General features: G+C 68.8%; 42 protein-coding genes. 14 read left to right on the top strand and 28 right to left on the bottom strand.

What is annotated here, in order from left to right:
• On the top strand, positions 1-129 hold a 129-nt coding region (locus MFF30_RS00980; protein ID WP_283205846.1), incomplete at its 5' end, for a Sua5 family C-terminal domain-containing protein.
• 157 nt (positions 130-286) lie between these two features.
• Here MFF30_RS00980 and greA read toward each other — a convergent pair.
• The 8 genes from greA to MFF30_RS00940 all read right to left on the bottom strand — a co-directional run bounded on the left by greA (position 287) and on the right by MFF30_RS00940 (position 7,989).
• A complete protein-coding gene (gene greA, locus MFF30_RS00975; protein ID WP_238275415.1) occupies positions 287-748 on the bottom strand; it encodes a transcription elongation factor GreA in 462 nt (153 codons plus the stop codon).
• A gap of 37 nt (positions 749-785) precedes the next feature.
• Entirely contained in the window at positions 786-1,772 is a 987-nt protein-coding gene (acuI, locus tag MFF30_RS00970) for an acrylyl-CoA reductase (NADPH) (protein ID WP_238275413.1), read from the bottom strand.
• A gap of 86 nt (positions 1,773-1,858) precedes the next feature.
• The gene (locus MFF30_RS00965; RefSeq protein ID WP_238275411.1) at positions 1,859-2,446 is read right to left on the bottom strand and encodes a hypothetical protein; all 588 of its coding nucleotides are present in this window, start codon (positions 2,444-2,446) and stop codon (positions 1,859-1,861) included.
• A gap of 195 nt (positions 2,447-2,641) precedes the next feature.
• A complete protein-coding gene (locus tag MFF30_RS00960) occupies positions 2,642-3,697 on the bottom strand; it encodes a cell wall hydrolase (RefSeq protein ID WP_373320813.1) in 1,056 nt (351 codons plus the stop codon).
• A 116-nt stretch (positions 3,698-3,813) separates the two neighbouring features.
• Positions 3,814-4,077 (bottom strand): hypothetical protein, encoded by a 264-nt coding sequence (locus MFF30_RS00955; RefSeq protein WP_238275409.1) that lies wholly within the window; start codon positions 4,075-4,077, stop codon positions 3,814-3,816.
• Between the two features lie 206 nt (positions 4,078-4,283).
• The gene (ppdK, locus tag MFF30_RS00950) at positions 4,284-6,968 is read right to left on the bottom strand and encodes a pyruvate, phosphate dikinase (protein ID WP_238275406.1); all 2,685 of its coding nucleotides are present in this window, start codon (positions 6,966-6,968) and stop codon (positions 4,284-4,286) included.
• 147 nt (positions 6,969-7,115) lie between these two features.
• Entirely contained in the window at positions 7,116-7,268 is a 153-nt protein-coding gene (locus tag MFF30_RS00945; protein ID WP_238275404.1) for a DUF3096 domain-containing protein, read from the bottom strand.
• A 79-nt stretch (positions 7,269-7,347) separates the two neighbouring features.
• A complete protein-coding gene (locus tag MFF30_RS00940) occupies positions 7,348-7,989 on the bottom strand; it encodes a L,D-transpeptidase (protein WP_238275402.1) in 642 nt (213 codons plus the stop codon).
• A 213-nt stretch (positions 7,990-8,202) separates the two neighbouring features.
• Between MFF30_RS00940 and MFF30_RS00935 the strand changes: the two genes are divergently transcribed.
• Positions 8,203-8,646 carry a VOC family protein gene (locus tag MFF30_RS00935; RefSeq protein ID WP_238275400.1) on the top strand — a complete coding sequence of 148 codons (444 nt, stop codon included), beginning with the start codon at positions 8,203-8,205 and terminating at the stop codon, positions 8,644-8,646.
• Between the two features lie 6 nt (positions 8,647-8,652).
• On the opposite strand, the gene MFF30_RS00930 is transcribed toward MFF30_RS00935, so the two are convergent.
• Positions 8,653-9,096 carry a cyclic nucleotide-binding domain-containing protein gene (locus tag MFF30_RS00930; RefSeq protein WP_238275397.1) on the bottom strand — a complete coding sequence of 148 codons (444 nt, stop codon included), beginning with the start codon at positions 9,094-9,096 and terminating at the stop codon, positions 8,653-8,655.
• Positions 9,097-9,395: 299 nt separating this feature from the next.
• Between MFF30_RS00930 and MFF30_RS00925 the strand changes: the two genes are divergently transcribed.
• The gene (locus MFF30_RS00925) at positions 9,396-9,590 is read left to right on the top strand and encodes a con-10 family general stress protein (RefSeq protein ID WP_055953126.1); all 195 of its coding nucleotides are present in this window, start codon (positions 9,396-9,398) and stop codon (positions 9,588-9,590) included.
• A gap of 908 nt (positions 9,591-10,498) precedes the next feature.
• Here MFF30_RS00925 and MFF30_RS00920 read toward each other — a convergent pair.
• Positions 10,499-11,302 (bottom strand): response regulator, encoded by an 804-nt coding sequence (locus tag MFF30_RS00920; protein WP_238275395.1) that lies wholly within the window; start codon positions 11,300-11,302, stop codon positions 10,499-10,501.
• A 147-nt stretch (positions 11,303-11,449) separates the two neighbouring features.
• On the opposite strand from MFF30_RS00920, the gene MFF30_RS00915 reads away from it, so the two are divergent.
• Positions 11,450-11,707 carry a NepR family anti-sigma factor gene (locus MFF30_RS00915; protein ID WP_238275393.1) on the top strand — a complete coding sequence of 86 codons (258 nt, stop codon included), beginning with the start codon at positions 11,450-11,452 and terminating at the stop codon, positions 11,705-11,707.
• Positions 11,708-11,834: 127 nt separating this feature from the next.
• Here MFF30_RS00915 and MFF30_RS00910 read toward each other — a convergent pair whose 3' ends face one another.
• The 10 genes from MFF30_RS00910 to MFF30_RS00865 form a co-directional block, all read right to left on the bottom strand.
• The gene (locus MFF30_RS00910; protein ID WP_003599466.1) at positions 11,835-12,011 is read right to left on the bottom strand and encodes a DUF1328 domain-containing protein; all 177 of its coding nucleotides are present in this window, start codon (positions 12,009-12,011) and stop codon (positions 11,835-11,837) included.
• A 148-nt stretch (positions 12,012-12,159) separates the two neighbouring features.
• Positions 12,160-12,357 (bottom strand): hypothetical protein, encoded by a 198-nt coding sequence (locus tag MFF30_RS00905; RefSeq protein ID WP_238275391.1) that lies wholly within the window; start codon positions 12,355-12,357, stop codon positions 12,160-12,162.
• Positions 12,358-12,413: 56 nt separating this feature from the next.
• Positions 12,414-13,025, bottom strand: a complete 612-nt coding sequence (locus MFF30_RS00900) for a glutathione S-transferase (protein WP_238275389.1) — start codon at positions 13,023-13,025, stop codon at positions 12,414-12,416.
• A gap of 41 nt (positions 13,026-13,066) precedes the next feature.
• Complete coding sequence (locus MFF30_RS00895) at positions 13,067-14,260, bottom strand: alpha/beta hydrolase family protein (protein ID WP_238275387.1); 1,194 nt, start codon at positions 14,258-14,260, stop codon at positions 13,067-13,069.
• A gap of 142 nt (positions 14,261-14,402) precedes the next feature.
• Positions 14,403-14,624 (bottom strand): hypothetical protein, encoded by a 222-nt coding sequence (locus MFF30_RS00890; protein ID WP_238275384.1) that lies wholly within the window; start codon positions 14,622-14,624, stop codon positions 14,403-14,405.
• A 75-nt stretch (positions 14,625-14,699) separates the two neighbouring features.
• Positions 14,700-15,140: a response regulator gene (locus tag MFF30_RS00885; RefSeq protein WP_238275381.1), complete on the bottom strand. Its 441-nt coding sequence runs from the start codon at positions 15,138-15,140 to the stop codon at positions 14,700-14,702.
• A 154-nt stretch (positions 15,141-15,294) separates the two neighbouring features.
• Positions 15,295-16,191, bottom strand: coding sequence for a dienelactone hydrolase family protein (locus MFF30_RS00880; RefSeq protein ID WP_238275379.1), 897 nt, complete (start codon positions 16,189-16,191; stop codon positions 15,295-15,297).
• A 76-nt stretch (positions 16,192-16,267) separates the two neighbouring features.
• Complete coding sequence (locus tag MFF30_RS00875; RefSeq protein WP_238275375.1) at positions 16,268-16,747, bottom strand: hypothetical protein; 480 nt, start codon at positions 16,745-16,747, stop codon at positions 16,268-16,270.
• 137 nt (positions 16,748-16,884) lie between these two features.
• A complete protein-coding gene (locus MFF30_RS00870) occupies positions 16,885-17,367 on the bottom strand; it encodes a DUF192 domain-containing protein (RefSeq protein WP_373320812.1) in 483 nt (160 codons plus the stop codon).
• Between the two features lie 26 nt (positions 17,368-17,393).
• Positions 17,394-18,011: a cold-shock protein gene (locus MFF30_RS00865; protein WP_238275373.1), complete on the bottom strand. Its 618-nt coding sequence runs from the start codon at positions 18,009-18,011 to the stop codon at positions 17,394-17,396.
• 282 nt (positions 18,012-18,293) lie between these two features.
• On the opposite strand from MFF30_RS00865, the gene MFF30_RS00860 reads away from it, so the two are divergent.
• Positions 18,294-19,271 carry an acetyltransferase domain-containing protein gene (locus MFF30_RS00860; RefSeq protein WP_238275371.1) on the top strand — a complete coding sequence of 326 codons (978 nt, stop codon included), beginning with the start codon at positions 18,294-18,296 and terminating at the stop codon, positions 19,269-19,271.
• 27 nt (positions 19,272-19,298) lie between these two features.
• On the opposite strand, the gene efp is transcribed toward MFF30_RS00860, so the two are convergent.
• Positions 19,299-19,865, bottom strand: a complete 567-nt coding sequence (gene efp / locus MFF30_RS00855; RefSeq protein ID WP_056474694.1) for an elongation factor P — start codon at positions 19,863-19,865, stop codon at positions 19,299-19,301.
• 185 nt (positions 19,866-20,050) lie between these two features.
• Here efp and epmA point away from each other — a divergent pair, with 185 nt between their 5' ends.
• From epmA to MFF30_RS00840, 3 genes are all read left to right on the top strand, one after another.
• Positions 20,051-21,103 (top strand): EF-P lysine aminoacylase EpmA, encoded by a 1,053-nt coding sequence (epmA, locus tag MFF30_RS00850; protein ID WP_238275369.1) that lies wholly within the window; start codon positions 20,051-20,053, stop codon positions 21,101-21,103.
• A gap of 8 nt (positions 21,104-21,111) precedes the next feature.
• Positions 21,112-22,182 (top strand): lysine-2,3-aminomutase-like protein, encoded by a 1,071-nt coding sequence (locus MFF30_RS00845; protein WP_238275418.1) that lies wholly within the window; start codon positions 21,112-21,114, stop codon positions 22,180-22,182.
• Between the two features lie 71 nt (positions 22,183-22,253).
• A complete protein-coding gene (locus MFF30_RS00840) occupies positions 22,254-22,703 on the top strand; it encodes a Tellurite resistance protein TerB (RefSeq protein WP_238275367.1) in 450 nt (149 codons plus the stop codon).
• A gap of 3 nt (positions 22,704-22,706) precedes the next feature.
• On the opposite strand, the gene MFF30_RS00835 is transcribed toward MFF30_RS00840, so the two are convergent.
• Positions 22,707-23,099: a phage holin family protein gene (locus tag MFF30_RS00835; RefSeq protein ID WP_238275366.1), complete on the bottom strand. Its 393-nt coding sequence runs from the start codon at positions 23,097-23,099 to the stop codon at positions 22,707-22,709.
• Positions 23,100-23,200: 101 nt separating this feature from the next.
• On the bottom strand, positions 23,201-24,631 hold the full coding sequence (locus tag MFF30_RS00830; RefSeq protein ID WP_238275363.1) for a DEAD/DEAH box helicase family protein: 1,431 nt from the start codon (positions 24,629-24,631) through the stop codon (positions 23,201-23,203).
• A 191-nt stretch (positions 24,632-24,822) separates the two neighbouring features.
• Between MFF30_RS00830 and MFF30_RS00825 the strand changes: the two genes are divergently transcribed.
• Positions 24,823-25,467: a hypothetical protein gene (locus MFF30_RS00825; RefSeq protein WP_238275355.1), complete on the top strand. Its 645-nt coding sequence runs from the start codon at positions 24,823-24,825 to the stop codon at positions 25,465-25,467.
• A gap of 41 nt (positions 25,468-25,508) precedes the next feature.
• Here MFF30_RS00825 and MFF30_RS00820 read toward each other — a convergent pair whose 3' ends face one another.
• The gene (locus MFF30_RS00820) at positions 25,509-27,554 is read right to left on the bottom strand and encodes a methyl-accepting chemotaxis protein (protein WP_238275353.1); all 2,046 of its coding nucleotides are present in this window, start codon (positions 27,552-27,554) and stop codon (positions 25,509-25,511) included.
• A 459-nt stretch (positions 27,555-28,013) separates the two neighbouring features.
• Between MFF30_RS00820 and uvrA the strand changes: the two genes are divergently transcribed.
• The 3 genes from uvrA to MFF30_RS00805 all read left to right on the top strand — a co-directional run bounded on the left by uvrA (position 28,014) and on the right by MFF30_RS00805 (position 33,262).
• Entirely contained in the window at positions 28,014-30,995 is a 2,982-nt protein-coding gene (uvrA, locus tag MFF30_RS00815) for an excinuclease ABC subunit UvrA (RefSeq protein ID WP_238275351.1), read from the top strand.
• Between the two features lie 509 nt (positions 30,996-31,504).
• Positions 31,505-32,485 carry a transporter family protein gene (locus tag MFF30_RS00810; protein WP_238275343.1) on the top strand — a complete coding sequence of 327 codons (981 nt, stop codon included), beginning with the start codon at positions 31,505-31,507 and terminating at the stop codon, positions 32,483-32,485.
• Positions 32,486-32,701: 216 nt separating this feature from the next.
• Positions 32,702-33,262, top strand: a complete 561-nt coding sequence (locus MFF30_RS00805; RefSeq protein WP_238275416.1) for a fasciclin domain-containing protein — start codon at positions 32,702-32,704, stop codon at positions 33,260-33,262.
• 95 nt (positions 33,263-33,357) lie between these two features.
• On the opposite strand, the gene hflX is transcribed toward MFF30_RS00805, so the two are convergent.
• The 4 genes from hflX to MFF30_RS00785 all read right to left on the bottom strand — a co-directional run bounded on the left by hflX (position 33,358) and on the right by MFF30_RS00785 (position 39,069).
• Positions 33,358-34,773, bottom strand: a complete 1,416-nt coding sequence (hflX, locus tag MFF30_RS00800) for a GTPase HflX (RefSeq protein ID WP_238275341.1) — start codon at positions 34,771-34,773, stop codon at positions 33,358-33,360.
• Positions 34,774-34,887: 114 nt separating this feature from the next.
• Positions 34,888-35,142 (bottom strand): RNA chaperone Hfq, encoded by a 255-nt coding sequence (hfq, locus tag MFF30_RS00795; protein WP_238275333.1) that lies wholly within the window; start codon positions 35,140-35,142, stop codon positions 34,888-34,890.
• Between the two features lie 157 nt (positions 35,143-35,299).
• Positions 35,300-36,670, bottom strand: coding sequence for a nitrogen assimilation response regulator NtrX (gene ntrX / locus MFF30_RS00790; RefSeq protein WP_238275322.1), 1,371 nt, complete (start codon positions 36,668-36,670; stop codon positions 35,300-35,302).
• The gene (locus MFF30_RS00785) at positions 36,667-39,069 is read right to left on the bottom strand and encodes a sensor histidine kinase NtrY-like (protein WP_238275320.1); all 2,403 of its coding nucleotides are present in this window, start codon (positions 39,067-39,069) and stop codon (positions 36,667-36,669) included. The genes ntrX and MFF30_RS00785 overlap by 4 nt, the downstream gene beginning before the upstream one ends.
• Positions 39,070-39,358: 289 nt before the next feature.
• Between MFF30_RS00785 and MFF30_RS00780 the strand changes: the two genes are divergently transcribed.
• Positions 39,359-40,957, top strand: coding sequence for a gamma-glutamyltransferase family protein (locus MFF30_RS00780; RefSeq protein WP_238275318.1), 1,599 nt, complete (start codon positions 39,359-39,361; stop codon positions 40,955-40,957).
• Positions 40,958-41,051: 94 nt separating this feature from the next.
• Positions 41,052-42,326: an oxalate/formate MFS antiporter gene (oxlT, locus tag MFF30_RS00775; RefSeq protein ID WP_238275316.1), complete on the top strand. Its 1,275-nt coding sequence runs from the start codon at positions 41,052-41,054 to the stop codon at positions 42,324-42,326.
• The last annotated feature ends 137 nt before the right edge of the window (positions 42,327-42,463 follow it).

Below are 42,463 nucleotides of genomic sequence, written 5' to 3'. Positions count from 1 at the left end.
CGCCTGTTCTCGGCGCTGCGCCAGCTCGACGGCATCGGCGCGCCAGTGATCGCGGTCGCGCCGATCCCCGAACGCGGTCTCGGCGAGGCGATCAATGATCGGCTGCGGAGGGCCTCCGCGCCGCGCTGAAACTTTTTTCGAATTTTCTTGGAACCAGACCCGGGGGACTGCGTTTTACCATCACGAAGGCCAGTACTGCCCCCAATGGCCTTTTCCCTTTCAGGGCTCGGAGCAATCCGAGCCTTTTTTCTTGGGCTGGGCTGGGCCGTCACCGGGTGTACGCGGTTCAGCCGATTTCCATGATCTCGCTCTCGTGTTCATTCACTTCGACGACGTCGCCGACGACCTTACCGGTCAGCGCGCGGGCCATCGGGGAAACGTACGAGATGGTGCCCTGTGCCGGATCGGCCTCGTCCTCACCGACGATGCGGTAGGTCCGGCGGCTGTCGTCCTCGGCCAGGATCGTCACCGTCGAGCCGAACCGGACCACGTCGCCGGGCTCAGCCTCGACAAGCTGAGCGGAACTGCGGCGGGCTGTCCAGTAGGCGAGGTCGCGGTTGATGCGGGCGACGTCGGCCTGCGCCTCCGGGGTCAGAGCCGAGAACGCGGCCTGAAGGCGCGCGACCTCGGCCTCGATCTGGGCCATCCCCTCGGGGGTGACGAAATTGGGATGGGACGAGATCGGGCGCTCGGGGAGATCCTCGAACACCGCGTCTCCATCCCGCTCACGGACAAATGCTTGGCTCATGAAAACGAAAACGCCCGGCGTGTGCCCGGCGTTCCGCTCAAGCCACCTCGACCACCGTGCGCCCGCGGACCCGGCCCTCCAGGATCGCCTGCGCCACCGTGTCGACGCCGGCCAGCGGCACCGTCTGGGTCATCGCCGCGAGCTTGTCGTGATCGAGTTCCCGCGCGAGGCGTCCCCAGGCCGCCCGGCGCTTGGCCTGGGGCGTGGTCACGCTGTTGATGCCCAGCAGCGAGACGCCGCGCAGGATGAAGGGGGCCACGGAGGTGGGCAGGTCCATGCCCTGCGCCAGACCGCAGGCCGCCACCGCGCCGTCCGCCTTCGTGCCGGCGAGGACGTTGGCGAGGGTGACGGAGCCGACCGCGTCCACCGCTGCCGCCCAGCGCTCCTTGGCGAGCGGCTTGCCGGGCTTGCCGAGTTCCGCGCGGTCGAGAATCTCGGCGGCTCCGAGGTTTCGCAGGTAATCGGCCTCCGAATCGCGACCCGTCGAGGCGATGACGTGCCAGCCGGCCCGGGCCAGGAGCGCGACGGCCACCGACCCGACGCCGCCGGATGCGCCCGTGACCAGAACCGGACCCTGCGCCGGGTTCACGCCGTGGTGGTCGAGGGCCATCAGACAGAGCATCGCGGTGTAGCCGGCGGTACCGATCGCCATGGCCTGGGCGGGGCTAAGGCCCTCCGGCAGTGGCACCAGCCAGTCGCCCTTGACGCGGGCGCGCTCGGCGTAGGCTCCCAGATGGGTCTCGCCGACGCCCCAGCCGGTGAGCACCACCGCGTCGCCAGGCTTGTAGTCAGGGTGGTCCGAAGTCTCGACGGTGCCGGCGAAATCGATGCCCGGGATCATGGGGAAGCGGCGCACAACCGGCGACTTGCCGGTCATCGCCAGTCCGTCCTTGTAGTTCACCGTGGAGTGGGACACCCGGACGGTGACATCGCCCTCCATCAGGTCGGCATCGTCGAAATCCTTGAAGGCGAGGGATTGCCCCGTCTCGGTCTTCTCGACGACCCAAGCCTTGAACCAACCCATGGCACACCTCCGCTTTTCCAAGGCAAGGTGTGTCGGCAGCCGGTTGAATCAAGCGGCCCCGGGCGACCCGGGGCCGGTCCGCATGCTCAGTAGCCGTCGTAGATGCTGCCCCGGGAGAAGCCGAGGCCCACGCCGACATCGGCCGAACTGGCGCCCGTGATGCCGAAGGCATCGGGGATCGAACCGATGGCGAGGCTCGGTCCGTAGGCGCCCGGATAGCCGCCCTGCCCGTAATTGGCCGGGACCCAGCCGGAGCGCGCCGGCTGCACCAGGACGCGGCGGCGGACGCTGGCGTATTCCGCCGGGATCGTCTCCGGAATGGTCTGGGCGGGCTGCACCAGCACGCGGCGGTGGCGCACCGTGTATTGCGGGGGCACGTCGACCCAGCAGCCAACGAGTTCGCCGTAGGCGTCGCGGCTGGTCTGCCAGACGCGCCCGCCCGGCGCCACGAGCACGCGCTCGGACACGGTGTCGTAGACGGGCGGGACGGTGCGGTAGACGGTCTCGGCCGGGCGTACGAGGACGCGCTCCGATACGGCGCCATAGACCGGGGGCGTGTTGACGTGGCGGTAGCACTCGGCGCCGCCGCAACCCCCCGCCTGGGCGGATGAGACGCTGAGGAGGGCGCCGGCGATGGCGGCGAGAAGCAGGCTTGGGGTGACCGGCGCGGTCATGACGTGTTCCTCGGGGCTTGAGACTCTGAACGAAGCGGGATGTCGCGCGAAGACCGCGCGCATCTCGACGTATCAGAGGCTGCCAAGTTGCCCCGTGGGCAAGCTCAATCCCAAGTCAGGGTAAAATTAACCCAAGCTTAGGACTACCTAGATGTTTCATTGCTTAGGTAAAAAGCGCGGGAACGATTCGGGCGTTCAGGTCTGTCCGCGCTTGAGCTGGTAGAAGATGTGCCGGCCGATGACGTCCATCTTCTTCAGGCGCCGCGACCAGCCGGGTTTCACGTAATCCGCATGGTAATGCGTCGCGCCACCGACCTCGCTAAGGTAGGTTCGGCCCTCGATCACGGCGCTCGCGATGCGGGTGGCCGTTTGCCAGGACGGGCCGTCCGTCACGCGCAGGGACTTGCCCTCGCAGGCGAAGGAGAACTGGCAGCCCATGTAGCGGTGGCGGTTCTGGTAGACGACGCCGCAGACGTTGCTCGGGTAGAGGCCGCTCTTGACCCGGTTCAGCACCACCTGGGCGACGGCGGCCTGTCCCTCCTCGGGTTCACTGCGGGCCTCGAAGTATACGGCCTCGGCGAGGCAGCGCTGCTCACGGTCCATGGCGTCGGGGCCGATCAGGTCGGCGTAGCGGTGGCGTGCGGCCTCGGGCGTCGCGTCCGGGACCGGCGCGGTAGCGCCGTCCGTCGTGCCCGCGCGCGGCGACAGGCCCGGGAAGGCGAGGTTCGCCGCGGCCACCTCGATCGGGGTCGCATCCGCCGGGGCCGGGGTCGTGGAAGACAGGGCCTCGGCGCGCGGGATCGCGGGCGTCGCGCCGTCCTCGATGACGATCGGACCACCTTCGGCATCCGGGGACTGGTCCAGGCCCAGTTCGGGGGCAGGTACGAAGCTGGCGTCGAGATCCGGATTCCAGGCGGTGGAGCCGGGTGCGATCAGGCCGTCGCCCGGTTCGGCGAGGCTGGCGCGGATGACCATGCCGGTGGCGGGCGCATCGGTGCCGCCGCCCGGGAGCCGCGTGGCCGAGCGCCGTGCCGGATGAGTGCGCGTTTGGGTTCCGGAGAGGCGCGCGCCGGGCGAGGCCGTGGCGGCGACGCGCGATGCGCGGTCGGCGAGGCCCGCTGCGCCCGGGGCCATGTCCGTACCCGCGGTCGCCGTGAAGGAGACGAGGAGGCCGAGCCCGGCCGTCCAGGGCACCATGGCGGCACTGAGCCAGCGCAGATGCGAAGCGCGTCGTAACCGTTTCGTGCCCACGCAACCGACCCGCACAAGGATGCCAAACGCGCGGATCGCCGGCCCTCAGGGAGAGGCGGCGGCCCGTGAGATCGACTATCGTGTGGTATGGTTGCGGAGCGGTTAAGGGCGTCCGGTCAGAGCGCGCCCGGCCGTCCATGCGTGGCGCCGAGATGCCCGATCAGGGTCGTCAAGCCCGTGCGCTCGCCGCTCTGGCTGCTCGCGATCCGCTCCGCGTCGGCGCCGCTCTGGGTCGCGACGGCGAAGACGAACAGCGCGATCGTGGCGAGGCCGCCGAGGCCGGTGACGACCCACAGGTAGGCCTGCTGCATCGCGCGGGGCAGCGGCACCGCGACGGGATTTTCATTGATGAAGAGAGGGGGTGGGCTGGTGTCGTTCATGCCGGCGATCCCACGCGATGGCTGCCGCCCCAATGAGCAGGATGACCCGCGCGCTACGGTTCGGCACTAGCACTGAACGTGCCTGCGCGAAATCGGTTCGCCGTGTTTTCGACAATTTGTTGAACGGTCGGATTCGCAACGAAAACGGGGCGGCCATCGGCCGCCCCGCATCCGCCTCCGAACCCGTCCCGCGGGGGGACGCGGTCTTACTTGCTCGCCTTGCCGGCAGCCTTGACGGCGAGGGCGGCCTGGGCCGCCGCGAGGCGGGCGATCGGCACCCGGTAGGGCGAGCACGACACGTAATCGAGGCCGACCTCCTGGCAGAAGCCGATCGAGGCCGGATCACCGCCGTGCTCGCCGCAGATGCCGAGCTTGATGTCGGGGCGAACCGCGCGACCGCGCTCTACGCCGATGCGCACGAGCTCGCCGACGCCTTCCTGGTCGATGGAGATGAACGGATCGGCCGATAGGATGCCCTTCTGGGTGTAGGCGCCCAGGAAGGTCGCGGCATCGTCGCGGGAGATGCCGAGCGCGGTCTGGGTCAGGTCGTTCGTGCCGAAGGAGAAGAACTCCGCCGTCTCGGCGATGTCGCCCGCCCGCAGGGCCGCGCGAGGCAGCTCGATCATCGTGCCCACCTGGTAATCAAGCGTGCCGCCGGTTTCGGCAGAGACTGCCTTGGCCATGGCATCGATGCGCGCCTTGACGATGTCGAACTCCATCTTGGTGAAGACGAGCGGCACCATGACCTCGGAGGTCACCGGTGCACCGGTCTCCTTGGCGGCCTGGACGGCGGCCTCGAAGATGGCGCGGGCCTGCATCTCGGCGATCTCCGGGAAGGCGATCGCGAGGCGGCAGCCCCGGAAGCCGAGCATGGGGTTGAACTCGTGCAGTTCCGTCATGCGGCGGCGCAGCTTTTCTTCCGACACGCCCATGCTCTGAGCGACGTCCCGCACCTCCTCGTCGGTGTGCGGCAGGAACTCGTGCAGCGGCGGATCGAGCAGGCGGATCGTGACGGGCAGGCCCGACATGATCGTGAACAGCTCGACGAAGTCCTGGCGCTGGTAGGGCAGGATCTTGGCGAGCGCCGAGCGGCGGCCCTCGACGTCGTCTGCGAGGATCATTTCGCGCACCGCGATGATGCGGTCGCCCTCGAAGAACATGTGCTCGGTGCGGCAGAGGCCGATGCCCTCGGCGCCGAAGTTGCGGGCGGCGCGCGCGTCGGTCGGCGTGTCGGCGTTGGTGCGGACCTTCATGGTGCGCACCTTGTCGGCCCAGCCCATCAGGGTGGCGAACTCGCCCGACAGCGACGGCTCCAGCATCGCCACCTCGCCCAGGAGCACCTGCCCCGTCGAGCCGTCGATGGTGATCTTGTCGCCGGCCTTCAGGGTGGTGCTCGCCACGGTCAGCGTGCCGGCCTTGTAGTCGACGCGGATCGAGCCGACGCCGGAGACGCAGGGCTTGCCCATGCCGCGGGCCACCACGGCCGCGTGGCTGGTCATGCCGCCGCGGGTGGTGAGGATGCCCTCGGAGGCGTGCATGCCGTGGATGTCCTCGGGCGAGGTCTCCACCCGCACGAGGATACACTTGCGCTCGGCCTTGCGGGCAGCCTCGGCATCCTCGGAGTTGAAGACGATCTCGCCGGTAGCCGCGCCCGGCGAGGCCGGCAGGCCGGAGGCGATGACCTTGCGCTCGGCCTTGGGGTCGATGGTGGGGTGCAGGAGCTGGTCGAGGGCGGCGGGCTCGACCCGGCCGATGGCCTCCTCCTCGGTGATCAGGCCTTCCGCCGCGAGGTCGACGGCGATGCGCAGGGCCGCCTTGGCGGTGCGCTTGCCGTTGCGGGTCTGGAGCATCCAGAGCTTGCCCGACTCGATGGTGAACTCCATGTCCTGCATGTCGCGGTAATGGGTCTCGAGGAGACCGTAGATCCGCACCAGCTCCGCGTAGGAATCCGGCATGGCCAGCTCCATCGACGGACGATCGGATTTCGCCTCGATGCGGGCCTTCTCGGTGATGTCCTGCGGGGTGCGGATGCCCGCCACCACGTCCTCGCCCTGGGCGTTGATCAGGAACTCGCCGTAGAGGGCGCGCTCACCCGTAGAGGGGTTGCGGGTGAAGGCGACGCCAGTGGCCGAGGTGTCGCCCATGTTGCCGAACACCATGGCCTGGACGTTGACGGCCGTGCCCCAGCTCTCCGGGATGTTGTTGAGTTCGCGGTACTTCTTGGCGCGCGGGATCATCCAGGAGTCGAACACCGCGCCGATGGCGCCCCAAAGCTGGTCCTCGGGCGCCTGCGGGAAGTCCGAGCCATGCTCGGCCTTCACGATGGCCTTGTACTTGGTCACGAGCTGCTTCCAGTCCTCGGCGCCGAGCTCGGTGTCGAGGCTGACGCCCTTGCCCTCCTTGTAGTGTTCCAGGGCTTCCTCGAAGGCGTGGTGCTCCACGCCGAGGACCACGTTGGAGTACATGGTGATGAAGCGGCGGTAGGAATCATAGGCGAAGCGCGGGTCGCCGGCGCCTTGGGCCAGGGCCTCGACGGTGGCGTCGTTCAGGCCGAGGTTCAGCACGGTGTCCATCATGCCGGGCATCGAGGCGCGGGCGCCCGAGCGGACCGAGACGAGGAGCGGGTTCTTCGGGTCGCCGAAGCCACGGCCCGTGAGCGCGCCGACCGCATCGAGGGCGGCCTGGACCTCGGCCTTCAGCTCGGCCGGGTACTGCTGCCCGTGATCGTAGTAGTAGGTGCAGACTTCGGTCGTGATGGTGAATCCGGGGGGAACCGGCAAGCCGAGATTCGACATCTCCGCGAGGTTCGCACCCTTGCCGCCCAGCAGGTTGCGCATGGACGACTGGCCCTCGGCCTTGCCGTCACCGAAGGAATAGACCCACTTGCCCATTTGTATCCGTCCGCTTGCGGGAGTGAAACACGCCCCATTCCTAACACGGCGGGTTGGACCATCTCCTGCTGCAACGCAAGATGAACGGCGCGGCCACGCCGGAACCGTGTAACGCTTTAGGCGGTGTGTAACCGTGTTGCGCGGTGTCTAGGACAGGGCCCGAAAGACGCCGAGGCCGATCAGTCCCACAAGGATAAGGTAGATGGCCACGATGAAGTTCAACAATCGTGGCATGATCAGGATCAGCACGCCGGCCGCGAGTGCGATGATCGGCTGCAAGCTCGAAATGGTGATCGTCATCGAATGCCTCCCGGGATCTTGGACCGACGACCTTCCGGTGCCAGATCTATCAATCAACGCAATTCAAAAAGGATCTACCTCAAACGCGGTACTTGCCGTTTCGCTTGACCAGAACCGTCGCGCCGACCGGAACACGCTCGTAGAGATCGACAATGTCTTCGTTCAGCATGCGCACGCAGCCCGAGGACATCTGCTCTCCGATGCTCCAGGGCTCGTTGGTCCCGTGGATGCGGAACAGGATGTCGCGTGAGCCCTGGTAGAGGTAGAGCGCGCGGGCGCCGAGGGGATTGTCGACGCCGCCCTTGAGGGTGCGCGGCAGGTCGGGGTTGAGGGAGACCATCGTGGTGGTCGGGCGCCAGTCGGGCCACGTTCCCTTGCGGCCGACCCGCGCCTGTCCCTTCCAGGAGAAACCGAGCTTGCCCACCCCGACGCCGTACTGCACCGCAGTGCCGTCCTCCTGCACCAGGGCGAGCTGACGGGCGTCGATGTCGACCACGATGGTGCCGGGCTTCTCGGGCCCGGTGTAGCGCACGATCTGCCGGCGGTACTTCGGATCGAGGCGCGTCTTGTCGACCAGCGGTACGTCGAAGGGCTTGTCCGGCATCGTGCCGGTGTACCAGGCCGCCTCGTCGTCCTGCGCCACGCTGACGGGGCCGCGCGATTGGCATGCGGCCAGGGGAGCCAGCAGGATCAGCCCGAGGGCAAGGCGGCGGGACGGCATGGACGGCTCCACGATTCGATACGTCGGATGACGGCACAGCCCTGACTAGCCGCCCGCGAGCCTGGACGTTGTGTCTTTCCCGCCGCAGGTTCGCGATCCCGTAAGACCGGGTCGGGCGCAATGGCGCCGCATTGGCGCGGCGACCGCCATTGCGTCGGGCGGACCCGGGTCACATGATCGACCCGTTCCGAAGCTGAAGGGCCGAGAGCCGCCATGGCCGATACCGAGACGCTCCCCATGGTCGATGTCGAGGCGCCGCTCGCCGAAGTCGGGCCGGCGATCCACCTCGATCATTGCGTGATCCACGTCAGCGACTGGGAGCGCGCGAACGCCTTCTACGGCGACGTGATGGGGGCCGAGGTCATCCGGCGCGGTGCCGGCTTCGCCTATCGCTTCGGCGGGGTGCAATTGAACGTCCACGGTCCTGGCATCGAGGCCATGCCGCTCGCGAAACACCCGGTGATGCCCGGCAACAGCGACCTCTGCTTCCGCTGGTCCGGGCCGGTCGAGACCGCCGCGGCCCATCTGGCCGCCCACGGGATTCCGGTGGAGCTCGGCCCGGTCGAGCGCAACGGAGCGGCGGGCCCCGGCCTGAGCCTCTACTTCCGCGATCCGGACGGGTCCCTCATGGAGTTCATCACCTACCCGGAGACCTGAGCGGGATCAGCCCTGGCTCTGCGCGAGCTGCTGGTTGGTCTGCTCCAGGCGCAGGGCGAGTTCGCGCATCACCGCGATTCCGATCTGCGGAAATTGACCGAGGAGTTCGAGGAAGACCGCGCGGTCGATGCGCAAGGCGGTAAGGGTGTCGAGGGCCGCCACCGTGGCCGAGCGGGGCTGGTCGGCCAGGATGCCCATCTCGCCCACCAGGGCGTTGGCGCCGAGGAGAGCCAGCCGGAACGGCCCCTGCGGGCCGTCGATCGAAACCTCCGCCGAGCCCTCGAGGAGCAGGTAGGCGGCATCGGCCGCATCTCCACGGGCGAACAGTTGCTGGCCGGCCTCGAAGTGAACGCGCTCGCTCGTGAAAGCCAGAAGCTTGAGGCGGGACGGTTCGACGCCGCGAAATAGCGGTACCTGCCGCAGCGAGGAAACCTCGGTGTCGAGGGTCATGGATAGGGCTCCTGGGACGGGCTCGGGCTGGGCGCGACGTCCCTCCCGACACCGCAAGATCCGCCGGCATCCAATGCGGGTCGGCACGCCTTTGTCCAGAGCCCGGTCCCGGCATCGGCTCGGGAGCACGGGATCACGCAGGCTCCCGTGATTTCGGGGCCGCGAATCAGCGGCTAACGGTTAAGCTTGGATTAATGCATAATCCTGCACGTGACTTTGCTGGTGACCGTCCGAGAGGAGGAACCATCGATATTGGCAAAGGTTGTCATCTCAGTGAAAGCAAAGCTGAGGAGGCGCTGATGGCATCAGGAAATTCCACCTCGAAGCGAGGTTTCGCATCGATGGACCTCGAGCGGCAGCGGGAGATCGCGAGCAAGGGTGGGCGCAGCGTGCCCGCCGAGAAGCGCTCCTTCTCCCAGGACCGCGAACTCGCGTCCAATGCCGGCCGCAAGGGCGGCCAGTCGAGCGGTTCCGGTCGTCCGGGCGACGAGTGACGTTCTGCGCGCGCGATCCTTCGGGGTCGCGCGCGACGCTTTTCCCAGATGAACGACAACAGCAAAGCCTCGCTTCGATGAAGCGGGGCTTTGCTGTTTCCTCGCGCGTCGAAGAATTCAGGTTGTCTTAGGTCATGCAGCGACCGGGGACCATGCGGCGCGCCTCGGGCCCGGCGAGCGAGCTGATCGACCGCTCGCAGCCCTCCTGAAGAGGCTTGCGCATCCGGGGCGCATCCTTGTCGCTCGCGGTACGGCCAGCGCTCGGAATCGCCGGCACGGTGCGCGTGCCTGCCCCCGGAATCGAGGCGACTTCGACAGGGAGTGACACGGGGGCGGGTGTGGACGAGACGACGAATGCGGGGGCGGGCGTCCATTGATCTGCGGTCTGACGGATCGTTGGGTGAACGAGGAGCGTCAGAATCGCGGCCGGTCCACTCACACTGAGGAAGAAGCCTGACCGAGACATCGTCGTAATCTCCAGAGGGAGCTTGACAGGTTGTCGGTCTAACGCGCACCCGGAAAAACGGTTCCTTAACCACGATGTTCTGAATAGCGCCAAGTTAATGGCATCGATCGAAATGTCTGCGTTCGGCTTTGCAAGGCTGGGACAATGGAGGTCGGTGTGGCGCTGACGCATCATTCTCCGGGAAAATCGCATCGCGCCTGCGGATTTCGGAACCCGCTGCGGTGCCCACCGTTGTCATGGCAACCCGGCCGCCTGGTCCTCCCCCGCATTCCCCTTGTGCATTGGCCGGAAACTTTCAGCGGGCCGGACTTTTGTCCGGCCCGTTTTTTCGTGCGCAGCCACCATGCGGTGCAAGCTGCTCTTCGGACGGGCGGGCAACGAAAAAACCCCGGCGGTGGCCGGGGTTCTCGATCTTCGAAGATGTTGCGCGTGAGCGTCGCGATCAGGCCGACTTGGCCTCGCGGCGGCGCGCGCTCTGCTGGAAGAACAGCGCCTGGCTGATGACCGCAGAAACGTTGGCGGGCTGGAATGGCTTGGCGATGAGGAAGGCCGGCTCGGGACGCTCGCCGGTTAGGAAGCGCTCCGGGTAGGCTGTGATGAAGATCACCGGGACCTCGAAGGTCTTCAGGAGGTCGTTCACCGCATCCAGGCCGGAGCTGCCGTCGGCGAGCTGGATGTCGGCCAGGATCAGGCCGGGGCGCGTGCCCTCGGAGGCGATCTTGATGGCCTCGGTCCGGGTGCGGGCGACGCCGATCACGTTGTGGCCCAGACCCTCTACCAGGGCCTCCAGATCCATCGCGATGAGCGGCTCGTCCTCGATGATGAGGATCTCGGTGGCCATGTCGGCGGCGAGCTCGCGGCCGGCCTCGTCCACGAGATCGCGGACCTCGCTCACGTCCACCGCGAGGATGATCGCGGCGTCTTCCTCCGAGAAGCCCTCGAGGCAGGACAGCAGGAAGGCCTGACGCGGAAGCGGCGTGATCTGGCCGAGGCGCACCTCCGCCGGCAGGTCATGCTGAACCTGCTCGCTCTGGCCGTTCACCGAAAGCGAGTTCCAGATACGGGTGAACACACGGAACAGGTCGGCCTTCACGTTCGAGCTGCGGCCGAGCGTCTCCGGTTCGTTCACCAGAGTTTCCAGAGTGGCCGCCACATAGGCGTCGCCAGCAACCTGGCTGCCGGTCAGCGCCCGCGCGTAACGGCGCAGGTACGGCAGATGCTGAACGACGAGTTGAGCTGTCGACATTATATCCCCTTGGCTTTGCCGTTCTCTCGGGCGCCTCCGCCACAACGCGGAATGCGGGGCTCCGTTCCGCCGGCTGGGAACCGATTGTTCACACCAGCGTTGCAGGTGCAGCCATGGCCTATGTGAAGCCGCAAAACAATCGCGGCGATGTCGCTTGTCGACATCCGAGGGGACCGAAGTATGGAAGACAACGAATCGGGCGGTGGCCCCTCCGCCGAGGGACCAGCCCCGAACGGCACGGATGCGACGTCGCTGCACGGTCTGAGCGATCATACGCAGATGCGGATCGGCCTGCATCTGCGGGCAATGTACGACACCATCGTGCAGCAGCCGGTCCCCGACCGCTTCCGCGATCTCATCGCCAAGCTGGATACATCGATGCCGGAATCAGATTCCCAGACCTGACGCATCCGGTTCACCGCTTTATCCCACCCACAATGAGAAAGGGCCGCTCGTTTCGACGAGCGGCCCTTCTCCTATGTCGCTTCCGCTTCTGCGAGCCTCTCGGCGTCGATCGCGACGCCGGTGCGGCTCAGAGCGTCGGCGAACGGCCGCGCATCAGGCCGATCACGGCCGAGATGGCGAAGAGCACGATCGCCACGAAGAACACGAGCTTGGCGGCTTCCATCGCCGTGCCGGCGATACCACCGAAGCCGAGGAGCGCCGCGACGAGGGCGACGACCAGGAACGTAACGGCCCATCCGAGCATGTGACTCAACCCTCTATCAAGTACGGTGCAGCATCGGCTGCGACCTCATGACAGCATAACGTCAAGTTACCGAAGGGGTTCCTGGGGCCGTCACACGATCGCCATCTTTTCGCGACGCTGCGCGGAGTCTTCGCAGAGCGAAAACCGATCAGGCGGGGCCGCGCACCGCCCGACGCCAGAACAGGCCGGCGAGCCCGAGGGCCAGCCCGTACTGGAGGAGCCCGTTCTCGGCCAAGTCGTAGGGTGCCGAGTGCAGGTGAAGCGCGAGGCGTGTCAATCCGTTGAGGATCAGGACGCCTCCGCAGAACAGGGCTGCGGCGGCGAGGGTGGCGACGAAATCGGGCATGGCGGCGCATCCGGTTGACCCGGAGGCGCCGTCGCAACTCGCGCGCCAACCGGTTCTCAGGCCGCGGGCGGGCGCGTCGCCATCATGGACGGACGGGCGGCGAACGCCTCGTACCAGGCACCGAGCGCCGGATGGGCCGCGCGCCAGACGATCTCGGCAAAGCGCAGGTCGAGGTAGCCCAGCGCGCAGCCAAGGGCGATGGTGCCGATATCCACGCGGCCGGCGAGCGCCTCGGCAATGCCCTCGAAACTCGCGAGCCCGCTCTCGATCTTGGCCTGCTGCGCCGCGATCCACGCGGACGAGCGCTCGCTTTCGGGCCGGGCGGTCAGCTCGTAGCGGATCAGCAGGGCGGCATCGAGCATGCCGTCGGCGGTGGATTGATCGTTCAGCGCGATCCAGCGGGCCTGGCCGGCCTCCGGGAACAGACCGCCGCCGGCCCGGGTATCGAGATACTCGCAGATCACCCGGCTGTCGGCGATCGCCCGCCCGGTTTCGTCGATCAGGGTCGGCACCTGCGCGAGGGGATGGCGGGCCAGGATCGTCCCATCGCGCTTCACCGGGTGGGCGGCCGTGGGCAGGAGTTCGAGGGATTCGGCGAGGCCGTGCTCATGGGCGACGACCATGACCTTGCGGGCGAACGGCGAGAAGTGGGAGTGAAACAGCTGCATCGGGCGTGATCCGGGTCGGGGGCGGGTCTTCGTGCGCGCCCTCAGGGGCGGCGCGAGCTCGCGGGCTTGGCGCGCGGCGCGGCGGGCGCGGCCGGCTCCACGGCGGCCGGTGCGGGCGTGCTTGCCCGCGGCGTCTCGACCGCGAGGCGCTTGACGGGCCAGCCATCCGCCCAGCGCTCCATATCGCTGAAGCGCGGGTTGCTCTTCAGGGTACTGGCATCGCTGCCCCCGAAGGCGGCGGCGGCGGCGAGATCGAAAGTCTTCCAGTAGGCGAGATAATCGAGGCTGTCGGTGCGGGCATTGTTGATCTGCGCCACCAGCGTCGTCTGCTCCCCCGTCAGGGCCATGTCGGGCGTCCACTTGAACGGCGTCGCCGGCTGCTTCGGGTCGCGCGGAGGCTCGGGCGGCAGCTTGATCGCCCCCCCGTCATAAGCCGCGTCGACGGCCGCCGGCGAGGACAGCGTCGCCGTCAGGGCCGGAAAGCCATGATCGTCCGAGAGTGCGCGAACGAAGAGCTTGCGCTCGCTCGCCACGCCGCTCGCCTCGCGCAGCAGGCGCCGGGCGGCGTGGTCGGCCGCGCGGGCGTCGCGATCTCCGATGACCGTGAGCACGAGGGTTTCGGGTGCGATTCGCGAGAGGTCCTGCAGGACGACGCCCCGTGCCCGCGCGTCGCTGGCGATACCGCCGGGCATGATCGCGAAGACCAGGCGTGGGATGGGTAGCCCCTGCGCCTTGGCATCGGCCGCGATGTTGGCCGCGATGGGGGCGCCGGCCAGGTGGCCGATCAACGCGACGCGCGTCCGGTCGGGCTTTGCCTCCGCATCGGCTTGCAGATCCGAGAAGGTGTTGCCCAGGATGCGCGCGGCGATCGTGCTGGCTTCCGAAGGCCGGGTCCGGTTCAACTCCTGGAAACGGGGAAAGACGACGAGGGCGCCGGTTCGGGCGAGGTGGTCGATCCAGGCGCCGTATGCCTGCGGGTTCGGCGCGCCCCAGGCGTGCAGGAACACCACGACCGGGCGGCCCTCGGTCGGGGCCGGCCCGGACTTGTAGAACACGAAGCTCCCGGAGCCGGCCTTGCCGAGCCCGCGCTTGATGATGGTGGCGCCGCTGTCGACCATGCCGCCCGGTCCGTCCTTGGGCTGAACGGGCGGTGCGGCCGCGAAGGTCGGCGATCCGGCCGCGATCAGTGCAGCAAAGCCGCAGGCGGCAAGACCGAGGGAAAGGTTCAAACGCATGGGAGGCCCGATCGACCGGCCCGGAACTGCCGGGGGTTCGTCCCCCGCCGGCATGTGGACCTGGATTCCCGAGGATCATACGGCAAACCGTTGCCGTTGAGTGCGGTATTCCCGCCGCACTCAGCCAGTCGTTCCGGCTCGATCAGCCGGTGGAATGGTTACGGCGGGCGTCGATCATGGCAGCCAGACGCATGAGATCGTTGGGTTGTGCCGAATCCGTAACGTCCTCGTAAACGCGCCGCAGACTATTGCCGAGGGTCGACAGCATTCGCTGGTCCGACAAGACCGTGAGCGACGACCAGCCGTCATCCGTGTTGACGGCATAGGCGGTACGGTCAGGTTTCATGTTCGGCTCATGGGCCATCGCGCGGCCTCTCGCTTGCGGGAAACCGGTCAACGGCCTCACGCCCTCATGTTTCCATTGATCTATGATAATATTTCAGGCTCCGCCCGCGGGCGAACCGATCACGTCGGGGCCTCGCCGCGCTCCATCGGGCCGTCCGGCGGCTTCCTCGACCCAGGCCAGGATATCGGCGGCGCGCCAGGGTTTCGGGATGAAGGTGGCGGAGACCCGCAGGTCACTCGGCTGGTCGCCGGCATCGCCCGAGGTCAGGAGCACGCGCACGCGCGGCCAGGTCACGCCGATGATGCGGGCGAGCTCGAAGCCACCGATCGGCCCCGGCGTACGCACGTCCGAGAAAACGACGCTGACTTCGTCGGCCCGGTCGTTCAGAATGGCGAGCGCGCGCTCGGCTGTTTCCGCCTCGATCACCCGGAAGCCCGTTTCTTCCAGGAGTTCGGCCGCGAGGAAGCGCTCGTCGGGTTCGTCCTCGACGACGAGAATCACGGGGCGTACGTCCGAGGAAGTCACTGCACTCATGGGTCCGGAACGCTCTTGAGGCCAGAACGGCGGGCCGCTGACAACGTTGCGCCACGGGGCACGGAAAGTGTCAATGTGGCCGATCGGACAGCGTGGCGTCTCGACCCGCGAGATTGAACCGTTGTGCTTTCGGTGTCACGCTTTCGTGAGGCTTTTAGCCGACGCCGTGCGACTTCAAAAAGGATAGGGCCCGCGCCCAACCATCCTTCGCCTCGGCGGGACGGTAGCTCGGCCGGTAATCGGCATGAAAACCGTGCGGTGCCTCCGGGTAGACCACCAACTCCACGGATTTCCCGGCCGCGACGGCCTTGTCCCGCGCCGCCTCGACGGTCGCCACCGGGATGCCGGTATCAGCGCCCCCATACAGGGCCAGGACCGGCGCGTTGATCTCGGCCGCAACGTCGGTGCCGGTACGCGGCTGGATCTCGGTGCGCTCTCCGCCGACCGGTCCATACCAGGCCACGGCCGCCTTGAGGTCCCGGCGGTGCGCCGCGTAGAGCCAGACGCCGCGCCCGCCCCGACACCAGCCCATGGTTCCGATCCGAGCCGGATCGCCCCGCGCGCCGGACACCGCCCAGGAGGCGGCCGCGTCGAGGTCGGCCATCCACTGCGCGTCCGGCGTCTTCGAGATGACGTCCCGAATAATCAGCTTGGCGTCCGTCATCGTGGAGAGGTCGCCCTGCCGGGCGTAGAGTTCGGGTGCGACGGCGCAGTAACCCGCCTTCGCGAGGCGACGGCAGATGTCCTTGATGTATTCGTGGACGCCGAAGATCTCCTCGATGACCAGGATGACGGGAAACGGCCCCTCCCCGGCGGGCATCGCGCGGTAACCCGGCATCGGGCCGTCGCCGGCCGGGATTTTCACCTCGCCGGCCTCAAGACCCTCGGCGTCGGTCCGGATCACCTGCGCCTCGACTGAGGTCGTCGCCAGGGTGAGGCCGGTCATCAGGCTCGTCATAACGAAACCCCGCCGGGAAAACGGCGGCGTCAGGAGCCCGTCGAGACCTCCGAGCAGCGCGTCGGCGGATGGGCAATCGGGCGTGTTCGACATGGTATCCCTGGTCGGTCTCGGAGCTGTCCGTGACAGCTAGGGCAGCGCGGGCGCGGGACCATCCCGGTCCCGCGTGTCAGAGTGTGGCGCGCTGACGGTTGGGTTCGCCTGTCCGCTGCGGGACGGGCATCGCGGTCCGGCGCGACGGCGTCCGGGCCTCGGACGCAGCAGAGCGTTTGCGGGGCGTCGCCGGAGGCTTCGGCCGAACCAACTCGCAGAGGGCGACGAAGTCCTCTCCGCCGACCCTGGTGCCGGGCCCCGCGACGAGCCCGAAGCCAAGGGCGAAAGAGCGCGCGAGGTTCGCGTCGGGGCTGATGCCGAACGCGTCGAGCGCCGCCAGGAAGGCTTCGCGGAAGGCGCGCGGGCCGCACCAGCTCTTCTCCGAGAGGTGCAGCGGCCACTCCCAAAGATCGCCGCGCCGCATCGCGATCATGTCCGCGGCGATGAAGTAGCCGCTGGTCCGATGTTCCAACCCGTCGACGAGCAGGCGCCATTCGGTGTTCGCGAATGGGCGGTTCGGGGTCGTGCAGGCGTGATCCGAATGCTGGTCGAACATGATGTTCCCTCGTCGACGTCGCGTTGCGCCCGTGGCACACCGGAACGGTTCAGAACATTAAGGGAACATTGATCCGAAACGGAACAGGCGTCAAGCCTTTGTTCTCGATGTGTTCGGTCGCAGGCGTCTCGGCGCCTTCAACGCGTCTTTCCGCCGAAGAGCGAGTGCTCGACCCGGTCGCCAGGATGGATCTTCAGGCGGGCTGCCGTCCCGGCATTGAGTTCGAGCACAGACAGCACGGGCTCGTTCGAGGGAATCACCTTCGTGGACAGTGGCTCGGTATCGGCCGCGATCTTCGCGATGCTGCCGTCCGGTCGGATGAACAGCATGTCCAAGGGCAGGTAGGTGTTCTTCATCCACATCGCGACAGGGGCCGTCGCCGCGAAGTCGAACAGCATGCCGTGGTCGGGCGCCATGGTGCGGCGATACATGAGCCCGCGCGAGCGGTCCGCGTCGGTGCGCATCACCTCCACGGCGAAGTTGTGCCGTCCGCCCCGGGTGACGATGCTCAGGGGCTCGGTCGGCCCGGAGGTGGCATCCTGGGCTGCGACCGCTCCGGGTGCCAGGGCGAGAAGCGTCATCGCGAGGAGCGCGCCGAAGCGGCCGCGCCAGTCGGTCATGCGTCGAGAAATCACCGGACCATCCGTCAATGTGAAGCGGGCAGTGCGCCGTCGAGGAGGCGGACTTCCGCCGCCATCCTGCCCTTCGAACCGTCGCCGTAGCGGACAAGAACCATCTCGCCGGGCTTGAGTTCGGCGATGCCGTAGCGGCGAAGCGTCTCCATGTGCACGAAGATGTCCGCCGTGCCGTCGCCCCGGCTGAGGAAGCCGAACCCGCGCAGCCGGTTGAACCACTTCACCACGGCGGTCTCGAGCCCGCTGGTCGGCGTGACGGTGACGTGGGTTCGCGGCAGGGGCAGTTCGGAAGGGTGGATCGCCGTCGACTGGTCGAGCGATAGGACCCGGAAGGCCTGCCAGCCGCGCGGCCGCTCCGTGGCCTCCACGACGACCCGAGCGCCCTCGCTGGCGCTTTGGTGTCCGTCGCGCCGAAGGCAGGTGATGTGGAGCAGCACGTCCGCCGAGCCGTCGTCGGGCACGATGAAGCCGAAGCCCTTGGCGACGTCGAACCACTTGATCCGGCCCGCCACCTCGACGAGGTCGAGGGGGCGCTGGATGTCCGCGCCGGGGCCCTCGCCGGCGCGGGTGTCGTCGGTCTCCCCCGACGAATGCCGCCCGAACGGGCCCGAACCGAAATCGTCCGACATGTAAGCAACCCACACCGAATCACGCCACGCGACCCGTGAAAGAGATTAACGAAGTCATGACTCGGCGGAAGCCCGTTTGACGGTCGCGGAGGTTCATCGATGCCGCATTGTTCGGCACGGCGGTTCGGACGCAACAGAACGAACCGTCCTATCGCCTTCGTGTGACAAAGCGTTTTCGGGCTTGGGCGTCTCAGGTTCAAATTTCGTTCACCACGTGCGCCGAAATCCGGTCGGCCGGGCGGTGGCGCCTCCGTGGCGGATCGGTGCTAGGGGCATGCCGGCATGACCAGCCCCGTTTCCCCGACCACGCCGTCCCGCCCGCGCTTCGAAGCCATCGATGCGGCCCGCGGCGTCGCCCTCGCGGCGATGGCGACGTATCACGCCCTCTGGGATTTGGGGGCCCTGCGCCTGACGCCCGAGAACTATGCCCTGACGCCGCTCGGCCGCGCGGCGGCGCACGGGATCGCGGGGAGCTTTCTGATCCTCGTCGGTGTCGGACTGGTGCTGATGAACGGCACCCGGTTCGCGGCCCGGCCCTTCGCCATGAGGCTGGCGCGGATCGCGGGAGCCGCGCTCCTCGTCACCGGCGCCACGGTGCTCACCGATCCGGCGCATTACATCTTCTTCGGCATCCTGCACTGCATCGCCGTCGCCAGCGTCCTCGCGCTACCCTTCGTGCGCGGATTGCCGGTCTGGAGCGCGGCCGTCGCCGGGCTCGCCATCCTGGCCGCGCCGCACTTCATCGCGGCCGACTGGCTGGACGCGCCGGTCCTGGCCTTCCTCGGCCTCGGACGCGGGACGCCGCAGACCAACGATTACGTGCCGCTGATGCCTTGGGCGGGTCTCGTCCTCATCGGCGTCGCCCTCGCCCGCGCCGGGCTGCCGGCCTTCGCGGGCTCTCGGGTCGGCGGATGGCGGGCGCGGCCGGCGCGGGCCCTCACCTTTGCCGGGCGGCACAGCCTCGCGGTCTACCTCATCCATCAGCCGGTGCTGATGGGCCTCTTCACCGGCCTCGTGAGCCTGACCGGGCCGCATCCGCAGGCCGGCGTCGCCGAGTTCCGGGCACTCTATGTCCGCAACTGCACCGCCACGGGCGGAGAGGCCGGCGCCTGCGCCGCAGCCGCGTCCTGCGTCTCCGACGCCTTCCGGCGCGAGGGGCTCTGGGCCGACCGGCCGCGCAGTTTCACGGCCGAGGAGCGCCTCAAGGCCCAGGCGCTGTCGCAAGCCTGCTACGACGCGGCCGAAGGAACAGCACCCTGAGGGCGGTGCGCCGTCCCGAAGTCGAAATCAGTCCTTGGCGCGCTCCACGTAGGAGCCGTCCTCGGTCATGATCACCACGCGGGTGCCCACCGCGATGTGCGGCGGCACGGCGGTGCGCACACCGTTGGAGAGAATGGCGGGCTTGTAGGATGAGGAGGCGGTCTGGCCCTTCATCGCCGGCTCGGTCTCGGTCACCTCGAGCACGACGCGCTGGGGCAGCTCCAAGGTCAGGGCCACGCCGTTATGGGTGGAGACCATCACGGCCATGCCTTCCTGCAGGTACGGCGCGGCCGAGCCGACGACGTCCTTGGGGATCGCGACCTGGTCGTAGTTCTCGGGGTTCATGAAGTGGAAGCCCTCGCCGTCCTCGTAGAGGAAGGTGTGCTCGCGGTCCTCGACGAAGGCGCGCTCAACCGACTCGGTGGTGCGGTAGCGCTCGGACACCTTCACGCCGTCGGTGATGCGGCGCATGTCGAGCTGCGTCACCGGGGTGCCCTTGCCGGGGTGGATGTTCTCGACCGTCAGGATGACGTAGAGCTTGCCATCCTTGTCGACGACGTTGCCCTTGCGGAGCGTAGAGGCGATCACCTTCACGGGGTCTGGTCCTGCTGTGTTCGTTGGAAAAACGGACGCATCGCCCCGGCGCGGTTTCCTCCGCGGGAGCGACATCATGGCCCCGCCACTAACCTATCCGAGGCCCCGTTGCCAGTCGCGGCGCGCGGCGGCGCCCGAGAGAGCCGAAATTCCCGCATCATGATTCCTGCGCTCCCGGCCACACGATGAACACCCCCTCCCCCTGGTGGGCCCCGCACCGGCACGCCGACCGCCGCCCCGCCCTGATGGCGCGCAACCGCATCGTCGCGGCGTTCCGGGCGCATTTCGGGCAGGCCGATTTCGTCGAGGTGGAGGCGGCCGCGCTCCAGGTCTCGCCGGGTAACGAGGCGCATCTCTCGGCCTTCGCCACCGAGGCCCTGGGACCGGACGGGTCGCGCCGGCCGCTCTACCTCCACACCTCGCCCGAATTCGCCTGCAAGAAGCTGCTGGCGGCTGGCGAGGAGCGGATCGTCAGCTTCGCCCGGGTCTTCCGCAACCGCGAGCGCGGCCCCCTGCACCACCCGGAATTCACCATGCTGGAATGGTACCGGGCGGGGGCCGACTACACCGACCTCATGCGCGACTGCGCCGACCTCCTGGCTCTCGCGGCCGAGCGGGCAGGCACGCGGCGCCTGCAGCATCGCGGCCGCGAGGCAGACCCTTTCGCGGCGTTCGAGCGGATCACCCTGGCGGAAGCCTTCGCGCAGCGCGCTGGGATCGACCTCCTCGCCACCATCGACCGCGACGGCCGCACGGACCGCGACGGCCTCGCGGCGGCGGTGGCGCGGTCCGGCCTGCGCGTGGCCGAGGACGACACCTGGGGCGATCTGTTCAGCCGTGTCCTCGTCGCCCAGATCGAGCCGCATCTCGGCCTCGGCCGGCCCACCATCCTGTACGAGTACCCAGTGAGCGAGGCCGCGCTCGCCCGGCCGAGCCCGCGCGACCCCCGCGTGGCGGAGCGCTTCGAGCTCTATGCCTGCGGCGTCGAGCTCGCGAACGCCTTCGGCGAACTGACCGATGCCGAGGAGCAGCGCCGCCGCTTCGCGTCCGAGATGGCCGAGAAGGCGCGCGTCTACGGCGATACCTACCCCATCGACGAGGATTTCCTCGCCGCCCTCGCGGTGATGCCGGAGGCGAGCGGCATCGCGCTGGGCCTCGACCGCCTCGTCATGCTCGCCACCGGCGCGCCGCGCATCGAGGACGTGATCTGGACCCCCGTGGCGGGAGACCCGGCGTGAACCGGCCCGTGAACGGAGCCCTGCGCGATCCGGCGGCCCTGGCCCGCGCCGGCCTCGCGGCGCCCGGCGACCTGCCCGCCCTGGAGGCGGTGGCGGCGCGCTACGCCGTTTCGGTGACGCCCGACATGGCCGAGCTGATCGACCCCGCCGACCCGGCCGACCCGATCGCCCGCCAGTTCCTGCCCCGGGCCGAGGAACTGGAGACGCAGCCCGAGGAGACGGCCGACCCCATCGGCGACGACGCGCACAGCCCCCTGCCCGGGATCGTCCACCGCTACCCGGACCGCGTGCTCCTGAAGCCGCTCCACGTCTGCCCGGTCTATTGCCGCTTCTGCTTCCGGCGCGAGATGGTCGGGCCGGACGGGCTGGGCACGCTCGGCGAGGCCGATCTCGCGCGGGCGCTGGCCTACATCGCGGCGCGCCCCGAGATCTGGGAGGTAGTGGTCACCGGGGGCGATCCCTTCGCGCTCTCCGCCCGGCGCCTCGCCCACATCGCCGAGGTTCTGGCCGGCATCCCGCACGTGCGCGTCCTGCGCCTCCACACCCGCGTGCCGGTGGTCGATCCGGGCGCGGTCACGCCGGCGCGCGTCGCCGCCCTGAAGCAGTTCGGCGGCGCGGTCTTCGTGGCGCTCCACGCCAACCATCCGCGCGAGTTCACGCTGGCGGCCGTGGCGGCGATCGCGCGGCTGGTGGATGCCGGCATCCCCATGGTGAGCCAGACGGTGCTGCTCGCCGGCATCAACGACGATCCCGCCACTTTGGAGGCCCTGATGCGGCGCTTCGTGGAGAACCGGATCAAGCCCTACTACCTGCATCACGGCGATCTCGCCCCCGGCACGGGGCACCTGCGCACCGGCCTCGGGCAGGGCCGCGACCTCATGCGGGCCCTGCGCGGTCGGCTCTCGGGCCTCGCCCAGCCGCTCTACGTCCTCGACATTCCGGGCGGGCACGGCAAGGTGCCGGTGGGGCCGGACTACCTCACGGCCTCGGCGGCCGGCTGGCGGGTAACCGATCCGCGGGGGGCAGAGCATGCCTATCCGCCGGAGCCCGAACCTGGCTCAGTAAGTCCCGCGCGTTGACAGGTCTTCGCCGCGACGCTTTTGATGCCGGAAACGCGCGGCGCGCGACCTCACGATCCCCGGGGAAGCTGATGGGTGTGTTTCAGGATTTCGTCGGGCGCTTCAGCCAGACCATGACGTCCTATCTCGGCGACCGTCCCCTGATGGAGGCGGCGGTCTCGGCCGCCGCCAACGTCATCCTGGCCGATTACGAGATCGACGAGGAGGAGATCGAGGCGGCGCTCGCCGGCATGCGCGCCAACCCGATCCTCGAGAAGGGCTACGACACCCTGAAGCTCGAGGCCGAACTGTTCGAGGGCATCGCCCGCGCCCGGACCCGCGCCGGCCGGGCCGAGAACCTGGGCTTCGTCGCCGGCATCGCCGATCGGGACGCCGCGCAGCGTCGGGCCGTCTTCCTCATCGCCGCCGATGTGGCCGATCAGGCCGGGATCAGCGCCGTGGAGCACGCGGCGCTCGCCGAGATCGCCGCCGCCCTGAAGGTCGACAAGGACGCTCTGCTCGGATCGGCGGCCGGGGCCTGAGCTTCAGCCGGAGACGCGATCCGAGACGAGTGCGGCATCCTTCTCGACCTGGCGCTCGAAGCGGCGCGGCAGCAGGTTCGAGCGGGCCATCCGGCGCAGGCCCATCACCGTCAGGACGAGCGCGACGGCGGCGAACGGGCCGCCCACGATGAGCGCGGCCAGGATCTCGGAGCCGATCAGGGCCGCCAGCCCCTTCACCACGGCGACGAACAGCATCACCAGGGCCGCGACCACGAGCACGAGCGCGGTCCCGAAGCGGGCGACGAGGCCGAGGATGGCCTGAATGTTCCCGTCCGTCTCCCGGCGCATCAGTTCGAGTTCCTGGCCGACGAGGTCACCGCCATGGCGCAGGCCCTCGCTGATCAGGCTGCGCAGGCTCTGCGTCTTTTGGGCCATCGGGTCGGGTCCTCGTGGTGGGGTCGGCGGGCGCGGGTGTGAAGACGTCCTGGAAGCCACAACCGTGGCGGTTCGATCGCGTTCCGGCCGCCGCGCGCCGATCAGGCGGGCTGGGCCTCCCGTCCCGCGACATCCGGCGCCTCCCGGATCGCCGCCGCGATGGCGTCGAGGAGCACCGTGTCCTCCCCCGCCATCGCCTCCATGGCGGCCATGCGGCCGACCACGGTGGCGGCGATGCGCTCCTCCACGGTGTCCTCGGCCAGCGCGTAGTAGATCGTCGCCCGCTTGCCGTCGCGGTGGCAGCGCCCCTCGATCTGCGTGAGCTGGATCGCGCTGTGGCGCAGGTCGTGGACGATGAGGGCGCGAGGCCGCGTGCCGCCGGGCATCTCGCCCTCGTGCAGGGAGATCGATTCGGTGACGGTGAAGACCACGGCGTCGAGGTCTCCGCCCTGGAAGGCGAGCCGGGTCGCCTCGTTGGCCTCCCCCGCCCGGGTCCCCGTGATCGTATCCGCGCGCCAGCCCGCCGCGCGCAGGGCCTCGACCAGGGCATCGCCCGTCTCCAGGAAGGCCACCGAGATCGCCACCTGATGGCCGTCCTCCATCAGGAGATCGGCGAAGGCGGCCGTGCCCGAGACCCGCAGCAAGCTGGCCTTCTGGCGGAAGCGCAGGTCCGCCGCCCAGCCGGCCGGCCGGCGGGTGCTGCCGCCGAGCAGGCCCCATTCGCGCCGGAACTCTCGCCAGGTGGCGTCGTAGAGCCGACGCTCGGCGGGGCTCAGGGCCACGGGGCTGAGTTCGCGCTGCACCTCCGGCCAGCCGGCGATGTCGGCGGGGCGGCGGCGCAGGCCGATCGCCCGCTCGCCCTTGAACAGGAGGTCGGCCATCACCGCGCAGTCGCGTGGGTTCGCCTCCCAGGACCAGTTGGTCCAGCGGCCCTTGGCCCGGCCGATCCCGAGACGCTGCATCAGGGCGCGGAACTCCGCCAGGGTCCCGGCGGGTTCGCCCGCCGCATGGCCGAGAAGGTGGCCGAGATAAAAGAGTTCGTGTGGCGCCTGTCCGGCGGTGGCGCTGAGATAGACCGTGAAGGCCGCCGATTCCGCGATCTGCCGGCAGACCAGGCTCTGCTGCGCGTACGGGTTGCAGATGCGGTGGCTCTCGTCGAACACCACCAGGGGCCAGGTCCGCTTCGGGGTCCCGTGCCGGGCGAGCGCATTGTTCCGGGCGCGGGCCGAGCGGCTCTTGCCTGCTGGCGGCGGCGCCATCAGGGCCTTGGTGCGCTCATAGTTGGTGAGGGTGATCGCCTTCTCGGCGAGGCCCGACAGCGCGATGGTCCGGCGCCATTGCGGCATCGCGCCCTTGGGACAGACGATCAGGATCTCGCGCTCGGGCATCGCCGCGAGCGCGCTCCAGACTGAGAGCGTCTTGCCGAGGCCCGTGGTGTCGCCGAGCAGGAAACCGGGGCGCCCCGCCGCGCGCGCCGCCAGGATCGCGCGGCTCGCGGCGACCTGATGCGGACGCGGAACGAGAGACGGCATCACGGGCATCCGGCAACGCGGGCCTGCCCGGCGCGCAGGCGTGAATCTGTTCTCGGCGGATGCGTTTTGGCACCTGCGCGAAGTCTTTGCGCCGGCCTCACCATGTTTTGAAAACCTTGGAACTGTTCAGGTTGTGCTTCCGTTAAGGTGTCGTCCCGACGCGCGGTCGGGAGCCGTAATCGGAGAGATCGATGCCGACGATTCCGCTATCCGCCGCGCCGCGTGCGGCGATCGCGTCCGCCCTCGCATTTATGATCCTCAGTGGCCCGGCCAGCGCCCAGAGCGCCGATGGCGGCCTCTTCGACCTGCTGTTTGCCCCTGCCCGTCCCGCGCCGCAAGTGGCGCCCGCGCCCAGCGCCGACCCCGACGCGTACGGACAGGTCCGTCGCTCGATCCGTCGGGCGGCGGCGTCCCGCCCGCGCCCCAAGATCCGCTACGCCGCCCTGCCGAAGGCCGAGCCTCTTCAGATCAAGATCACCGACCGCCAGACCCCCCTCGACATGAAGGCGGGTCCGGCCGCCGCGTTCATGAAGGACGAGACCCTGCGCCCCGGCGACATCGTGGTGATGAAGGATGGCCCAAAGGTCTTCGTCGGCAGACCCGACGATCGCCACACGGCGCGGGACTTCGAGAGCATCGGCCGGTCCGACTTTATCGACCGCCGCACCCGCGTCCAGCTCGCCGCCATGATGCTGCCCATCGGGGCGATGCCCGCCGATCAGGCCCGCAAGATGATGGCGCGGGCGGCCAAGACGATGCCGGCGAGCGTGGACCAGCCCGTCCGCACCGAGACGACCGCGATGCGGGTGATCAATCCCTGGTCCACGTCCCCCTGAGCACGTCCCCCTGAAGCGGGGCGCCGCGCGGAGACCCGGTCTCAGGCTGCCCGCACGGTGACGAGGAAGCCGTCCACCTCCCGCCGCAGGCTCGCCGCCTGACGGGCGAGATCGCTCGCGGCCGTCAGGACCTGCGCCGAGCCGGCACGGGCGGATTCCGCGGCTTCACGCACGCCCGTGATGTGGCCCGAGACGGCCCGCGTCCCCTCCGAGGTGAGCGTGGTGTTCCGCGCGATTTCCTGGGTCGCCGCCCCCTGCTGCTCGACGGCCGCCGAGATGTCGCCCGAGAGGCGGCTGAGGCGCTGGATGACCTCGGTGATGCCCGCGATCGTCGCCACCGACGCGTCGGTGGAGTGGGTGATCTCCGCGACCTTCGCGGCGATGTCCTCGGTGGCCCGCGCGGTCTGGGTCGCGAGGCTCTTCACCTCTGCGGCGACCACCGCGAAGCCGCGGCCCGCCTCGCCCGCGCGCGCCGCCTCGATAGTGGCGTTCAGCGCCAGCAGGTTTGTCTGCGCGGCGATGCTGGAGATCAGCCCTACGATCTCGCCGATGCTGGCCGCCGACTGGGCGAGGCGGTCGACGTCGCCCTTCATCCGAACGGCGTCGCGCTCCGCTTCGTCGGCGACTGCCGCCGAGGTCTCGACGCGGGCACCGATCTCACGCACGGACGCGCTCAGTTCCTCCGTGGCCGCCGCCACCGTGTCGGCCGTCGCGGCCGTGTCCTGCGAGGCCGCTGCCACCGCTTGGCTGAGGGACGAGGTGTCGCTGGCCGCCTGCGTGAGGGCGTAGGCGGCGGCCTCGAGCTGGCTGGAGGCCGCCGAGACGGCCTCGACGATGCCGCCGGCCCGGGCCTCGAAGCGATCGGCCATGTCGTGCATCGCTGCTGTCCGCGCGGCGGTGGCCTGGGCGGTCAGCTGCTCGGCCTCACCGGCGATTCGCTGGCGCTCGGCCACGCTGTCGCGGAACGCGACGGCCGCCCCCGCGATGGCACGGACCTCCCGCGCGCCGCCCTGTGGGATCGCGCCGGCCGCCTCGCCCCGCCCGATGGCGGTGAGGGCCTCCGCGATGCGCGCGAGGGGGCGCGCGATGGCGGTGCCGAAGACGAAGGCCACGGCGCAGGAGAGGGTCAGGGTCGCGAGGCCCAGCGTGATCCAGAGCGCCGCGCTCCGCTCGGCCGCCGCGCGTGCGCTGCCCGCCGCCGCGTCGAGATCGGCCGTGAGGCGATCCTCGATGCCCTTCAACCCGTCGATGCGCTGGGTGGCGAGGCCGAACCAGGCCGGGGCGTCCGTGACGGCAAGGGGCGTTCCCGGTGCCGTGTCGAGGACGATCCGGCGCAAGCGGTCGACCTCGCGGGCCGGCGCCCCGGCCTTGGTGGCGTCGAGTTGGGCGGCTTGGGCCGGATCGGCGCCGAGACGGAACAGCGCTTCGTAGGTGGTCTGGCCGGCGAGCAGGCCCGTCAGGCGCTCGTGGCCGGGCAGGTCGATGCGGCCGGCGCCGATGATGGCCGAGGCAGCGGCCCGCTCCTGGCCGGCGAGTTCTTTCAGGGACAGGAACGCGGAATAGGCCGAGACCCGGGCCGCGAGGTCCGCGCTGGACGCGACTTGGGACATCTCCCGCACGAGGTCGAGGGCCTGAGCGATCACGCCCGAATACAGGGCCATGTTCTGCGCCGGGGTCCGGGCGAGGTCGTCGACGGCCTTCCGGTGGGCGGCGATGCCGGCGAGCCCGTCCGCCAGGGTGGCCTGCCGGCGCGCCATGCCCGCGCCGAACGCCTCCGCGCCGGCCACAATGTCAAGCGCGCGACGGCTGTCATCCGTGCGCAGGCGCTGGGCGTCGAGTTCGGCCCGGAACTGGGTGCCTTTCGAGCCCAGGAACAGGCTGGAGGCCCCGCGCTCGCGTTGGGCCTCGTGCACGAAGGCGCTGACCCGCCCGGCGAACCCGACGAGGTCTTGGACCTGCGCCATGCGGGCGCGCTCCTCGATCCGCTCGACGATGGTGAGGCCGGCCACCACCGCAAAGGCAAAGCAGGGGGCGAGCGCGACTAGGAGGATGCGGACGCGGAGGGAGGAGAAAAATCCGGCGGACATGGTTGCGAGCCTGAAAACACGAGGGCGTGATCGTTGTCCGTGTTCAGCCGTAAAGTTTTTCTTGCCGGCACAACCTTTGGTGTTTTTTGCAGCAGTCTGCTCGTTTGGAGGCAGACTTTTCAGCACGGAATCGTACACGCGAAGACTTTCACATTGTTCGCGATCATCTTGCGGATAACCGCGCGTCGCCCGCGCTGGCTGCTGCCCGAAGGCCTGGTCTTTACCCGCACCGCCTCGGCCGGTCCGTCGCGGAGATGCAGGGGGATGGATGCGCCGCCCTCGCGCGTCGCCCGAGCCCGCCGTCCGCGCGGAGTTGAGCCTGTACGCTTTTTGTTCTAGCTGATGGCGGATATGCGTGGCGCGTGCCTTGCCGCTTGGGGGCTCGCGCCCGACATGGCGCTCGGGAGGAGACGGGAGAGCCCTGCCCCGCCCGGGCTCGCGACCTTCCGAAGAGACACCATGGCCAAAGCCAAAGCCGCCGCCAAACAATCCCAAGCCGAGGCCGAGCGGGTCGAGGCAAAGATCGAGGCCCTGTTCGACGGCGCGCGCGATCAGCGGGTCATCTCGGTGCGCGGCGCCCGCGAGCACAACCTCAAGAACATCGATCTGACGATCCCGCGCGACCGCCTGGTGGTGTTCACCGGCCTGTCGGGCTCGGGCAAGTCGTCGCTGGCCTTCGACACGATCTACGCGGAGGGGCAGCGCCGCTACGTCGAATCGCTCTCGGCCTATGCGCGCCAGTTCCTCGAGATGATGTCGAAGCCCGATGTCGACCAGATCGACGGGCTCTCGCCGGCGATCTCCATCGAGCAGAAGACCACTTCGAAGAATCCGCGCTCCACGGTCGGCACCGTGACGGAGATCTACGACTACATGCGCCTGCTCTGGGCGCGGGTCGGCATTCCCTACTCCCCCGCCACCGGCCTGCCCATCGAGAGCCAGACGGTCAGCCAGATGGTGGACCGGGTGCTGGCCTTGCCGGAGAAGAGCCGCCTCTACCTGCTGGCGCCGGTGATTCGTGGCCGCAAGGGCGAGTACCGCAAGGAGATCGCCGAGTTCCAGAAGAAGGGCTTCCAGCGCCTGCGCGTCGACGGTGAGTACTATCCCATCGACGATGTGCCGAAGCTCGACAAGAAGCTGAAGCACGACATCGACGTGGTGGTGGACCGGATCGTGGTGCGGGCCGACATCGCGGCGCGGCTCGCCGACTCCTTCGAGACCGCCCTGGAACTCGCCGACGGTATCGCGGTGATCGAGTTCGCCGACGCGGCCGAGGGCGAGGCCCCGCGCGAGCCCGTCACCTTCTCGTCGCGCTTCGCCTGCCCCGTCTCCGGCTTCACCATCGCGGAGATCGAGCCGCGGCTGTTCTCGTTCAACAATCCCTTCGGCGCCTGCCCGACCTGCGGCGGCATCGGCCACGAGATGCGGATCGACCCCGAACTCGTCATCTCGGATGCCAAGCTCAGCCTGAAGCGTGGCGCCGTCGGCCCCTGGGCGAAGTCGACCTCCCCCTATTACGGGCAGACCCTCGACGCGCTGGCCCGGCACTACGGCTTCAAGACCACGGTCGCCTGGGGCGACCTGCCGGCACGCGCCCGCGAGGTGGTCCTGTACGGCACCGGACCCGAATCGGTGCGCTTCGCCTACGACGACGGCATGCGGGCCTACGAGGTCAACAAGCCCTTCGAGGGCGTGATCCCCAACCTGGAGCGCCGCTACAAAGAGACCGAAAGCGACACCTCCCGCGAGGAGATCGCGCGCTTCATGAGCGAGACGCCCTGCGCCACCTGCGGCGGCAAGCGCCTGAAGCTCGAAGCCCTCTCGGTGAAGGTCGCCATGGCGGATGTGGGCACCGTGACCGCCCTGTCGGTGCGCGACGCCCATGCCTGGTTCTCGGATCTGCCGGGCAAGCTCACCGACAAGCAGAACGAGATCGCCTTCCGGATCCTCAAGGAGATCCGCGACCGGCTCACCTTCCTGATCGATGTCGGCCTCGAGTACCTGACCCTGGCGCGCGGCTCCGGCTCGCTCTCCGGCGGCGAGAGCCAGCGCATCCGCCTCGCCTCGCAGATCGGCTCCGGCCTTACCGGCGTGCTCTACGTCCTCGACGAACCGTCCATCGGCCTGCACCAGCGCGACAACGAGCGCCTGCTCGGCACGCTGAAGCGCCTGCGCGACCTCGGCAACTCGGTCATCGTCGTCGAGCACGACGAGGACGCGATCCTGCAGGCCGACTACGTCGTCGATGTCGGCCCCGGCGCCGGCATCCATGGCGGCCGCATCATCGCGCAGGGCACGCCCGAGGAGGTCCTGAAGAACCCGGCCTCGCTCACCGCCAAGTACCTCACCGGCGAACTCAGCGTGCGGGTGCCCACCGGGCGGCGCAAGGGCAAGGCGGGCAAGCTCAGCCTGATCGGCGCCCGCGGCAACAATCTGAAGAACGTCTCGGTCGACATCCCGCTCGGCACCTTCACCTGCATCTCGGGTGTCTCCGGCGGCGGCAAGTCCACCCTGATCATCGACACGCTCTACAAGGCCGTGGCGAAATCCCTCAACGGGGCCCTGGAGCATCCGGCGCCCTTCGAGCGACTCGACGGGTTGGAACACCTCGACAAGGTCATCGACATCGACCAGTCGCCCATCGGCCGCACCCCGCGCTCGAATCCAGCGACCTATACGGGTGCCTTCACGCCGATCCGCGACTGGTTCGCGGGCCTGCCGGAGGCCAAGGCCCGCGGCTATCAGGCCGGGCGCTTCTCCTTCAACGTCCGGGGCGGGCGCTGCGAGGCCTGCTCGGGCGACGGCGTCATCAAGATCGAGATGCACTTCCTGCCGGACGTCTACGTCACCTGCGACGTCTGCAAGGGGCGCCGCTACGACCGCGAGACCCTGGAGGTGAAGTACCGCGACCGGTCCATCGCCGACGTGCTCGACATGACCGTCGAGGAGGCCGCCGACCTGTTCAAGGCGGTGCCCACCATCCGGGAGAAGATGGAGACTCTGGCCCGGGTCGGCCTCGGCTACGTCAAGGTCGGGCAGCAGGCCACCACCCTCTCGGGTGGCGAGGCCCAGCGGGTGAAGCTCTCGAAGGAGCTGTCGAAGCGGGCCACGGGCCGCACGCTCTACATCCTCGACGAGCCGACCACCGGCCTGCACTTCCACGACGTCGCCAAGCTCATGGAGGTGCTCCACGAACTCGTGGACCAGGGCAACACCGTCGTGGTGATCGAGCACAACCTCGAGGTCATCAAGACCGCCGATTGGGTCATCGACATGGGCCCCGAGGGCGGCGACGGCGGCGGCGTGGTGGTGGCGCAGGGAACGCCCGAGCAGATCGCCAAGTCCCGCGCGAGCCATACGGGACGCTTCCTGCGGGATGTCCTCGCCCGGCGGCCGGCCCCCGCCCCTGCCCCCGCCAAGGGACGCGCGGCCGCCGAATAGGCGGCCGCTCCCACTTGAAGGGTGCGCGATTCGCGGAGCGAACCGCGCCCGATCCGTTCCATCTCTCGCCGGAACCGGCCTCGCACCGCCGAAACACGCGTTGGCACCGCACGCCGGTGCGCAATCGCAGCCCCGAGTTTGCCGGATGTTCCCGGCTTGGCCGGCGCGTGCCAACAGCTTGAGCATTCAGCGGTATCCTGCCGGCCTGCCGGCCGAAAGACGCCTCAAGAACGCAAAAAGCCTGCTCAAATAGTTAACAAATCCCTACGCTGCACCGCGGCGGAATTGCGGCTTTTGCGCAACGGTTCGATCCGAACTGCCCCGTTTCCAAGCATTCCGCTGTCCTTCCGCCGCGTCCTGTAGAATAGTTCTCGTCGTTGAGACTTGAGAACGCGCCGCAAGGGGGGCCGCCGGATCGACTGCAAACAAGCCGCATCAAAGCGGCGTATCGGCAGGAAGATTCGGATGGCTGCGTGGCGGACCTGAAATCCTTGGGAAGGAAGAAGATAATGACGAAGAACTGGCTCGCCGCAGGCGCGCTCGCGCTGACCGTTGGCATGACCGCCACGGCTTCCTACGCGCAGACCACGACCGTTCCGGGTGAGCAGGTCGGTCTCGCCACCGGCGCTCCGCTGCCCGAGGGCATCTACGCGCTGAACACGTTCCTCTACCGCAGCAACGAGAACGTCGCTCCGGGTTCGGTCGACGTCGCCGTCAACATCCCGGTGCTGGTCTGGTCGACCCCGCTGGTTCCGCTCGGCGGCCGCATCGAGCTGCTCGTCGCTCCCCCGACCGTCTTCGCCTTCGGCAAGAACGGCGGCCCGAACGGTTCGCGTGATCTGTCGATCAACGTCGGCACCTTCGTGGGCGGCATCTGGGCCTTCGATCTCGGCAACAACTTCGGCGTCAGCTTGCTCGGCGGTGTCTACCTCAACGAGCTCAATGCCGGTCGCGGCGTTCTCGTGAACAACGCCGGCACCACCTTCGCCACCCCGGTCCTGGGCCAGCTCGCCTCGAACACCTACCGCATGGGCGTCGCCGCCAGCTACACCGGCGACGGCTGGAACCTGACGGCCAACCTGACCGCCAACATCTACGACTCGCCGGCCAGCTTCGGCGGCGGCGTCCCCGGCGTCAACGTCGCGTTCCCGACCACCCGTGGTCCGTTCCTCATCTCCGACTCGCTCAACCTCGACCTGACCGCGACCAAGAAGTTCGGCAAGTTCGAGATCGGCGCCATCGGTTACGGCACCTACAACTTCGACGTCAGCCAGTTCAGCCTCGCTGCCGGCAACCGCGGCAACTTCTCGGTCGGTGGTCTCATCGGCTACGACTTCGGACCCGTCACCGCCCAGGCTTGGGTTGCCACGACCGTCGTGAACGCCGTGCGCCGCGCCGACACGGTCGAGGGCTGGTTCCGCCTGATCGTTCCGCTGTACTCGCCGACCCCGGTCGCCGCTGCTCCGGCCCCGATCGTCCGCAAGTACTGAGATCGGCTGGCCGGGGCTTGTGCCCCGGTCATTCCGTGACGTCTCCTCTGACAACCGCCGGATCCTTAGGGTCCGGCGGTTTTCGCGTTTCAAGCGACACACATCGGCGTGATCTTGGTCCGAGGCGCGCGACGGGCTGAAACTTTTCGCGCGAACGCCCCGTAGAGCGCCTCAGTCACCCCGCACGAGGGAACGACGAAGAGGAACATGCTCATGATGAAGATTACCCACCGCGCCCTGGCCTCGGCCGCCCTCGCCTTCGCGCTCGGCGCCGCCCTGCCGGCCGCAGCCCTCGCCAAGAACCCGATGGTCGGCGGCGCACCGATGTACGCCTCGAAGACCATCGTGGAGAACGCGGTCAACTCGAAGGATCACACCACGCTGGTCGCCGCCGTGAAGGCCGCCGGCCTCGTCGACACCCTGTCGAGCCCCGGCCCCTTCACGGTGTTCGCACCGACCAACGCGGCCTTCGCCAAGCTGCCGGCCGGCACCGTCGAGACCCTGGTGAAGCCCGAGAACAAGGCGACGCTGACGAAGATCCTGACCTATCACGTGGTTCCCGGCACCTACACGGCCAAGGACCTGATGAAGCTCGCCAAGGACGGCGGCGGCGAAGCGCAGCTGAAGACGGTCGAGGGCGAGCCGCTGATCGTTCAGACCAAGGGCAAGAAGGTCTACGTGACCGACGCCAAGGGCAGCACCGCCACCGTCACCACCGCCAACGTGATGCAGTCGAACGGCGTCATCCACGTCATCAACGGCGTGCTCCAGCCCTGATCCCACCGAACCGACCTGTCGCCTGACGGGAAGCGCCCGCGATCCTTTCGGATCGCGGGCGCAACGCGTTCAGGGCCGAAGGGGAAACGCGTTCGTCAGCCGACGCGGTTGAGCCGCCGCGCGCCCGCGAAGCGGTTGAGGAAGCGCAGCTCCTTCTCGGGGGCGATGCGGATGGCGAGATGCATGGTCCCCCCCTCCTCTTCGCGCCGGTCGAGCACCTCCGCGTTCTCGTAGAGCCAATGCAGGGCTGCCCCGTCCTCGGGCGGCAGGATGACCGCGAAGGTGGAGCGCTGCCGGGCGATCCGCGCCTCGATCCGGGCGGTGAGGACGCCGAGGCCCTCCCCCGTGACCGCCGAGACCAGGACCGGGGCGTCGCTGTCCCGGTCGTTGCGCCCGTGCCCGCTGAGGTTCAGCAGGCGGATGCGCTCATCCTCTTCAAGGAGATCGGCCTTGTTCCAGACCTCGATGATGCGTGCCGCCGAGGTTTCGATCCCGAGTTCGCGCAGCACCGATCCGACATCCTCGGCCTGGGCCGCGCTGTCCACGTGGGCGACGTCGCGTACGTGCAGCAGGATGTCGGCGTGGATCACGTCCTCCAGAGTGGCCCGGAAGGCCGCGATCAGGGAGGTCGGCAGCTCGGAGATGAAGCCCACCGTGTCCGAGAGGATCACGGTCTCGCCATGCGGCAGCTTGGTGGCGCGGGCGGTCGGATCGAGGGTGGCGAACAGCATGTCCTGCGCCATCACCTGGGCCTTGGTCAGGGTGTTGAACAGCGTCGACTTGCCCGCGTTCGTGTAGCCGACCAGGGCCACGATCGGGTACGGCACCCGCGCTCGGCTCTGGCGGTGCAGGCCGCGCGTGCGCGTGACGTTGTCGAGCTCGCGCTCAATCTTGGTCATACGCTCCTGGATCATGCGCCGGTCGGCCTCGATCTGGGTCTCGCCGGGGCCACCGAGGAAGCCGAAGCCGCCGCGCTGGCGCTCCAGGTGGGTCCATGACCGCACGAGGCGACTCTTCTGGTAGGCAAGGTGCGCGTGCTCGACCTGGAGGGTGCCCTCGCGGGTCGATGCGCGACGCCCGAAAATCTCGAGGATCAGGCCGGTGCGGTCGATGACCTTGCAGCCGAAGGCCTTCTCGAGGTTGCGCTGCTGCACGGGCGAAAGCGCGCAATCCATCACCACGAGACCGATCTCGCGAGCGCGAATCACACCGGCCAGTTCCTCCACCCGACCCTTGCCCAGGTAGGTGGAGGGGCGGATGCGCTGCACCGGCGCCACGATGGCCTCGACCACATCGAGCTCGATGGCGGCGGCGAGGCCGGCGGCCTCATCGAGCCGCGCCTCGGTGGAGCGCAGGGCTTCGGGGCTGCCGCTCGGGTTGCCCCGGGCCGCCACCGCGGCGCGCCCGAGATAGGGGCCGACGACGAGGGTGTGGGTTGCCGCCGCGATGTCGCCTTCGGGGGCGGCCATCGCTTGGAGCCGGGCTTCGCCGGCCGTCATCGGTTCAGTCATGTAGGTTTTCGTTCGACCCTGTCCTGTGTGTCTTCAGGACAATGGGCGCTTGCCGGCCCGAGACAAGGGCGCGGCAAACCTTATCCGATCGGACGCGGCCGCTTTCGGGCGATCTCAAGCCTTGTCGGGCGTGGTCTCGTCGGGCTCGAAGAGCTGGACCGGGTGGCCCGGCATGATCGTCGAGATCGCATGCTTGTAGACCAGCTGCGAGTGTCCATCCCGGCGCAGTAGCACGCAGAAGTTGTCGAACCAGGTCACCACCCCCTGCAGCTTGACGCCGTTCACGAGGAAGATGGTCAACGGTATCTTGTTCTTGCGAACATGGTTCAGGAACGTGTCCTGGAGGTTCTGCGCGCGCTCGCCCGCCATTTTCTTCTTATCCTTGCTTCACGCTGCTGCCCGCCGCACCGGACGGGTTCTCTTCTATTGGTGTCATGACCCGGTGCGAAACGCCAGGATCTCGCTGAAGGTCCCCGGCATTACACGTGTATTGCGGGCGCGATGCAAGTGCATCGTCGCGCGATCCTCAGGGGCCGATGCCCAGGGACTTGAGTTTCCGGTGGAGCGCGGAGCGTTCCATGCCGATGAATTCCGCAGTGCGCGAGATGTTGCCGGAGAAGCGCGCGATCTGCGCCACGAGGTACTCGCGCTCGAAGATCTCGCGGGCCTCGCGCAGAGCGAGGCTCATCAGCTTCTCGCCGCCCGATCCGTTCGGCGTGGTCGGCACCAGGGCGCCGATCTCCGTGGGCAGCATCTCGGAGGTCACCTCCTGATCCGGGTCGGTGTGGGTCAGGATCATCAGGCGCTCGACGTTGTTGCGCAGCTGGCGGACGTTGCCGGGCCAGTCGTGCGACTGCAGCACCGCCATGGCGTCCTCGGCAATGCGCCGGCGTGGCAGGCCGGTGGCCCCCGAGATCTGCTCCATGAAGAAGGTGATGAGTTCCGGCACGTCCTCGCGCCGCTCGGAGAGGGCAGGCACGCGGATCGGCACCACGGAGAGCCGGTGGAACAGGTCCTCGCGGAATCGGCCCGCGGCGATTTCCTCAGCGAGATCCCGTGAGGACGACGAGATGATGCGGACGTCCACGTGCACCCGCGCGGTGCCGCCGACGCGCTGGAAGTTCTGGTCGACGAGGACGCGCAGGATGCGGTTCTGCGTCTCGCGCGGCATGTCGGCGACCTCGTCGATATAGAGCGAGCCGCCATGCGCCTCTTCGAGGGCGCCGACCCGGCGCGCCCGGCCCTCGCCGGCCTCGACGCCGAACAGCTCCGCCTCCATCGTGTCGGGCGTGATCGTGGCCGCGTTGATGACCACGAACGGGCCGCTGGCCCGGGTCGACATCGCGTGCAGGGTCCGCGCCGAGAGCTCCTTGCCGGAGCCCGGCGCGCCGAGGATCATCACGCGCGCATTGGTGGGCGCTACGCGCTCCACGGTCTGGCGCAGCTGGTTGACCACCACGGAGGCGCCGACGAGGCGGCTCGCCTGGCCGGAGCGGGCCTTGAGGTCACGCACCTCGCGCTTGAGGCGCGAGGCCTCCAGCGCCCGCTCGGCCACCAGGATCAGACGGTCGGCCTTGAACGGCTTTTCGATGAAGTCGTAGGCGCCGGCCTTGATCGCCGCCACGGCGGTCTCGATGTTGCCGTGGCCCGAGATCATCACCACGGGCAGGTCCGGATGCCCGGCCTTGATCTGGTCGAGCACCTGCAGGCCGTCGAGACGCGAGCCCTGAAGCCAGATGTCGAGGAAGACGAGGTGGGGCCGGCGCGACTCGATCGCCGCCAGCGCCTCGTCGGAGCCCCCGGCGGTCCGGGTGCGATGGCCCTCGTCGTCGAGGATGCCGGCCACGAGGTCGCGGATGTCGGCCTCGTCGTCGACGATCAGGATATCGGCGCTCATGACTGAATCTCCGCGATGGGGGGAGCCGTGCGCGCGGCGCCCTTCTCGTCCTGCACGGAGGGTCGGCCCTCCGGCGTCGTTGGGGTGGCAGTATCACGGCTCGGGTCGCCGGGTGCCTCGCGAGGCACCCGCATCCGCACCCGCCCGCCCCGGCCTTCCGGATTGTCGTTCAATTCGATCCCGCCGCCATGCTCTTCGAGGACCTTGCTGACGATGGCCAGCCCTAGCCCCGTCCCGCCCTCGCGGGTGGTCATGTAGGGCTCAAGCAGCCGCTGGCGCCCCTCCGCGGGAAATCCCTTTCCGTTATCCGTCACCTCGATGACGGCGAAGCCCTCCTCGAGGACGAGGCACACGTCGACGCGGCCCTTGCCGCCGGGGGCGGTCGCGAGATCAGCCTCCGGCACGGCCTGCACCGCCTCGACGGCGTTCTTCAGGATATTGGTGATCGCCTGCGAGAGCAGGCGGATGTCGAAGGCCGCCACCACACGCTCGCCGCTCGCCTCCGCGAAGGAGAAGTCCAGGTCGGGATGCGCCACCCGCATCATGAATAGGTTCTGGCGGGCGATCTCGCTGAGGTCGTTCTGCGCGATGGCAGGCTTGGGCATCCGCGCGAAGGACGAGAACTCGTCCACCATGCGCTTGATCTCGTCGACCTGACGCACGATCGTGGCCGTGCACTGGTCGAACACATCCTTGTCGGTGGTGATGACCTTGCCGTACTTGCGCCGGATGCGCTCGGCCGAGAGCTGGATCGGGGTCAGCGGATTCTTGATCTCGTGGGCAATCCGGCGCGCCACATCCGCCCAGGCCGAGGTGCGCTGGGCCGAGACGAGGTCGGTGATATCGTCCAGGGTGACGACGAAGCCGCGGGCGCCGCCTTGCGCCTGCTCGCTCGTCACCCGCACCGTCACCGTGCGCTCGCGCCCGTCGCGGGTGAGCTGGATCTGCTGCTGCATGGCGCGCAGGCGCGTCTCCGCCCCGTCGGGGAACAGCGCCTCGAGCTCCGGCACCACCTGCGTCAGGGGCTTGCCGACGATCGCCTCGGCGGAGAGGCCCAGGGTGCGTTCCACCGACGGGTTGGCGATGGTGACGAGGCCGGCGGAATCGACGCCCATCACCCCCGGTGAGACGCCCGATAGGACGGCTTCGGTGAAGCGGCGCCTGCGGTCGATGAGGTCGCTGGCCGCCGTCAGCCCGTCGTGCTGGCGGCGCAGCTCCTGCGTCATCTTGTTGAAGCTCTCGGAGAGATGGGCGAGGTCGCCGTCGCTCTTCCGGGCCGGGACCTGGGCGTAGAAGTTGCCCGAGGCGACCTGGTCGGCCGCGTTGATCAGGCGCCGGATCGGCGCGACGAAGCGGTTGGCGAAGTTCAGGCCGAACCACACCGCCGACAGGAGCGCGATGAGGGCGATCAGCACGAAGACCGAAGCGAAGCTGATCTGGATCGAGCGCTTCAAGGAATCGTAGGTGAGGTACTCGGCCGCCGCTGCGCGGGATACGCCCGGAAACTCCACGGCGAGCTGGCTCACTTCCCGCTGCACCAGCAGGACCGCGCCGTCATAGGCCGGCATGCGCAGGAGCGCGGCGAAGATCCGCCCCTCGCTCGGCACGAGGCAAATCGGATCGCTCGATTTCGCCGCGTCCTCGAAGGCTGCGGCCGAGGGAAGGCGCCGCTCCTTCAGCAGGTCGATCTTGGCCCGGGCCACCACCTCGGTCGGCCCGCGCATGATCTCGGCCACCGGCAGGCCCAAAGCCGTGGCCCGCGTGGTCAGGAAACTCTCGAACCAGGTCCGGTTGACGTCGAAGTTCGGTCGCGCCCGGGTGAGGTCGTCCGTGAGGATGCGGATCTCGCGCGCCAGGCTCTGGCACTGGTTCTCCTGATAGGCGTCGGCGACCTCGACGGATTTCAGCACCACGTCGCGCACCCGGTCGGTGAAGCCCAGCGACAGGCCCCGGTCGATCGTCACCGCCGCCACCACGGCGAGAAGCACCGTGGGCAGGATGGCGATGAGGCTGAACAGGCCGACGATGCGGGTGTGCAGCCGCGCCACCGCGGCGTTGGTGCGCCGGGCGTAGAGGAAGACCCGCGCCTCCCAGGCGATGATCACCACGAGGCCGAGGACGAGGAAGACGTTGATCCCCAGCAGCGTCAGCCCGATGGTCGGCGTCGGCGTCACCCGGATCACGCCCGCCAGGATCAGGAAGGTGGCGATGGCCGAGACCAGGGCGGTGACGACCACCAGCGCTCCGACGAGGCCGGGGCCGCGCGGTGGCGGCCGCACGATCGCGGTCAGGTGGTCCGGGCCGTCGCTCGCCTCGGGGGCGGCGTCGGTGGGGCCTGAACCCTCCGCGGAGGGGCCCGAAGTGCTGCCCAAAGTGCTGGAAGATCGAAGCCACGGCATGGCTGATGCGTCGCCACAACAGTGTGGCGAAATTAATACGAATCGGCCATGCGGCTGCGTAGGAACCACTTAGATTCCCGGCCTCCCGGCGGGGGATTCCAGCTTCCCAGTGGGGGATTTCAGGCCTCCTGACGGGGGATTTCAGGCCTCCTGACGGGGGATTACAGCCTCCCGGCGGGGTGACGGAGCCCTCGACGCGGCGGCGAACCACAGGATGCATGCGCCTCGGGTCGATCGACGGCCCGTGAAAATACATTATCCTTCAATCTCTCCTCACACCGAGTTCATCATGTCAGACACGCCCGTCTTCGCCTCGGCCGCCGTCGCGGCGCCCCATCGCCTCGCGGCCCAGGCCGGGCAGCACGTCCTGGCGCAGGGGGGCAATGCCATCGAGGCGATGACCGCCATGGCCGCCACCATCGCGGTGGTCTACCCGCACATGAACGGCATCGGCGGCGACGGCTTCTGGCTGGTGCGCGAGCGCGGCGGGCGGGTGCGGGGTATCGAGGCCTGCGGCCCGGCCGGCCGGAACGCCACGATCCAGCGCTACCGGGCGCAGGGCTACGAGGTGCTGCCGTCGCGCGGGCCCGATGCGGCGCTGACCGTGGCGGGGGCCATCGGCGGCTGGCGCCTCGCCCTCGACCTCGCCAAGGCCCTCGGCGGACGCCTGCCCCTCGAGACCCTGCTCGCCGACGCGATCCGCCACGCCCGCGACGGCGTCGCGGTCTCGCCCTCGGAGGCGCGCTACGTCCCGAAGGAGCTCGACACGCTGCATGACCAGCCGCACTTCGCCGAGACCTTCCTCGACGGCGGCAAGCCCTTCGCGGCCGGCGCGATCCGCAAGCTGCCGGCGTTGGCCGCCACCCTGGAGCAGCTGGCCCATGCGGGCCTCGACGACTTCTACAAGGGCGATCTCGGCCGCGAGATCGCCGCCGACCTCGACCGGCTCGGAACGCCGGTGACCCGGGCCGATCTCGAAGCCTACGCGCCCCGCGAGCGCGCGCCGCTGTCGATCCGCCGCCGCGACGCGACGCTCTACAACTTCCCGCCGCCAACCCAAGGCATCGCAGCGCTTCTGATCCTCGGCATCTTCGACCGCCTGCGGATCGCCCGGCCCGAGACCACCGCGCATTACCACGGGCTCATCGAGGCGACGAAGCGCGCCTTCGCGATCCGAGACCGGATCGTCACCGACTACGACCGGCTGGCGGTCGACCCCGCGAGCTTCCTGACGCCGGAGAACCTGGACCGCGAGGCGGCGCAGATCGACATGCGCCGGGCCGCCAGCGTGCCCCTGCGCAATCCCGGCGAGGGCGACACGGTCTGGATGGGCGCCATCGACCGCGACGGCCTCGCGGTGTCCTACATCCAGTCGATCTACTGGGAATACGGCTCCGGCGTTGTCCTGCCGAAGACCGGCATCCACTGGCAGAACCGCGGCACTTCGTTCTCCCTCGACGCCAAGGCGGTGAATCCGCTGGAGCCCGGTCGCCGACCGTTCCATACCCTGATCCCGGCGCTCGCCTGCTTCGACGACGGCCGGGTGATGTCCTACGGCAGCATGGGCGGCGACGGGCAGCCGCAATTCCAGTCGCAGATCTTCGCCCGCTACGCCGATTACGGAATGAGCCCGGCCGCCGCCGTCGATGCCCCGCGCCTCCTCTACGGGCGGACCTGGGGCGCCGAGTCCCTCACGGTGAAGGTGGAGGACCGTTTCGACCCCGCCTGCATCGCCGAACTGCGCAGCCTCGGTCACGCGATCGAGGAACTCGGCGGCGCCTACATCGACTCCCTCGGCCATGCCGGCATGCTGATCCGCGATCCCCGCAACGGCTCGGTCGCGGCGGTGCACGATCCGCGCTCGGACGGAGGCGCGGAGGGACTTTAGTCTCTCGCATCGTTCGCTCTAGACGTGCGCTCACGAAGCGCGCCGATGTCCTGGCATCTTCCTTGCGACGCTCGCTCGTCGCAAGGAGCGTATTATGGATACATCCCTCTCTCGCCAGCGCTGGATCCAACTCGGCCTGGGCCTACTCGCCATGATGGCGATCTCCAGCCCGCAATACGTCTGGACGCTCTTTACCAAGCCGCTGATCGCCACGACCGGCGCGACGCTGCCGCAGATCCAGTGGACCTTCACGATCCTGATCGTGCTGCAGACCTTCTTCTCGCCGGTGCAGGGCTACCTCATCGACCGGTTCAGCCCCAAGCTGATGATCGCGCTGGGTGCCGCCCTCTCGGGGCTCGGCTGGGTCCTGGCAGCCCGGGTCGACACGCTGCTCGGCGTCTACGCCACCTACGGCCTGTTCTGCGGCCTCGGCACCGGCATCGTCTATGTCGGCATCGTCGGTCTGATGGTGAAGTGGTTTCCCGACCGGCGCGGCTTCGCCGTGGGCGTGGTCGCCGCCGGCTACGGCATGGGCGCCATGCTGAGCACCTTCCCCATCAGCGACATGCTCACCGCCTCCGGCTACCGCCACACGCTGACGGTGTTCGGCATCGTGCTCGGGGCCATCGGTGCCCTGGCGGCTCTCGGCCTGCGCGCGCCGCGTGCCGGCGAAGTGCTGCCGGCGCCCGCCGTGAACCTCTCGACCTGCGTCCACGACACGGCCCCGAAGGCGATGCTGCGGACCCCGCTGTTCTGGCTGATGTTCGCCATGATGACGATGATGTCGACGGGCGGCCTGATGGTGGTGGCCAACTTCGCCTCCTTCGCTCGCGACTTCGGGGTCGCCGACGCGATCATCTTCGGCTTCGTGGCCCTGCCCTTCGCGCTGACCTTCGACCGCATCACCAACGGCCTGACCCGTCCGTTCTTCGGCTGGGTCTCGGACAAGATCGGGCGCGAGAACACGATGGGCATCGCCTTCGCGGCGGAGGCGGTCGCCATCGCCCTGCTCCTCGTGTTCCGCGAGAATGCCTACGCCTTCGCACTCCTCTCCGGCGTGGTGTTCTTTGCCTGGGGTGAGATCTTCTCGCTGTTCCCGTCGATCCTCACCGACACCTTCGGCACGAAGCACGCCACGACGAATTACGGCTTCCTCTACATGGCTCAGGGCATCGGCTCGTTGTTCGGCGGCCCGATCGCGGCCTGGATCTACGCCGTGCAGGGTTCGTGGCTGCCGGTCTTCGCGATCATCATCACCCTCGACGTGCTGACCGCGATCCTCGCCTACTTCGTGCTGAAGCCGATGCGCCGGCGCTGGCTCGACGGCGGCACGGCCCCGGTCCGCGTGGGCGAGCCCGCCCTGGCCTGATCCTTCGCCGCAGCAAGTGCTCCGAAGCGCGGACGGGGAGACCCGTCCGCGCTTCACTTTGTGGTCCATCAGGTCTTGGACGTCAGGCCGCCGCGACACTGCGCGGGTGGCGCTCCGTCTGCGGTGAGTTCACCGCG

Source organism: Methylobacterium goesingense (assembly GCF_022179225.1).
GTDB lineage: Bacteria > Pseudomonadota > Alphaproteobacteria > Rhizobiales > Beijerinckiaceae > Methylobacterium > Methylobacterium goesingense.
This window is presented reverse-complemented; position numbering and strand designations above follow the sequence as displayed.

Excerpts from the sequence above, each read along its gene's own strand:
- MFF30_RS00835 (WP_238275366.1), bottom strand. The coding sequence starts at position 23,099 with ATGGCCCAAAAGACGCAGAGCCTGCGCAGCCTGATCAGCGAGGGCCTG.
- MFF30_RS00830 (WP_238275363.1), bottom strand. The coding sequence starts at position 24,631 with ATGCCGTCTCTCGTTCCGCGTCCGCATCAGGTCGCCGCGAGCCGCGCG.
- MFF30_RS00890 (WP_238275384.1), bottom strand. The coding sequence starts at position 14,624 with ATGGCCCATGAGCCGAACATGAAACCTGACCGTACCGCCTATGCCGTC.
- MFF30_RS00875 (WP_238275375.1), bottom strand. The coding sequence starts at position 16,747 with ATGTTCGACCAGCATTCGGATCACGCCTGCACGACCCCGAACCGCCCA.
- MFF30_RS00935 (WP_238275400.1), top strand. The coding sequence starts at position 8,203 with ATGGCCGATACCGAGACGCTCCCCATGGTCGATGTCGAGGCGCCGCTC.
- greA (WP_238275415.1), bottom strand. The coding sequence starts at position 748 with ATGAGCCAAGCATTTGTCCGTGAGCGGGATGGAGACGCGGTGTTCGAG.
- MFF30_RS00895 (WP_238275387.1), bottom strand. The coding sequence starts at position 14,260 with ATGCGTTTGAACCTTTCCCTCGGTCTTGCCGCCTGCGGCTTTGCTGCA.
- ntrX (WP_238275322.1), bottom strand. The coding sequence starts at position 36,670 with ATGAGCGCCGATATCCTGATCGTCGACGACGAGGCCGACATCCGCGAC.
- MFF30_RS00965 (WP_238275411.1), bottom strand. The coding sequence starts at position 2,446 with ATGACCGCGCCGGTCACCCCAAGCCTGCTTCTCGCCGCCATCGCCGGC.
- MFF30_RS00915 (WP_238275393.1), top strand. The coding sequence starts at position 11,450 with ATGTCGCTTGTCGACATCCGAGGGGACCGAAGTATGGAAGACAACGAA.
- epmA (WP_238275369.1), top strand. The coding sequence starts at position 20,051 with ATGAACACCCCCTCCCCCTGGTGGGCCCCGCACCGGCACGCCGACCGC.
- MFF30_RS00940 (WP_238275402.1), bottom strand. The coding sequence starts at position 7,989 with ATGCCGTCCCGCCGCCTTGCCCTCGGGCTGATCCTGCTGGCTCCCCTG.
- MFF30_RS00905 (WP_238275391.1), bottom strand. The coding sequence starts at position 12,357 with ATGCCCGATTTCGTCGCCACCCTCGCCGCCGCAGCCCTGTTCTGCGGA.
- MFF30_RS00885 (WP_238275381.1), bottom strand. The coding sequence starts at position 15,140 with ATGAGTGCAGTGACTTCCTCGGACGTACGCCCCGTGATTCTCGTCGTC.
- uvrA (WP_238275351.1), top strand. The coding sequence starts at position 28,014 with ATGGCCAAAGCCAAAGCCGCCGCCAAACAATCCCAAGCCGAGGCCGAG.
- hflX (WP_238275341.1), bottom strand. The coding sequence starts at position 34,773 with ATGACTGAACCGATGACGGCCGGCGAAGCCCGGCTCCAAGCGATGGCC.
- MFF30_RS00805 (WP_238275416.1), top strand. The coding sequence starts at position 32,702 with ATGAAGATTACCCACCGCGCCCTGGCCTCGGCCGCCCTCGCCTTCGCG.
- MFF30_RS00840 (WP_238275367.1), top strand. The coding sequence starts at position 22,254 with ATGGGTGTGTTTCAGGATTTCGTCGGGCGCTTCAGCCAGACCATGACG.
- MFF30_RS00825 (WP_238275355.1), top strand. The coding sequence starts at position 24,823 with ATGCCGACGATTCCGCTATCCGCCGCGCCGCGTGCGGCGATCGCGTCC.
- MFF30_RS00820 (WP_238275353.1), bottom strand. The coding sequence starts at position 27,554 with ATGTCCGCCGGATTTTTCTCCTCCCTCCGCGTCCGCATCCTCCTAGTC.
- MFF30_RS00785 (WP_238275320.1), bottom strand. The coding sequence starts at position 39,069 with ATGCCGTGGCTTCGATCTTCCAGCACTTTGGGCAGCACTTCGGGCCCC.
- MFF30_RS00865 (WP_238275373.1), bottom strand. The coding sequence starts at position 18,011 with ATGTCGGACGATTTCGGTTCGGGCCCGTTCGGGCGGCATTCGTCGGGG.
- MFF30_RS00930 (WP_238275397.1), bottom strand. The coding sequence starts at position 9,096 with ATGACCCTCGACACCGAGGTTTCCTCGCTGCGGCAGGTACCGCTATTT.
- MFF30_RS00900 (WP_238275389.1), bottom strand. The coding sequence starts at position 13,025 with ATGCAGCTGTTTCACTCCCACTTCTCGCCGTTCGCCCGCAAGGTCATG.
- MFF30_RS00945 (WP_238275404.1), bottom strand. The coding sequence starts at position 7,268 with ATGACGATCACCATTTCGAGCTTGCAGCCGATCATCGCACTCGCGGCC.
- acuI (WP_238275413.1), bottom strand. The coding sequence starts at position 1,772 with ATGGGTTGGTTCAAGGCTTGGGTCGTCGAGAAGACCGAGACGGGGCAA.
- MFF30_RS00870 (WP_373320812.1), bottom strand. The coding sequence starts at position 17,367 with ATGACCGACTGGCGCGGCCGCTTCGGCGCGCTCCTCGCGATGACGCTT.
- MFF30_RS00780 (WP_238275318.1), top strand. The coding sequence starts at position 39,359 with ATGTCAGACACGCCCGTCTTCGCCTCGGCCGCCGTCGCGGCGCCCCAT.
- MFF30_RS00880 (WP_238275379.1), bottom strand. The coding sequence starts at position 16,191 with ATGTCGAACACGCCCGATTGCCCATCCGCCGACGCGCTGCTCGGAGGT.
- MFF30_RS00860 (WP_238275371.1), top strand. The coding sequence starts at position 18,294 with ATGACCAGCCCCGTTTCCCCGACCACGCCGTCCCGCCCGCGCTTCGAA.
- MFF30_RS00810 (WP_238275343.1), top strand. The coding sequence starts at position 31,505 with ATGACGAAGAACTGGCTCGCCGCAGGCGCGCTCGCGCTGACCGTTGGC.
- MFF30_RS00925 (WP_055953126.1), top strand. The coding sequence starts at position 9,396 with ATGGCATCAGGAAATTCCACCTCGAAGCGAGGTTTCGCATCGATGGAC.
- ppdK (WP_238275406.1), bottom strand. The coding sequence starts at position 6,968 with ATGGGCAAGTGGGTCTATTCCTTCGGTGACGGCAAGGCCGAGGGCCAG.
- oxlT (WP_238275316.1), top strand. The coding sequence starts at position 41,052 with ATGGATACATCCCTCTCTCGCCAGCGCTGGATCCAACTCGGCCTGGGC.
- MFF30_RS00955 (WP_238275409.1), bottom strand. The coding sequence starts at position 4,077 with ATGAACGACACCAGCCCACCCCCTCTCTTCATCAATGAAAATCCCGTC.
- MFF30_RS00920 (WP_238275395.1), bottom strand. The coding sequence starts at position 11,302 with ATGTCGACAGCTCAACTCGTCGTTCAGCATCTGCCGTACCTGCGCCGT.
- MFF30_RS00910 (WP_003599466.1), bottom strand. The coding sequence starts at position 12,011 with ATGCTCGGATGGGCCGTTACGTTCCTGGTCGTCGCCCTCGTCGCGGCG.
- hfq (WP_238275333.1), bottom strand. The coding sequence starts at position 35,142 with ATGGCGGGCGAGCGCGCGCAGAACCTCCAGGACACGTTCCTGAACCAT.